Origin of the sequence: Chlorobium sp., assembly GCF_049593655.1 — a bacterium.
Lineage (GTDB): Bacteria > Bacteroidota > Chlorobiia > Chlorobiales > Chlorobiaceae > Chlorobium.
The window spans coordinates 1-57,151 of sequence record NZ_JBAWHG010000031.1 but is presented as its reverse complement, the minus strand read 5'-3'; the positions used below and the strand labels follow the sequence as shown (position 1 = coordinate 57,151).

Below are 57,151 nucleotides of genomic sequence, written 5' to 3'. Positions count from 1 at the left end.
TTTTCTGGGCTGCGGGCAGGGCTTCCGATCTTCTTTTTCAGCTTCATGGCGAACTTGCCGATCATTTTGTTCCGGAAAAGGCAGAAATGCTCCCTTTTTTTCTGCATATGACCATTGCGCGTCTTTCGACTGCCGCACGGTCACGGGCTGAAACATCTCCGGATGTTTACCGGAAAACGCGCACGGTTGCATGGAAAGGCATGTTCGACCGGATACGACTCTGCGAGTCGGAGCTGAAGCCTTCCGGTGCACGCTACCGTGTTTTGTGCGACGCCAGTTTCTGCGGCAGGAAACCGTCGTGATTTTCTATGGCTGCAATCGGTGCGGGAATCTATTATTGCCGGCTGTCGTTCTCTTTGTCAGGTAGCAACAAAAACATTTCGGATGAAGCCTTTCGCGCTGGCACGGCGGATAGCGTGCATGCTTGTGCTTCTGCTGCTCCTCCTTCCCGGAGCTTTGTCAGGGAAAGAGCGGCTGGCAGGCACTCCTCCTCCGGGCAGCACTGAACGGCGGGAGATTCTCGATGCGCTGCGGAAAGAAATTTTCCGCCTGCACCGGCTCGATGTGGTTTTTGTGGTCGGTTTTCTGAAGGCGCAGGACGGCTGGGCATGGGCGGAAACACTGCCGCAGTCACCGGACGGACGCAGCCGCTATGAGGGCGTTTCGGCTTTGCTGAGGAAATCAGGCGGACGCTGGCGTATTGCGGAACTTGCCTGTTCGGAGCCGGACAATCCCGAATGCCTCGACAGTCCTGACTATTTCCGGAAACTCAACATGCGCTTTCCCGCATTGCCGGTCTCCGTGCTGCCTCCCGGCTCCGCTACAGGAGGTACAGGGAAATAATATTCGTAATTGACAGGATAAATTCGTATCTATAAATTCGCATTTGACCGCGTGGTGAAGATGCTAAGAAAGATCAGGTGTCCATATTTCTGCTTTTCTACAGATCGTTACTGTCTACCTGTTTGCAAGGATTTTTTTCCTGACGGGCAAAACTCTCCTTCAGATTATTCCTTTCCCGCATGGCTGCCACTCCAGTGAATGCTGTTTAAGCATTGTTAATAATTTTATTACAGGAAAAGGACAGTATGATTGAAGAAAATGGATCCGTTTTGAAATTCAGCAGTCTGGAGCTGGCTGAACCGCTGCTCAGGGCGCTTGAAGAGGTCGGCTACGAGAAGCCTACTCCCATCCAGGCGCAGACCATCCCACTGCTTCTCGAGGGCCGCGATGTTCTCGGGCAGGCACAGACCGGTACCGGAAAAACCGCCGCCTTTGCGCTTCCGGTGCTCTCCAATATCGTGCTTTCGAAAGCGGAGCCCCAGGCTCTGGTGCTGACTCCGACCAGGGAACTTGCCATTCAGGTTGCCGAGGCTTTTCACCGGTATGCCGAGTATCTCAAAGGGTTTCATGTGGTGCCGATCTACGGCGGCCAGGATTACGGAACGCAGCTGCGCATGCTCAAAAGGGGAGTGCATGTGGTTGTCGGTACGCCCGGACGGGTGATGGACCATATGCGGCGAGGTTCGCTCTCGCTTGACGCTCTGCAGTGCCTGGTGCTCGATGAGGCCGACGAGATGCTGCGTATGGGTTTTATCGACGATGTCGAATGGATTCTCGATCAGACTCCCGAAAGCCGTCAGGTGGCTCTTTTTTCGGCTACCATGCCGGCGCCGATCCGCCGTATCGCCCAGAAACATCTCAAGAGCCCCGCAGAAGTAATCATCCAGAATAAAACGACCACCGTCGAGACCATCCGCCAGCGCTACTGGATTGTCGGAGGGAGCCACAAGCTCGATGTGCTGACCCGTATTCTTGAATTCGAACCGTTCGACGGGATACTCATTTTCGTTCGCACCAAAACCATGACGCTCGAACTTGCTGAAAAGCTGCAGGCCAGGGGCTATGCGGCTTCGGCGCTGAACGGCGATATGGCTCAGAACCAGAGGGAGCGCACGGTTGATCAGCTCAAGGACGGCACGCTGAGCATTGTCATTGCCACCGACGTTGCGGCAAGGGGACTCGATGTCGATCGCATCAGCCATGTGATCAATTACGATATTCCCTCCGATACGGAGTCTTACGTGCACAGGATAGGACGGACCGGTCGTGCGGGAAGAAGCGGCGAAGCGATTCTGTTTGTTTCTCCGAGAGAAAAAAACATGCTCTACGCTATCGAGAAGGCTACCCGGAAACGGATCGAGCTGATGGAGCTTCCTTCGACGGAAATCATCAACGACAAGCGCATAGCCAAGTTCAAACAGCGCATTACCGATACCATCGCTGCCGAAGATCTGGAGTTCTACACCCGCCTGATCGAACAGTACTGCCGGGAGCACGACATTTCAGAGCTCGAGGCCGCCGCCGCTCTCGCTTCGATGTTTCAGGGCGAAACTCCTCTCCTGCTCTCATCCAAGCCTGAACGGGCTTCTCGCCCGGAGGGTCACGACCGTCAGGAAAGAGACCGGGGTCCTCTGAGAAAGCAGAAGAAAGACGGATACAGCGCCGACGAGGGACGTGAGTGCTATCGTCTGGAGGTCGGAAGCGAGCATGGTGTGAAAGCCGGCAATATTCTCGGCGCCATCATCAACGAGATCGGCCTCGATCCCGAATCGATCGGAAGAATTTCCATAAACGATTCGTTCAGTACCGTCGAGCTTCCCGAAGGAATGCCGAACGACGTTTTTCATGAACTGCGAAAGGTTCGGGTGTGCGGACGTCAGCTCCGCCCGACGAAAATGGAGGAGCGGGCCAAACCGTCATACGGTACAGGCAGAAAGCCGAAGCCGAAATCGGACTTTCGCAGTGAACCGTCCTATTTCACCGGGCACAAGAAGAAGCGCAAGTAACGTTATTTCTCCGGAACTTCCCTAAGCGGGGTTCGGAAAAGTCAGGACGAAAAGACCTGCAGAAAACAAGTTTCTGCAGGTCTTTTTTTTAAGGTCCGAAAACTTCTGGTCTCTCACATGTTCAGCGCTCTTTTATCGATGGCCAGAGCGGCTTCCCGAACAGCCTCGGAGAGGCTCGGATGCGGATGACAGGTTCTGGCAATGTCTTCGGATGCAGCCCTGAATTCCATGGCCAGAGAGGCTTCGGCAATAAGATCGGATGCATTGGCTCCGATAATGTGCACGCCGAGGATTTCATCGGTTTTCGCATCGGCAAGCATTTTAACGAACCCTTCGGCGTCTCCCAGGCCGAGAGCCCTGCCGTTGGCGGCAAACGGGAACTGTCCGCTCTTGTATTCACGTCCCTCGGCACGGAGCTGCTGCTCGGTTTTTCCAACCCAGGCGATTTCCGGAGTCGTGTAAATTACCCACGGCATGGTGTTGTAGTCGAGGTGCGGCTTCTGGCCGGCAAGCAGTTCGGCGACCATCACCCCTTCGTCTTCAGCCTTGTGGGCCAGCATGGGCCCCCTCACCACGTCGCCAATGGCATAAATGCCGGGCGCCGCTGTCGCACAGTGCTCGTTGACGGGAATAAAGCCCCGTTCGTCGGTCTGAAGCCCCACTGCCTCGAGATTGAGCTGATCGGTATTCGGCACCCGGCCTACCGACACAATCAGTTTGTCGCATTCAAGCATGTGTTCTGCGCCCTGATCGTCGGTATAGGCGATTTCCACGCCGCTTTCAAGCTGTTTTGCCTGGCCGATCCTGACGCCGAGCTTGATGTGCAGACCCTGCTTCAAAAAAAGTTTCGCCGCCTCTCTCGATATGTTCTCGTCGGCCGCGCCAAGGAACGACGGCATGACTTCAAGCACCGTGACCTCTGCGCCGAGCCTTCGCCATACCGATCCCACTTCAAGACCGATCACACCCGCACCGATCACGCCGAGCTTTTTCGGGGCTTCGGTGAATTTCAGTGCGCCTTCGTTGTCGCAGATTGTCACGTTGTCCACCCTTACATTGGGAATATGACGGGCTTTGGAGCCGGTTGCGACAATCACTTTCCGGGCGATGATCTCCTCGTCGCCCTCCTTGCCTCTTATCGTGACCCGGAATCCCTCTTCGGTTCTTCCTGCAAATGAAGCGCGGCCCTTGAGGAGGGTGATTTTGTTCTTTCGGAAGAGGAACTGGATGCCGCTGGTCATTTTGGTTACGATATCCTCTTTGCGTTTCTGCATCCGGCCGATGTCGATGCTTGCCTCGCTGAAGGTGATGCCATGGTCGGCAAGGTTGTGCGATACCTTTTCAAAGGCTTCGGAAGAGGCAACGAGCGCCTTCAGGGGAATACAGCCGGCATTGAGGCATGTGCCGCCAAGCCGTGGCTCGCCGGACGGATCGTCATAAGCGCTGAACTCGCAGCATGCGACCGAAAACCCGAGCTGAGCCGAGCGGATTGCCGCTATGTAGCCGCCGGGACCCGCGCCGATAACAAGAATGTCGAATAACTTGCTCATAAGTGTATTTGTTTCTTAAAGATCGAGTAACAGACGCGCAGGGTCTTCCAGCGCGTCCTTCATTGCAACAAGGCCGAGAACGGCATCGCGGCCGTCGATGATGCGGTGGTCGTAGGAGAGCGCCAGATAGTTCATCGGACGGATCACGATCTGCCCGTTTTCGACAACGGGCCGCTCTTTGGTGGCATGGACGCCCAGAATTGCCGACTGCGGCGGATTGATGATGGGTGTTGAAAGCATCGAGCCGAACACGCCGCCGTTGGAAATGGAGAAGGTGCCTCCGCTGAGTTCCTCAAGCGAGAGGTTGCCCAGTTTTGCCTTTGTCGAGTAGTCTGCGATTTTGCGTTCAATGTCGGCAATGCTCATCTGGTCGGCATTGCGCAGAATGGGAACGACGAGACCTCTCGGTGAATTGACGGCTATGCCGATGTCGAAATAGCCGTGATAAATGATATCTTTGCCGTCTACCGACGCGTTCAGTACCGGATACTTGCGAAGTGCCTGCACCGCGGCCTTGACGAAGAAAGACATGAAACCGAGCTTGACGCCGTGTTCCTTTTCGAAGGATTCCCTGTAGCGGCTCCGCAACTCGATAACCGCCTGCATGTTGACTTCATTGAAGGTTGTGAGAATGGCGTTGGTCGCCTGGGACTGCAGCAGTCTTTCGGCGATGCGTGCCCTGAGACGGGTCATCGGCACCCGCTGCTCGGGTCTGTCGGTCACCTGGGGGGATTCCCGGTGGGCCTCTACGGGTCCATGTTTCTGCACCGGCTTCGCTGCCGGTTCGGCCGGTTCGGTTCCTCCGGCAATCGCTGCCAGCACGTCGCCCTTGGTGATTCTTCCCTCTTTTCCCGTTCCCTTGACCTGTTCGGGTCTCAGACCGGTTTCAGCCATGAGCCTGGAAGCGGAAGGCATGGTCAGGGGTTCTTTTGCCTGGGGCTCCTCCGGCTGCTTGTTTTGGGGGTCTCCGGCGTTTTTTTCCTCCTTCATGGCTTCCGGGACTTCCGCCGAGGGCTTGCCTTCGCTGTCGATTCTTGCCAGAACCTGTCCCGGTACGATCGTTCCGCCGTCCCCTACAAGAATCTCGAAAAGAATTCCGGAGGAAGGCGACGGTACATCAAATACCACCTTGTCGGTTTCGACTTCAAACAGGATTTCATCTTCAGCAACGGCATCGCCAGGTTGTTTTTTCCAGTTCAGCAGCGTTGCTTCGGCAACGGATTCGGACAACTGGGATATGGTGACGTCAATGATTGCCATTTGAGCATATTATTTGTTGAAAAAAACGCTGAATTCGCCGTAAGCCTCGTCAAGCAGGGCTTGCTGCTGAAGCGCATGCATGGCGGCATAGCCGCATGCGGTTGATGCCGATGCCAGACGGCCGGCATAGCCGAACTGCTGGCCGGGAGTCATGGTTTTCATGATATAGTGCTGGAGGAAACGCCAGTACCCCTGATTTTTCGGCTCATCCTGGCACCAGACGATATCCTTCAGCAGCGGATATCTCCGGAGCTCGGCAGCAAACGCTTCGAGGGGGAAGGGGTAGAGCTGTTCGATACGGATAATGGCGACCGTCTCGGAGGTGTTTTCACTTCGGCGGTTAAGGAGGTCATAGTATACCTTGCCGGAGCAGGCCAGTATCCGGGTGACTTTTTTCGGGTCGGCCGACGTGTCGCTGATGATGTTCCGGAACACCCCGTCCGAAAGCTCATCGAGCCGGGATACCGCCTCCTTTTTGCGCAGCAGGGACTTCGGTGTCAGAATCACCAGCGGCTTGCGGACCATTGTTGTCATCTGGCGTCGCAGCAGGTGGAAAATCTGGGCGGGAGTGGACGGCTGACAGACCTGAATGTTGTTTTCGGCGCACAGCTGCAGAAACCTTTCAGGCCGTGCCGAAGAGTGTTCCGGGCCCTGACCTTCGTAGCCGTGCGGCAGCATGAGGGTAAGGCCTGAAGCAAGTCCCCATTTCACCTCTCCGGAGGTGATGAACTGGTCGATAAGCACCTGTGCTCCGTTTGCGAAGTCCCCGAACTGGGCCTCCCAGATCACCAGCGTATCGGGAGCCGATATGGAGTAGCCGTATTCAAAACCGAGCACGGCCTCTTCGGAAAGCACCGAGTCGATGACCGTGAACGGCGCCTGGCTGCCGGTGACGTTCTGCAGCGGAATGTAAATGCCGGAGTCCCATTTTTCACGGTTCTGGTCGTGCAGCACCGCATGGCGGTGCGAGAAGGTGCCCCGGCCGCTGTCCTGTCCGGTAATGCGTACCGGAAAACCGCCTGCAACGAGGGACGCGAACGCCAGATGTTCTCCCATTCCCCAGTCGAGAGGCAGTTCACCCCGTCCCATACGGGCCCGGTCGTTCACCACCTTTTCAACCAGCGGATGCAGTTTGAAGTTTTCGGGGATTCTGGTGATTCTTTCCGCAAGCCGCTGCAGTTCGGCAAGCGGGACGCCGGTTTCCGACGCCTCATGGCTTCCCGAGACAGGTTCGGCCGTAAAGATGGTTTTATTGACGAGCACGGGATTGGCGCTGTAGCGGCCTTCATCGAGATCCTTGCGGAACTGTTTGCTGATCGCATCGGCATCTCCAGCCTTGATGATGCCCTGGGAGACGAGCCTTTCGGCGTAGAGTTTGCGTGTGCCTGGATGTTTGTCGATGTTCTTGTACATCAGCGGCTGGGTCATGGCCGGGGTGTCCTGTTCGTTATGGCCCAGTTTTCTGAAACAGATGATATCGATCACGACATCGCGCTTGAACGCCTGCCGGTAATCGAGAGCCATCTGCGCCGCCAGAACGACGGCTTCCGGGTCGTCGCCGTTGACATGCAGCACCGGGGCCTCGATCATCTTGACGACATCGGTGCAGTACGTTGTCGAGCGGCTGTCGCGGGGATCGGAGGTGGTGAAGCCGATCTGGTTGTTGATGACGATATGCACGGTTCCTCCCGTACCGTAACCCCTTGTCAGCGCAAGGTTGAGCGTTTCCATCACCACGCCCTGTCCGGCAAATGCAGCATCCCCGTGGATCAGTACCGGCAGCACCTGCGAGCCGTCCCTGTCTTCACGCCGGACCTGCCGTGCTTTTACGGCGCCTTCGACGACCGGGTTGACGATTTCAAGGTGCGACGGATTGAAGGCAAGGGAGAGATTGACCGGTCCGCCCGGCGTTACGATATCGCTGGTGAACCCCTGGTGGTACTTTACATCACCGGACGGGAGTTCGCCGGCATGCTTGCCCTCGAATTCCGCAAACAGATCGGGAGGATTCTTTCCCATGATGTTGACCAGAACGTTCAGTCTTCCACGGTGCGCCATCCCGATAACGATTTCCTGCACTCCCGAGCGGCCGGCGCGCTGGATCAGCTCGTCCATTGCTGGAATGAGGCTGTCTCCCCCTTCGAGGGAGAATCGTTTCTGGCCGATAAAGCGGGTATGCAGGTACCGTTCGAACCCCTCGGCGGCCGTCAGGCGTTCGAGGATATGTTTTTTTCTGTCGGGGCTGAAATCGGGCTTCGCCCGGATGGTCTCGAATTTTGCCTGCCACCACCGTTTTTCGGTCTGGTCGGTTATGTACATGAACTCTATGCCGAGGGTGCCGCAGTAGGTTTCCCTCAGGTTCTTGAGCAGTTCGCGAAGCGGCAGGGTTTCGCTGCCGAAATAGGTATTGCTTGTATTGAAAACAATATCCATGTCGGTATCCGAAAAGCCGTAAAACGAGGGTTCGAGATCGGGCAGTGCGGGTCGTTCCTGGCGTTTCAGCGGATCGAGGTCCGCCCGGCGTGAGCCGATGTTGCGGTAAGCGGCAATGAGTTTCTGAACCGATACCCGTTTGCGTCCGAGTCCGGCGTCCGGACTTGCGACAATCCTGCAGATAGGACCCAGCCTTGCCCGTTCGGCAAATGATGCCTGAATGGGGGAGTGGGCCGTATCCCGCGAGTCGCTGCCGTCAGAGGCCGGAACGTTCTGCATCGCGTCGAAGTAGGTACGCCAGTTTTCCGGAACCGAACCCGGATTGTCGAGATAGGTTTCGTAAAGTTCTTCGATATAAGGGGCATTGCCTCCGAAAAGATAGGAGCTGCTGTTATCCTGCTGTATCATGATGTGAACTGCCTTGCTGTAATAGGGTTGCAGGGGTGATTATCGGTGTGTCTGACGGTTTGTTGCCGTTCTTTTTGATTGCTGAAGATGCATGGCGGAATAAAAACGAACTACGAAATATATCCAAGGAGTTTCTATTGTGGAAGTTTCCGTGAAAAGAAAGCTAACAATCGTTAATAAAAGTTGCTGCATAAAAATGAAAACCGGGCGATTTGCCTCCCGTTTCGGGGGGTCGAACGCATGAGTTATATTGTTTTTGTACCTTGTCAGTTACGTTTTTCCGGACGGTGATGGTGAGATTCCGGATACTCCGCTGAAATCCGAAAATGCTGTTTTCCAGGTTTTCCATGATAAAAATAGAGGCGCTGAAATTTTACCCGGGGGCTTATGCCGGACTATCGGGAAAAACCGCTCTGGCCACCCTTCAGTGCGTCGGGCGGACTGACTGTTCAGGTTCTGTTGACGGTCATGTTTGTGACGAGGTTGTGCGACTGCTCGAAAAAGAGCCGTTTTTACGTATGTGGGAGCAGGATCTGCCCGGTTTCCTCCTTGTAGAGCCCTGCTGCGATTCTCCGGCCGGTCGCTGGCTGGCCGCACTGACGGTTGCTTTTCAGCGCTGGGCCAGAGACCCCGTGGGTGAGGGTCGGGTGGTTTCTTCGTCGGGTCTTTCCATCGAACTCGCCCTGCCCTGGGAGCGCGAGGCGGTGCTCAGGAGCGCGCTGCAGTTCGCGATCAGGTATTTGCATTTCTGGTTGCAGCCCCATAGGGAGCCCTCCCCGAAAGAGAGCCCGGAAAAAGAATTCAGCGAGTGGCTGCAGAAAGTTCATGGCGGCGGATTGTCACCCAACACCCTTCGCTTCGCCATGGCGGCCAGGCTGCGCGGCATTCCTTCTGCGGTTTCGTCGGCAACCGATACGCTGCGTATCGGCTGGGGCTCCAGCGCACTGCACATGGATGGCAGTTTCACGGGAAATACGGGGGTTCTTGCCTCACGCATCGCGCGCAACAAAATGCAGACCGGTAATCTTCTCCGGCTGGCCGGAGTGCCTGTACCTCCGTCCATTCTGGTTCATGGCGTGGAGCAGGCGTTGACGGCCGCCCTGCGTCTTGGCTGGCCGGTTGTCGTAAAGCCTCCGGATCTTGATTTCGGTCAGGGCGTCGTGCCGGATATCCGCGATAAGATAACGCTGCAGCGGGCGTTCGAGTCTGCATTGAAGCTCAGTCGAAGAGGTGTCATCGTCGAGAAGCATGTTGCCGGTCAGGACCACCGGATGCTGGTTGTGGGCGGAGAACTGCTGGCTGCGGCCATGCGTATTCCTCCGGGAGTTACCGGAGACGGCAGAAATACGGTTGCCGCCCTTGTCGACAGGGAAAATGCCGATTTCCGCAGGAGCAGGGGGAAGCGAAGCCTGCTGATTGCGCTCTCTCTGGACAACGACGCCCGGCGCTGTCTTCAGGATCAGGGCCTGGTTCCCGAAAGCGTGCCTGAAGCCGGTCGTTTTGTCTTTTTGGGGCGTACGGCAAATGTCAGTACCGGAGGCAGTGCCGTCGATGTCACCTCCAGGGTGCATCCCGATAACCGTCGGCTTGCCGAGCGGGCTGTTCGTCTGGTAGGTCTGGATATCGCAGGGGTTGATTTTCTCTGTCCGGATATTTCCCGCTCGTGGCGCCAGGCCGGAGGCTGGATCATAGAAGTCAATGCCCAGCCCGGTTTTCGTCCTCACTGGATCGGCGATCCCGGCCGGGATATCAACGGTGAAATTATAGACAGGATGTTCCGGTCCCTGTCGGCGAGGATCCCTACGGCAGCGATCTCCGGGACCAACGGCAAGAGCACGACAGCCTTGATGCTGCACCATATCTGGACGACATTCGGAAAGGTTTCCGGAGTCTGTACCACCAACGGGGTCTGGGTAGGCTCCGACATGGTTTCCGAGAGGAATCTTTCCGGTTATCCGGGAGGACGGATTCTGCTCGAGGATCCAGCTGTGGAGACGGCGGTTTTCGAGATGCCGCGCAAAGGCCTCATTCTTTTCGGTCACCCCTGCGACCGCTATGATGTAGCCGCGCTGCTGAACGTCCAGAACGACCATATCGGCGTGGACGGCATAGGCAGCCTGGAAGAGATGGCCCGTCTCAAGGCCGAAGTACTCGAACGTGCCGCTCACGCTGTCGTGGTCAATGCCGAAGACTCTTTATGCCTGGCGATGCTTGCCTATGCAGGTGCGCCCCGTCATGTTCTGGTCTCCCGCGATGCCACAGCGTTTGATTTTCAGCAGCATCTCGGATCGGGAGGACCGGGAGTGTTCTGCCGCATTCATGAGGGGACTTCCTGGATCGTGCTGGCAGAAGGGATGACGCATTTCCTGTTGATGCCGCTGCAGGAGATTCCGGCAACCATGAACGGGCTTCTGCAGTTCAATGAAATCAACGCACTCTTTGCCGCTGCGCTTGCCTGGGCGCAGGGCATTCCCCCCGGCGTCATCCGGAAGTCGCTCGCAACGTTTGCGAATACAGCGGAACAGAATCCCGGCAGGTACAATTTCATTGAGGGTTTTCCCTTTCGGGTGTTGCTGGACTACGCCCACAATCCCGAGGGTATTCGGGAATTATGCGGGGTGGCCGGCAAACTCGATGTTGCGGGCAAACGCCGCCTGCTCAACCAAAAATTAGGATGCCGGCACCGTTCGCATCTGGCTGCGAGCGCTTTTGATCTTGCCCGTACCTTCGATGATTTCGTGCTGGGCACGGCGCCGATCTATGTCGATAAAAACCCTGAATGGGCAGGAGACGGCGATCCGCAGGAGCGCATGATCACCTGCAGCCGCCAGTGCCTCCTTGAACATGGGGTTGCGCCGGATTTCATCGTCACCGAGCGCGACCAGGCCAATGCCATCAGAACGATCATGAAGCGGGCGGAACCCGGCGATCTGGTCGTTCTGCTTGCCGAGCCATGGGTTGCGCTTCAGGTCTTGCAGGAGCTGCGCGATGGTTGAGGATCGGCATGTTTTTGGCTTTCCGGAGCCGAAGGAGGGTGGTTTCAGCTCTATGCGTTATGCTTTTCCGCAGAGCGGGCATCGGGGGTCGCGGCTTACCTGAACCCTGCGCATGGTCATGGAAAGGCAGTCACAGGTAAGGATCGTGTTGCAGAGAGGCGCGCCGATCGAAAGCAGAAACTTGACTGTTTCGGTAGCCTGTATGGCGCCCATGATTCCGGCAAGTGCGCCGAGAGGCCCCGCCGGAATCTGTTTGTCAGGGAAATCTTCTTCGTGAAAAACGCACCGGAGGCATGCGCTTTCGCCCGGACTGACGGTCATGGTCTGTCCTGTGAATGCGTTTATGCCGGCATGAGAGTAGGGCTTCGCTTCAGCCTGACAGGTTTTCGCTATCAGGAATTTCGTTTTGAAGCAGTCTGTAGCGTCAATCACAAAATCATATCTGGCTATGAGCTTTCCGGCATTTTCTTCGTCGAGACGGAATGGATGAAGCGTGAGCCGGGTGTCGGGATTGAGCGCCCTGAGCCTTTCCGCTGCGGAGGAGACCTTCAGGGTTCCTACTGACGGGGTTGTATGCAGGATCTGACGCTGCAGGTTGCCGAGCTCCACCCTGTCGCCGTCGACGAGGCCCAGGGTTCCGATGCCTGCCGCAGCCAGATAGAGTGCTGCAGGGGAGCCGAGCCCTCCGGCTCCGACCACCAGAACTTTTGCCTGGAGCAGCTTTTCCTGCCCCTCATGACCGATTTCCGGGAGTGTCAGATGGCGCCCGTACCGTTCGCGCTGCGTTTCGTTCAGTTCCATGTGTTCGTGTTTTCCGGAACTCACGTGGCCATTTCCGGCGATGAAGGGCCGTTATAGGTGTGTTCCCAGTTTTTGAAAACCGGTTCGATGTTTTTTTCGCGCAGAGCATCGCAGAACAATTCGGCCGAGCGGTCGTCGAAGACATCGAACTGGCCCCGTTCGACCGATTCGGGATCGGAGTAGCCTCCGACCGTGGTCCGGCTTGCAATGCTCATTCGGGTAATGCCCAGGCCGGCCATGCCGTCGCGGAAAGCCGGGCTTTCGCGGGTGGAGAGCACGAGCTCCACATCGGGCAGAGCGATGCGGAAGGCAAAGATCATGCGGGCCAGCAGATGGTCGCTGACCGGGAAAGGGGGCTGGTAGCTGCCGGTCTGCGGCCGGATCCGGGGGAAAGAGACCGAAAGGCCCGCACGCCAGTATGTTCTTCCGAGATGAAGGAGATGGCGGTAGAGCAGGAGCGCCTCCTCCTGCGGGTCTGCAAGTCCGAGCAGGACGCCCAGGCCGACGCTCTTCATACCCCCTTCAAGGGCTCTTGCGGGCGTTTCAAGCCGCTCCCGGTAATTTTTTTTCGGACCCCACCGGTGAAGTTCGCCGTAGCTCAGGGGGTTGTAGGTCTCCTGGTAGATCGTTATGCCGGTACATCCCGCATCGGCCAGTTCCCGGTATTCTGCGACACTCATGGGAAAGGCCTCTACCGATACGCGCTGCATCTTTGCAGCCGCGGTTGCCACGGAATCACGGAGATAGTCGAAATCCGCGGCTCTGGTGCGTTCTCCGGTGAGGAGCAGCACATCGCTGATGGCCAGCCGCTTCATGGCATCGAGTTCTTTTCGTATCTCTTCTTGTTCGAGGCGCCGGCGCGGCGTTTTTCTGTCGGAGGCGAAGCCGCAGTAGGCACAGCCGCTCGAACAGTGGTTCGAAAGGTAGAGCGGTGCATAGAGCGACATGGTGCGCCCGAACCTCCGGAGGGTTAGCGCTTTCGACTCTGCGGCAAGCTGCTCGAGCGTGTAGGGCGAATCCGGCAAGAGCATGGCCCTGAAGCGGGTCTCATCGCGACCGGCACTCAGCCATTCAGGCAGCTGGTTCATGCTTCGGACCCAAGAAAAGAGGTGAGCGGGCTTGTTGCTGCGGCCAGGCCGCTTTTTTCCATGATTCCAGCCCTGAATGCCTTTCGTCCGGCAGCGACGGCTTCGGCGAAGGCTTCGGCCATGTCCGGAGGGTTGCCGGCAACGGCAACGGCGCTGTTGACGAGCACGGCATCGCATCCCATTTCCATGGCCAGCGCAGCTTCGGAAGGAGAGCGTAATCCCGCATCGACAATGACGGGTATGTTGCTTTCGCGGATGATGATGCGCAGCATTTCCGCAGTGGCAAGTCCCTGCCCGCTGCCGATTGCCGATCCGAGCGGCATGACCGATACGCATCCGGCCTCTTCGAGCCGTTTGGCGAGCACCGGATCCGCCGGAATGTAGGGCATGACCAGAAACCCCTCTTTCGCGAGGATTTTCGATGCTTCGTACGTTTCGATCGGGTCCGGCATGAGATGCTGCGGGTTGGGATGTATTTCGACCTTGATGAACGGGCTGCCGGACAGCTCACGGGCTATTCTCGCTGCATGCACGGCTTCCGCGGCCGTCGAAGCGCCGGAAGTGTTCGGCATCAGCGTGATGCCGGGAATCGAGGTGAGCGGCGTGAAGAGATCGTCGCCGGGCTGTTCGCGGTTGAAGCGGCGGAGAGCGACGGTGACAAGTTCGGCTCCCGAAGCTTTTACCGCTTCGAGCATCACGCTTGCGCTGCTGAATTTGCCTGTTCCGAGAATCAGGCGGGAAGAGAGTGTATAGCTACCTAAGTGCAGTAAGTCCATAAGTGTTGTTGAGAGGGTTAGCCTCCTCCGGCAAAGATCAGGATCTCAACCCGGTCGCCTTCTTCGAGGCTGGCGGCGGGACGGTTTTCTGGCCGGACGATATTGTCATTGACTACGGTTGCCACGGTTTTTTCCTCCGGGCCGATGCCGGCCAGCAGATCGCTGACCGAGGAACCTCCGGGCAGCGTGAACGGTTCTCCGTTTACCTGTATAGTAATTATTTGCGGCATTTTATGCATGTTCGGTTTTTCAGCAGCTGAAAATAACGATGAAAGGAATAACGGCCCTGTTCTGTCGGAGAGGCTTCCGTCAATCTCCCTGAGGAGTGTTCGAGTCGACCTGCATCAGGGCGGGGAGAGTGCCCCGAGCAGGTCGGCTTCAAGATCCCCTGCATGCTCCAGACCGATCGACATGCGCACAAGGTTGTCGCTGCACCCCCGTTTCAGGCGTTCTTCAGCGGAGAGCGCACCAAGCGTCATTTTTGCCGGAGATGCGACAAGGGATTCGACCCCGCCGAGACTGTCGGCAAGGGCAAAGAGCTTCAGCCGGCCGACCAGATTTTCAACTGCCGGAAGGCCGCCTTTCAGGGCGAAGGTCAGCATGCCGCCGAAGCCGCTCATCTGGCGTTTCGCAAGTTCGTGCTGCGGGTGTGAAGGCAGGCCGGGATAGAGCACCTGCTCGACGGCAGGGTGCTTTTCGAGAAGACGGGCCAGGTGCATGGCGTTTGCCTCATGTTCCTTCATGCGGATTTTCAGGGTTTTCAAGCCCCGCATGACCAGCCAGCAATCCCATGGGCCGGGGATGGCTCCTGCCGCAGCCTGATAGTTCTTTATGGTCCGGTGCAATGCTTCATCGTCAAGCACGACAGCCCCGCCGATCACATCGCTGTGTCCTCCGAGGTATTTGGTCGTGCTGTGCACGACGATGTCGGCGCCATGTTCGAGCGGGCGCTGGAAATAGGGGCTTGCGAAAGTGTTGTCCACGGCAATCAGTATGCCGTTCCGTTTTGCCGCAACGGAAAGCGCCCTGATGTCGGAAATCCTGAGCAGTGGATTGCTCGGGCTTTCCAGCCAGATGAGTCTTGTTTCGGGCCGGATGCATGCCTCGTAACCTTCCGTCGATTCATCTTCCGCATAGGTGATCGAAACGCCCCAGGGGCGCAGCAGCTGTTCGAAAATCCGGTAGGTGCCCCCATAGATGTCGATGCCTGAAACGATATGGTCGCCGGGCCGCACCACCTGCAGCGCCGCCATGGTTGCGGCTACGCCCGAAGCGAAGGCGAGACCGAAACGGGCGTTCTCGAGCAGGGCCAGAGACGACTCGAGAGCCTTGCGCGTCGGGTTTCCGATTCTCGAATAAAAGAACTCCCTGTGATGGTTAAGGTCTTCCCGCTCGAACGTCGAGGACTGGAAAACCGGAAACGTAACCGATCCTGTAACCGGATCAGGGGTCTGCCCGTCATGGATTGCGAGGGTTTCGAACTGCATGGCGCCTTTTGTTATGTTGCTCAACTCATATACTGCTACAAGGTAATACAGCCTGCTTTATTTACAAGGGCTCAAGCCCGTCATCGAGCGCCTCTATCAGGTCGTCGGGATGTTCGAGTCCTATGGAAAGCCTTATCAGTTCCCTGGACAGACCGCTCTGAAGCTGCTGTTCCTCCGACAGCTGGCTGTGTGAGGTGCTTGCCGGATGCAGAATGAGGCTTTTTGCGTCACCCACGTTGGCAAGGTGCGAGAAAAGCTTTATGGAATCGATAAGCCGGACGGCGTCGTCGTATCCCCCTTTCAGGCCGAACACGACCATGCCTCCGAACCCTTTTTTCAGGTCTTTCGATGCGCTGGCATGGGAAGGGTCGTTTTTCAGACCCGGATAGCGGACCCACGCCACCTTGGGATGCCGCTCCAGGTATTCCGCCACCTTCAGTGCGTTTTCGCAATGCCGCGCCATGCGCACCGGCAGGGTTTCCAGTCCCTGGAGAAATATCCACGAATTGTCGGGCGAAATGCACGAGCCCAGATTTCTCAGCGGCACCGTACGTACCCGAAGGGCGAACGCCATCGGGGCGAGCTGCTCGGGAAGGTCGAGCGCCCACCGGAGCCCGTGGTAGTTTCCGTCCGGCTCCGTGAAGAGCGGATGGCGGCCTTTTTTCCAGTCGAAACGCCCGGCATCGGTAATGCTTCCACCCACCGCAGTGCCGTGTCCCCCTATCCATTTTGTCAGGGAGTTGACCACGATATCTGCTCCCAGTTCTATGGTTCTGAGCAGATACGGGGTCGTGAAGGTTGCGTCGACGATCAGCGGCAGGCCGTTACGGTGGGCAATATCGGCAACGGCCCGCACCCCGGTGTAGTCGAGTGCGGGGTTGCCGATGGTTTCGATGAAGATCGCCCTTGTTTTTTCCGTTATCGCCCGCTCGAAGTTTTCGGGTTTATCGGGATCGACGAAGGTGACGTTGATGCCGAGTTTCGGCAGAATGGCGTCGAACTGGGTATAGGTGCCGCCGTAGAGATTGTTTGCGGCGATGATGTTGTCGCCTGCTTCCGCCAGCGTGATGACGGCATAGAAGATCGCCGCCGTGCCCGATGCAAGTGCAACCGACGCCGCTCCCCCTTCAAGTTCCGTTATCCGTTGCTCGAGGATATCGGTGGTCGGGTTCATCAGGCGGGTGTAGATGTTGCCGAGTTCCTTCAGGGCAAACAGATTCGCGGCATGTTCCGTGTTTTTGAAGAGGTAGGAACTGGTGCGGTAAACCGGCACGCCGCGGGACTGTGTCTGGTCAACAGGTTGCCCTGCGTGCAGGGCAAGCGTTTCGAAACGGTAGTTGTCTGATCTCATTGGTATCGTTGTTCTGTTGTTGGTGTTTTTTCTCTGTGTCGAGCTGCCGGGAAGGAAGCGTTCGATTTCCGGCAGGCGGTTATTTTCCAAAGAGCCTGTAGCGCTGCAGATTGAACTGGTAATAGAGGAAGCAGCCGAAACAGAATCCTCCCAGCGCCACGGCGGCGGCGACTCCGACCATGCCGGCCAGAATCCATCCGGCAGTCGGAGCCCCCAGAAGGAACGCGAGCTGCGAGAATCCGAGCAGAACAGCCGCAATGGAGTTGTTGAAGCGCATGAGCTGGGGACTTTCCACTGCCGCTTCCCTGTTCTTTTGTGCAAACAGGCGGGATCCTGCAAAATAGACAAGGCTTGCGCGTCTTCCGAAAATGGCCGCCGGGAGAATGATGACAAACAGCAGGGTTATCAGCAGCGGCTGGCGGAGCGTCAGTGCGCCGAGCACGCCGGCAAGCAGCACGGTGCGGTTGAGCCTGACTATGGGCAGCGGGATGGACTCGCAGGAGGTTTCGGTTGTTTTGATATGCATTGCCATATGGTTTTATGGTGGTATTTGATAAAATAAAAAAGCCGGTTCTGGCACTGTGAACCGGCTTTCTCGGAATATACTCGATCATGAAGCAGAGGTGGGTTACACGTCCTTCCTTTTCCTTCTTGTGCCGGTTTGTGCGGTGCTTGCGCAACAGCAGCAGGGGCTGCACATTATCAGGGTTGTCGCGTTTTCTGTTTTCATGTCCGGGTATTGATTGTTAACAATTGTTAATATTGTTTCTTTTTTTCAATTTTCCAAAAAAAACGTGTTCTCCGGATACGGATATCCGCCGAGATGTTGTGCTCTCTTGCGATATTTTATTTTATTGCAGTCATCAGCAGCAGTTTCACGGAACCGGCAAACACGATTATGGGATATATCGAGGCCGTGTGCATCAGCACCGAAAAAGGGGTGGTCAAGGAGGCGGTGCCGGAAATCGTTCTTCGCGCCGGATGGGGAATAGAGGGGGATGCGCATGCCGGCGAGTGGCATCGTCAGGTATCCATGCTGGCAGGGGAGAGCATCGATCGGATGCGCGAAAAGATGCATGAACTCGATCACGGCGTTTTCGCCGAAAATATCGTGACCAGAGGGATCGATCTTGTTTCGCTTGTACCAGGTGAGCGTCTTCAGGCAGGGGAATCGGTGCTGCTTGAAGTCACCCAGATCGGCAAGGAGTGCCATAATGACGGGTGCGCTATCCAGCGGGCGACAGGTGATTGCATCATGCCGCGGGAAGGGGTTTTCTGCCGGGTGTTGCAGGGGGGAACCCTGCAGGCCGGTATGAGGGTTGCCGTCCTTTGACTGAGCTTATCCGCCTATTTCCGACATGCTGGTCCGCCGGTTTTCTCCATCTCCCTGGTTTCTTCCGTCTTCGGGTTTCTGCCGGACCGCGGTCCTGAAGAGAGCCGCGACCTCTTCAGCAGCATCGCTGCTTCGCAGAAGAGGGAGCAGTTCCATGCCCTGCCTGTCGTAAAGACAACTGATCACCGATCCTCCCGATGTGATCCGTATACGGTTGCACTGGCTGCAGAAATTTCTCGTGTAGGCCGGAATGATCGCCGCCGATCCCTCGTAGCCGGGAAGGCTGAAACTGAAGTATTCGGTTGATGTTCCCCGGTGTGGCAGAAGTTCCGGATAGGCATCCCGGAGCAGTTCCCGGATTTTATCGAGACCCAGAAACTTTCCGGTGCGCCATATCTGGTGGTCGTCGAACGGCTGCAGTTCCATGAACCGTACCGTAACGGCGTGATTCCTGGTGAACTCCATGAACTCTGCGATCTCATCGCTGTTGACGCCCCGCATCATCACGACATTGAGTTTGACCGGTATGGCTTTTGATGCGAGCAGGGCCTCCAGATTGGCTTTCACCTGCACGAAGAGGTCCCTTCGGGTTATGGCTTTGTAACGCTCGCGGTCGAGCGTGTCGATGCTGAGGTTCAGGGCATCGAGTCCTGCGCCGAGCAGCGTGTCGAGGTGTTTGTGAAGCAGCACGCCATTGGTGGTGAGTGATACGTTCTCTATGCCTTTGGTTTGTTTCGCACTCCTCACCAGTTCCGCAATATCGTTCCGCAGCAGCGGTTCCCCTCCGGTGAAGCGTACCTTTTTTACGCCGGTTTCGGCAAGAATCCTGATCAGGAGCTCGATGTCGCCGGTATTCAGGGTATGTTCCGGAGCCGGGCTGCATTCGTGTTCTTCGCTCATACAGTATGAACAGCGGAGGTTGCACCGGGCGGTGACGGCTATGCGGGCGTAGCTGATGGTACGCCCGAACCGGTCGACGAGCGGGTGGCTGGTGTTGTCTGTAAGGCTCAAGGACGCGTGTTGAATTAATAGAGGAGATATTTTCGGCAAGGATTGCGGCCGGGTCTCTTCTGAATGTAAGATTATTGCCCGCGAATTGCACGAACCGTCACGAAGAATATGAAATCCGGTTCAGGGGGATCGGCGCTCTTTTCAGCGGCGTCCCGGTACTGGCCGAAACGCTTCAGTTTACGCCGAGGATCACGCTCGAGGCTTTGAACACGGCACAGATCTGTTCGCCTTCCCTGAGTTCGAGTTTTTCGGAACTGCCATGGGTGATGATTGCCGAAATGACGTTTCCTCCCCCGATTTCGACATCCACTTCCGTGCTGACCGGGCCTTCGATAACCTTGCTGATGGTGCCGCGCATGACGTTGCGTGCGCTTATGGTGGCGTCCTGCAGATCCCTGCCGATGATGACCGAATTCGACTTGATGATGGCATAGGCATTCATGCCCTCCTTCAGGCCGAGATTATCGACCGCGCCTATGGTGATGATCGAGGCGATGACCGGTCCGTTCGGCAGTGCGAGAACCACTTCGGCGTTGACGGCGCCTCGGGTAATTTTTTTTACGGTTCCTGAAAAAACGTTGCGCGCGCTTATTCTCATGGATATCCTTCTGAGGAACTGGTAGAGATGCCCGGTTTCTCCGAGCCGCTCTTCAAGGTTCTCGAGGAATTTCCGGTGTTCTTCCTGCACAACCCTGAACTGTTCGATGACTTTTTTTCCCTCTTTCGTCAAGAGGGTGCCACCGCCTCCCTTGCCTCCTGTCGTGCGCTCGACCAGCGGTTTTTCGGAAAGGTTGTTGATCATGTTGATCAGGTGCCATGCGGTTTTGTAGCTGATGCCGACGGCTTTGGCCGCGCTGTTGATCGAGCCGAGTTCATCGATTTTCTCAAGCAGGGCTATCCGGTCTCCTCCGAGAAAACGGTTCTGCGATTTCTGGAACCAGATGGATCCCTCCAGCCCGATCGGTTGTTTCGTACATTTTGCCATGAGCTTGGCCTGTTTGGTTGCCTGCTTCTGCCTGAATTAACCCTAAAATACAAGTTTCAGGGGACAGTACGGCTTTCGTTGCCGGTTCGGCTGATTTTTTTCAGGATGGCGAACATGCCGAGCGAGATGACGGCGAGCATAATCGACAGGAGTGCGGCTTTTTCGAAATTGCCCTCGAAGACCGCATTGTAGATGGCAAGAGACATGGTTTCCGTTTTTCCGCTGATGTTGCCGCCGAGCATGAGCGTAATGCCGACTTCGCCGAACGAGCGCCCGAGAGAGAGCACGAGGCCGGTGAAGAGGGCATAGCGGATATGAGGCAGGACAACCTTTATATAGGTTTCTGTCCGGCTTTTTCCGAGCGTCCACGATGCTTCAAGCAGTGAACGGTCCATGGTTTCGATGGCGCTCTGGACCGATTTTACCACCAGCGGCAGTCCGGCCACGAACGATGCGGTATAAACCCCTGTGGTGCTGAAGATGGTTTCGATGCCTGCGCTCTGCAAGGGACGGCCGATAATGCCGTTGCGGCCAAGCAGCAGCAGAAGAAGAAAGCCTGTGGCGATCGGAGGAAAGATAAGCGGAAGGGTGACGGCCGTATCCGCAAGGGAGCGGAGGAAGGTTTTTTTTCCGGTAAGGAAGTATCCCGCAAGCACTCCTGTGACGAGATGCAGGGCAAGGGTCACTGCGGCCGTGTTCATGCTGAGCATGACCGCACTCCGGCTGTCGAAACTCCGGAGTGCTTCGTTTATATCGAGGGTCATAAGCCGTAGTGCCGGAGAATCTTCACACACTCACGCCGTTTGAGAAACCTGAGAAAATCCGTGACTTCGGTTTTCTTTTCGAACTCCCGGATTACCGCGGCCTGAATGTCGATCGGTGAATAAAGGTTTTGTGGGACCCGGAGCATGCCGCCGGTTTTTTCCCTTATCCCGATTGCATCGGTAATATTGATAAAACCGGCATCGATTTCCCCGGAGACAAGGTAGGCCGAAACCTGCGGAACCGTCGACAGGGTCATGAGCTTGTCCGACACCACTGCCCTCAAACCGGATTTTTTCAGGTATTCTGTTGCAGCTTGTCCGTATATGGCTTTTTCAGGATCGGGCATGCCGAGACGCTGGACCTCTTTTCCTCTGATCTCCTCAAGCCGTTTCAGTTTCAGCCCCTTCCTCCAGACAAGCACCAGCGTACCTTTTCCGACGGGATGAAAACTGCTGAAAACGAGTGTCGAGCGGTTCAGAAAACTTTTTTCACCGAAAACAACCGAAACCTTTCCGCTTGTTTCGGTCTGGGACAATATCTGCTGCATATTGCCGAATACGGCATCGATATGATTGCCGGTTCTCTTTTCATACAGAGCGGCAATTTCCATGAGCGGACGTTTGTAGCCGGCCCCTGCGGCTACGGTTATCTGTTCCGCGTGCAGGATGGCCGGTACAGTCATCAGCAGAAGCAGGAGAGAGAGAATGGTTTTTTTTAGGTTCATCATGAGTTATGAAAATGTTCGTTGAAAATATTCCCGACGCCGGCAAAACGCCGGGAATGGTGTAACGGAGAAAGAACAGGTACTGCAGAATCGTTGTCAGTAGTGCAGGGCGACGGTCGCCATTACGGTAAAGGGCACTCCCGGCTGATAGGAGGTTTTCAGGGTCTTGTAATCGGATGTACTGATCATGCTCACGTACTGTTCGTCAAAGATGTTCAACAGCGACAGGGAGCAGTCAACCTGTTTGAGGCCGAGCATCGGTCTGCTCCAGGTGAGGTCGAGATCGAAAAGCGTGGAGCCGTCGATTTTCTCTTTGTGCAGCACATCTCCATAACGGGTCGATGTATAACGCATTACCGGCGATATGGTGACATCGCCGATTTTCCAGCTTACCATGGCTTTGGCAAGGAATTCCGGCGCATCGGGAACCTGATCGCCCTTGACATCGATCAGGCTTCCCCCTTCCGAGTAGATATCCTGGGTGAAATAAAAACGGTTCCAGGAGAAAGACCCGTAGCATTTCAGGTTTTCGAGAGGCTTGAATTCAGCCTCAAGTTCAACTCCGTAACCTTCGGCATCGGCATTGTTCATCGGGTAGTACGCATTGAGGTCGGCATCGTAGAGGACGGCCTGCTTGTTGTTATGCTGTGAGTAGTAGATGGTCGGTTCGATGCTCCAGTTGCTGCCGGCAAAGCGCATGCCGATCTCCATGTTCCTCGATATCTCCATCCGGCGCTTGTCCCAGAGATCCTGGAATGTTATGCCCTTGGCGCTGAACGCCGATCGCTGCGAGATGTAGTAGGGGTAGATATCGACGTGCGTGACGTAGTTCTCTCCGTATGAAGCATGAATCGATGCGCTGTCGCCGAGGAAACGCGTCAGGGTCAGGTTCGGAAAAAGCCTGTCGAAGGATTTCCTGTCCATGGCGCTGGCATCGGCATCGATTGCCGGGTCGAGGTCGAGGGCGTCGCCATAACTGACATCCCCGATACCGGTTGTCCTGTAGGTGATGATGGATGGCAGGGTGTAGCAGACATATTTCAGGCCGGCTTCGAGCTGGTAGTCGCCGGCGTGCCATATTGCGTCGACGAATGGCGTATGCAGTTCGTGGCTGGAGCTGTTCGAGAGGATGTTCCAGTTAGCGAATTTCAGATCGCCGGATGCGGTTACCGTATAGTTTTTCCAGGAGGTCGGGGGCCCCGGTCTTTGCTGGCTGTGATAGAGGTAGCCCAGATCGAGGTCTACATCGCCGATTTTCGTTTTGTATTCCCCGAGGACCCCTTTGATATCGTGGTCGATGTCCCATCTGCGGATACGCTGGCCGCTGGTGGTGCTGATGGTCTCCAGATAGTAGCCTTTGTCGCTCCAGTAGTATGGCTTGATGCTGATTTTCGACTTTTCGCCGGTTTTTATTTCGAGATTGGCCATCAGCATCCAGTCCTCGAATTCGTTGCGGTTCCAGCCGTAATAGTCGTAACTGGCCGGGTTTGTGCCGTAATCGGTGTCGTAAGCCGTATCGAGGTCGCTGATCTCACTGTAAGTGAAGGGTTTGTAGGTATGGATGTCGCCTTTGCTCCAGGTCAGGAAGGTTTCAAGTCTGACGTTATCACCAAATGTGGTTGTGATACCTGCCATCAGATTCTTCCGTTCGGAATCGCCTTCTCCCTTCCATTTGTTGGCGGAACTCTCCGAAAAGGAGAGAAACCCTTTCGTGTTTCCTGCCAGCCTTCCGCTGTCAATGCGCAGGTAGGTCCGGCTGAAGTCGTTGCTGCCGATACTCTGTTTCAGCTCCACGCCGAACTTGTCTTCGGGACGGCGGATCTTCATGTCGATCTTGCCGCCCACATCGGCAAGGCCGAGTCCTGCATAGGCAGGCATCACACCAGTATAGATGTCGATGTCGCTGATGTTTTCCAGGTCGTAGATCGTCGTTCCGCCTCCCGGCCTTCCCGTTACCGGCAGCCCTTCCACATTTGCTGTGGTAGCAGGGACGCCCCCGGCTGTGGCCTCGACACCCCTGAAACGGAACGATTCGTGGTAGTTGACGATGTCGGCAAGTCCGTAGGGATCGACGCTCTGCTGGCTGAGCGACGGCATGAGGTTGATGGCTTTATAAACCGACATCTGGGACGGGTTCAGTATCCGGGATTCCTTTCCGGTGACGCGCTGCAGGATGTCTCCTTTCTTTCCGGATACGGTGATCTCTTCGGTGGTATAGTTTTTCCAGGCGGTATCCGGTATGTTTTCTTCCGCATGTGCCGTTCCTGCTGCGAGCAGTACGAGCAGGGCTGTCAGCCTGACGGCCTTTTTGCATCTTTTTTTCATGAACTGGTGTTATGTATGTTGCTATATAACGATGGCTGTGGCAATACCCGTTTGGCACTCCGCCCGGGCAGATTTTCGTGAACGGTTAAAATTCGTTATGTAATAAAAGGTATAACGATAAATAAAAAAAACGGAACGCGTTCCCCCTCGAAGGGGAGTGCGTTCCGGTACGCATGCCGATCAGTTGATCAGGTAGTCTTCACAGGATTCGCCCTCTTCAAGAGCATCGAGAATCTCATCGACCTTGTCTTCGCTGTCGATTTCGCCATACCAGAAGTTTTCAGGATAGACCACCACAACCGGTCCCTTCTCGCAAAGGTTCAGACATGCCGTGGCAGAGACGGCGACGTCGGACATGCCGCGATCCGAGAGTTCGCTTTCAAGGTACGGTATGAGGCCGAGGGCTTCTTTTTTGTGGCAGATGCCCTGGGGTGCGCCCTGTGCGCGGAAGCTCGCGCAGACGAAGATGTGGTGTTTTGGTTTGTCCATGATGGTTGTTTTTTTATTGGTTTTTTTGTTTCAGATCAGTCGGACCCTACTGATCCGACTGATCGTTTCCTATAATTACCCGCAGCCGCCTCCCGTACCGGTGCAGCTTGTCTTGCACGCATGGATCTGGCTTCCCCTCATCAGGTGTTTCAGATCCTGACCGGTAAAGACGCATTGAACGGCATCTTCGATCATGCCTTCCATGACGAGTACCTCGATGCCCCTTTTGTTCAGGACTTTCGTCGGAGAGTCACCGGCTCCGTTGACCAGCAGCGCCCTGCAGTCTGCAAGGATGCCGGCAAGCGCTTCCCACCGCTGCTCACCTCCGCCGGGCAGGGGCGCCGGACGGGAGTCGACCAGTGAGCAGGCGCCGGTGGAGCTGTCCATACCGTAGATCAGAAACCGGTCGGCTTCACCGAGATGCTGGTTGATCAATGCCCCTTCCATGCTGCTGACCGCGACGAAAGGACGGTTTTCCGAAGGGTTTTTCGGCAGGCCTGCCGCTTCGGCAAGTTTCTGCATCATCTCTTCGGTGTTGATTTCGCCGATAATGCCCGCGGCATCGGCACGGCAGCGCGCGCAGTGCTTCATCTGCGGCAGAAACTCCGCGGTCTCATTCTGGATTTCAGCCACCATGACCGGCGATGGCTCCTCGATATTCTCGAACACGGTTTCCGATGTCTGGTAGTATGGCAGGCAGTTCAGGATGTCCGCGCCAAGCTCGGCAACCTTCCGGGCAACATCGACGACGTGCCGGTCGTTGACTCCGGGAATGATGATGGAGTTGACCTTTGCCGTCACGCCCACCTCCTTGAGCCGTTTCAGGGCTTCAAGCTGATTGCCGATCAGAAGTTTTGCCGCCTCGATATCCCTGTACATCTTCTTTTTATGACGCACCCAGGCATAGATTTCAGAACCGACTTCGGGGTCGATGGCATTGATGGTGATGGTGACATGGCTGACCTGCAGTTCGGCAAGTTCATCGATCCAGGGCAGGAGATCGAGACCGTTTGTGGCCACGCAGAGCAGCATTTCAGGGTAGTGCTCCCTTACCAGACGCAGCGTTTCCATGGTTTCATCCGGGTTTGCGAACGGGTCGCCGGGTCCGGCAATGCCCACCACGGCAATGTTCGGCGCGAGTTCCATCGCCTGCTGCAGGTAGTAAAGCGCCTGACCGGGAGAGAGCACCTTGCTGGTGACTCCTGGTCGGTTCTCGTTCATGCAGTCGAACTTTCGGCTGCAGTAGTTGCACTGGATGTTGCATTTCGGCGCAACCGGGAGGTGGATTCGTCCGAAGGTGTGGCGCGACGAATCGTTGAAGCAAGGATGGTTTTTGATGTTCAGTGTCATAGGTTCCTCCCTTTTACATATACGTATAACCGATTGATGAAGCATTCTGCCGTTCTTCGATAACCATGTTGACGATCCTGTCGAACAGTTCCTGGGTGCCCCGGTATCCGAGGTGGTGCAGCCGCTGTCCACCGAAACGGTCGTGAATGGGAAAGCCGATTCTCAGAAGCGGAATGTTGTTTTTTCTCGACATGGTGTAGCCTTTGCTGTTGCCGATCAGAAGATCCGGTTTAAGCACTTTGGCCTCATCTTCGATATCGACGAAATCAACTCCGTCGCGGATTTTTATTTCCTCTTCATCGAGATCGGGGATCAGCTCTGCGATTTTTTTGCGCATCAGTCCGCTCTTGCCCCCGGAAGCGCACAGAACCGGTGTTATGCCGATCTCCCTGAGAAATGCGGTCATGGCTACAACAAGGTCCTCTTCTCCGTAGACGATCGCCCGTTTTTCGAAGATGTATTTGTGCCCGTCGGCATAGGCATCGACAAGTCTCCGGCGTTCGTCTTCGTATTTCTCGGGAACCGGCTGTCCGCTCAGTTCTTCGAGAAGCGCGAAAAACCGGTCGCTTGCCTTGATGCCGATCGGAAGTCCCATATGGTGTCGGGTGACTCCGAATGCCGCTTCGAGGTGTCCGGCTGCGGATTTCGACGCTTCAAGCGTGGCTCCGAACTCGATGCTTGCCGAAGCGGAGCCGGCGGCGGCTATGGCGCTTGAAGGCGTACCGCCTGGCGGAATCCTGTGGTATTCGCCCCAGGGACCGCCGTCAAGGGTTTTCGAATAGTCCGGCAGCAGCATATAGGGAAGGCCGAACGCATCAAGGATCTCCTTGAGATAGCGGATATCGGCCGGAGAGATCATGTTCGCAAAGATGTTCACCGTATGCTGCTTTTCAACGCCTTCAACGGCAAGAGTCGCAACGGCGGCGCGAACAGCGGCATGAAAACCGTCTATGTGACTGCCCTGATAGCTCGGTGTCGAGGCGTGAATCATGACCGGCATGGGCGAGCCGTTCCGGAATGCCTTTTTGTACTCCCGCAGGATCATGGGCACGTCATCTCCGATAGTCTCGCTCAGGCATGTGGTTGCCAGGCCGATAACTTCCGGTTTGTACTGCTGGGTCACATTTTTCAGACCGAGCTGCAGGTTATGGCTGCCGCCGAACACGGCGGTTTCCTCGTTGAAATTCGAGGACGCAATGTCGATCGGTTCCTTGTAATGGCTGATAAGATACCTTCTGATATAGGTCGCGCACCCCTGAGAGCCGTGCAGGAACGGGACGCAGTTCTCAATGCCGCGGAAAGCCAGACAGGCGCCCAGCGGATTGCAGAGTCTGCAGGCGTTCTGCGTTGCTGTTTTCGCATGTTTCATATCTTGCCTCCTTTTCTCGGAGCGAACTGCCATACCGGGCTCATGACCGACTGATAGACCTCCTTTGCGAAGTTGTACATGCCGATAAATCCTGCCAGGGGGATTTTTCTTTCATGGTTGTGGTCACAGAAACCGATACCGAGTTTGTAGGCGATCGGCCGTTCCTTCACCCCTCCGATAAGCAGGTCGGCCTCTTTTTCAAGCACGAATTTCGAGAGTTCGACCGGGTTGGAGTCGTCAACGATGATGGTTCCTTCGTCGCACATCTCCCTGAGCCGTTCGTAATCATCCTTGTTGCCTGTCTGCGAGCCGGCAAGGACAACCGACATGCCGATCGAACGCAGGGCCTTGATGAGCGAAAAGGTCTTGAATGCTCCGCCGACGTATATGGCGGCTTTCTTGCCCGCCAGGACTTTCTTGAATTTCTGCAGTTCCGGGTAGAGCTTGGCTACCTCTCTGCTGACAATCTTTTTTGCCGCCTCCATGATGTCTGGCCGGTCGTCGAAATGCTTTGCGACGTCATAGAGCGATTTGCTCATGTCCTCGATGCCGAAGTAGGAGACGCGCATGTAGGGAATGCCGTATTTTTCCTCCATCTCTTTGGCCAGCGTGGTCATGGAGCCCGAACACTGGACCACGTTGAGCGTTGCCCCGTGCGCACGGCGTACCGCGTCCACACGTCCGTCACCGGTCATGGTGGAAACTACCTCGATGCCCATCTCTTCGTAGTACTCCCTGATGATCCAGGCTTCGCCGGCAAGGTTGAATTCACCGAGAATATTGATGCTGTATGGGCTTATTCCTTCTGTGGAGCCGGTGCCTACCAGCTTCATGAGAGAGGTGCATGCTGCCTTGTAGCCGTCTTTTTTCGTTCCCTTGAATCCTTCGGAATGAACCGGCAGAACGGGGATGCCGGTCTCTTTCGACACTTTTTTGCACACGGCGTCGATGTCGTCGCCGATAAGTCCGATAATGCAGGTCGAGTAGATGAATGCGGCTTTCGGCTCGTACTTCTCGATCAGCTCGATGAGCGAGTGGTAAAGTTTCTTTTCGCCTCCGTAGATCACGTCCATCTCTCTCAGGTCGGTCGAGAAACTCAGGCGATGCAGCTCGGGACCTGACGAGACCGCTCCGCGGATGTCCCAGGTATAGGCCGCACATCCGATGGGGCCGTGAACGAGGTGAAGGGCGTCAGCTACGGGGTAGAGCACTACACGGGAGCCGCAGAACACGCAGGCGCGCTGACTGACCGAGCCGGACAGGCTTGTTTTTTCGCATGAAATGTCCTGCTGCTCTGTTCCGCCGCTTTTCTTTTCGAAGACCTGGCTCTGTCTTCCCTCGAGAATTCCGATCTCTTCCTTCATGACATCGCCCCTTTGTTAAAAAAATAGAATGATATACTGCTGCAGGGACTCCTCCCGGCAATGCCGGGAGTTTTCCTTTGGTCCTTTTCGTCCCCTTGTGTCTTTTCCTTACATAACCAGCTCGAACTTCTCCTCAAGAGCTTCGCGGTCCTGTCGGTCCATGAATGCGCTGAGAATTTTTTCGACAAGTCGCAGCGAGCCGCTGTAGCCTATGTTCGGGAAGTAGCTGTGTCCGATCCTGTCGAGGATAGGAAATCCGAACCGCAGGAACGGAACGTTCTCGTCGCGGGCGATGTACTTGCCGTAGGTGTTGCCGATAAGCAGATCCACCGGCTCGTTTTTCATCCACTGGTGAAGCAGGAACATGTCTGCGTTCAGGCCATTCTTGAAGTTCGCTTCCGGAATCCTCTCGAGAACCTCTTTCATGCGTTTTTCAAAACGCTGGCCCGGAGTGCCGCTGACGATGTGAATCGGCTTCATGTTCAGGTCGAGCAGGAATTCGGTCAGCGGAATGAGCTGATCGGGATCGCCGAAAAGGGCGACTTTCTTGCCGTAGAAGTACTGTTCCATGTCGGTCATGACATCGACGAGCCGTCCTCTTTCGGCAGTGATCTCATCGGGAACCTGAACTCCAGTCGCCTGGCTGAACGACATGATGAAGCGGTCGGTTGCAGAGAGGCCGATCGGCATGTCCACGGTTTCAAACGGCACCTTGCATTTCTTTTCGAGAGCTATTGCCGCCGGTTCCGCGCTGATGCAGCCGAGAGCCAGGGATGCGGTGCTGTCGCCGATGCTTTTCAGTTCCTCGATCGTTGTGCCGCCTTTCGGATAAAACTCGTGTTTGCCGGTTTGCGGAGCGTCGAGCACATCCGACGTGTCCGGGAAGAGCACGATTTTCACTCCGAACTCTTTGGCGAGCTTCTTGATTTCACGCATGTCGGATGGTTCCATCCATCCGGCGATAATGTTGATCTGGTCTTTCTTTTCCCCTGTTGACTGGGCGAACTGCTCGGCAATGCCTGTCACCATGTTGGCATAGCCGGTTACGTGCGAGCCGACGAAGCTCGGCGTGCTGGCGTAGATCACATATTTGCCTTCCGGAATTTTCCCGTCATCTTTGGCTTTTTTCGTGATCTGCTGCAAGTCGTCGCCGATGGTTTCCGACAGGCAGGTCGAGTGCACGGCAATGATATCAGGTTCGTAAACCGAAAAAATGGTTTCGATTGCCGCGAGCAGGTTTGCCTGGCCGCCGAACACGGAGGCTCCTTCGGTGAAAGAACTGGTTGCCGCCATAACGGGCTCCTTGTAGTGGCGGGTCAGGGTGCTGCGATGATACGAGCAGCATCCCTGTGAACCATGGCTGTGAGGCAGACAGCCGTGAATGCCGAGCGCCGCATACATGGCTCCGATCGGCTGGCAGGTTTTAGCCGGATTGATCGTCAGCCCTTCACGCGCTATAACCTCTTTTGGTGTATGTCTTAATAGCATAATTTCAATAGTCTCCTTTTTCCTGGTTACTGTGTGACATAGGTGGCTTCGAGTTCCGCCCCTTTTGGGTTTCCGGCTTTTTCCCAGGGGGCCTTGATCAGCTTCCAGACCGGGTTGTTGACCATGCGGTCGATATCCCTGTAGAAGTTTGTCGCGCCTACAAAGCCGGTGTAAGGGCCGCCGTAATCATAGCTGTGCAGCTGTTTGAGGGGCACACCCATTTTCTGTACCACATATTTCTCCTTGATGCCGGCGCAGAAAATATCGGGCTTGTAGATTTCGATCAGCTTTTCAGATTCGTAGTGGCTGACGTCATCGACGACAAGCGACTTTTTCATCATCTGCTTCATCATGCCCTCATAGCCGTTGATTTCCAGCCCCTTTTCCTTCAGCGCTTCAAGCTCGGCTTCGGTTTTTCTCGGCTGGTAGAGTTCCGGATCGGCTACGATTTTCAGCTCTTCGATGTTCTTGCTGTCGGCATCGACCTTGATGCTCGGCAGCACATGACGGCCTTCATAGTCGTCGCGGTGAGCGAATTCGTATCCGGCGGCTACCGTTGTCATGCCAAGCTCGGTAAAGAGATCCTGGTAGTGGTGTGCGCGCGATCCGCCGACAAAGAGCATGGCGGTTTTTCCTTCGGTTCTCGGGCGGATATCGTCAATCACGGCTTTCACTTTCGGCATCTCTTCGGCGATCACCTCTTCGACCCTGGCTTTCAGCTCTTCGTCTCCAAAATATTCCGCGATCTTGCGCAGTGATTTTGCGGTCGATTCTGCGCCGACGAAGTTCACCTTCATCCACGGGATACCATATTTGGTCTCCATCATCTCGCCCATGTAGTTGATCGAGCGATGGCACATGATCACGTTGAGATCGGCAGTATGGGCGTTTTCAAGCTGGCCGACGGTCGAGTTGCCGCTGAAGGAGGCAACCAGAGTTATACCCGCTTTCTCGAGGATGCGCTCGATTTCAAAAGCGTCGCCGCCGATGTTGTACTCGCCGAGCAGATTCAGCTTGAATTTGCCTTCCGACGGAGTGTTGTTGCGTCCGACCATGTGCTTGAACACGCCGTTGTTTGCGATGTGGTGTCCTGCGGACTGACTGACGCCGCGGTAGCCTTCGCAGCTGAAACCGAAAACGTTGCAGTCGCCGAACTTCTCGCGCATCTCTTTTGACGCGGCATGCACGTCATCGCCGATCAGGCCGACAGGGCAGGTCGAGAAGATCGCGATGGATTTCGGATGAAAAAGATCGTAAGCCTCCTGGATCGCCTGTTTCAGCTTCTTTTCGCCGCCGAACACCACATTCTCCTCCTGCATGTCGGTCGAGAAGCAGTAGGTGATATAGTTTTCGTGTTCCGGAGTTTCCGGTCTTGTCTGGTTACGGCGGGTCAGCCACGCATAGAAGCTGCAGCCGATAGGTCCGTGAACGATGTTGACGATGTCGCGTGTCGGGCCGAGCACAACACCCTTACAGCCTGCATAGGAACAGCCGCGCTGCGTAATGATACCAGGAACGGTACGGACGTTTGCCTGTACTTCCGGTATGGTTTCCGGGTCGTTGATGATAATCGACTTCGTGCGTTTCTTCGCAACCTTCGCCGGATATCTTTGTGTCAGCTCCTCCCTGACTTTGGAAGGATCTGGGAAATGTATGTTCGCCTCCATGTAACTGTCTCCGTTTACACCTTTAAAATGTTCTCTGTTAGTTCAGCGCTTCATTGCCTTCTTCACCTGTTCTCACCCTGATGGTTTCAACAATCGGTGTGACAAAAATCTTGCCGTCGCCGGGGTTTCCGGTCTGGTTGGTCCTGATGATGGTATCGATTGCCGTTTTGCATAACTCTTCAGGGACGACAACGGTAAGAATTCTTTTGGCAACCAGCCGAGGTGCATTGCCGAGCTGCGCGATGGCCTCGGGATGGCCTGTCTCTGCGCCTTTGAGAATGTCGAAGTGAACCTGGCCTTTGCCGCGGCCCATCACCCTTCCGGTAGCCGTGAATGCAGGGATGCCTGCATCGATGAGCGCCTTCTTGGTTTCGTTCACCTTGTTGATCCGGATAACTGCGATAATTTCTCTCATCAGGCCTCCTTCTCTGCAAGCATTACTTCGGTTTCCTGTTCACCCGAGCTGATGGTATAGACCTCCTCGACGGCGGAAACGAAAATCTTGCCGTCGCCGAATTTTCCTTCGGGTCCCGATTTCGCATGATCCATGATGGCCCTGATCACGAAATCCTTGTCGGCATTGGGAACCACGACGAAGAGCATCTCTTTGGGGAGTTCATCGTAAACGACATCACCGACGCGAAGACCGCGCTGTTTTCCCCGTCCCACAACCGAGATTTTTGTAACGGCCGGGTAGCCTGCATCGAGCAGTCCCTGCATGACTTCATGGACTTTTTCCGGTCTTACGATTGTTCTGATCATTAACATGTGCGAGTTCTCCGTTTATTAGTTAGCAATTCCAAATTCAATGAGAAGCGATTCGAGCTCTTCGATTTCCAGCGGCTTGGGAATGACGAACATCTCGTTTTCGTCGATTTTCCTGGCAAGCGCACGGTATTCGTCGGCCTGACCGTGTGTCGGATCGTAGTCGATGACGGTTTTGCGGTTGATCTCTGCGCGCTGCACAAAGTTGTCGCGGGGCACGAAATGGATCATCTGGGTGCCGATTTTCTTGGCAAGCTCTTCGATCATCTCACGCTCGTTGTCGACCTTGCGGCTGTTGCAGATAAGACCGCCGAGACGCACACCGCCCGCATCGGCGTATTTCAGGATGCCTTTGCAGATGTTGTTTGCCGCATACATGGCCATCATTTCACCGGAGCAGACGATGTAGATCTCTTCGGCCTTGCCGTCGCGGATAGGCATGGCGAATCCTCCGCATACGACGTCGCCGAGCACATCGTAGAACACGTAATCAAGATCCCATTCCTCGTCGTAGGCGCCAAGCTGCTCGAGCAGGTTGACCGAGGTTATGATGCCGCGGCCTGCGCAGCCTACGCCAGGTTCGGGTCCGCCGGATTCTGTACAGCGGGTGTTTCTGTAACCCTCTTTGATGATATCTTCAAGTTCTACTTCTTCACCCTCCTCACGCAGGGTATCGAGAACGGTTTTCTGCTGCAGACCGCCGAGCAGGAGACGGGTAGAGTCGGCTTTAGGGTCACAGCCGACGACCATGACTTTCTTGCCCATTTCCGCAAGACCGGCAACTGTATTCTGTGTCGTGGTTGACTTGCCGATGCCGCCTTTTCCATAAATCGCTACTTTTCTCATGTTCGTTCTTATTTAGGTTTTCATTGTCTTCTGTATAAATAATGCAGGGGGTTTTCTCTTGCTGCCTGATTATTTATGATAATTGTAAACAAAAGGCGTGCCAGAAGGGGTCGCTTGAACGGGTTTGTTTTTTCTTTTATTCCCGATCGGCCTCAACTCTTTTTTTTATAAGGGATTCCCGTTTTCATCCGGGCATCTTTTTTTCTTCGAACAGGCGTATTTTTTTAGTCGGTCGGGATTTTTGCAGCAAAAAATATCTACAGTCCTGTAGGATATTTTTGAAAGCTACATTTCAGTATAATTTTGCCGACTGATCATACAGACAGGTGCACTTCTCCGGGTATTTTCCGGTTTCAGAGGAATGCGGCAGGCGACGGTATCGTCCTTTTTACCGGTTTTTTTCGTATTTCGGAGGCGGGCAGGGAGGTCGCAGGCGGCCGTTTTGCCATCGAGAGAGAGGCGAGCCCATGCTGTGCCGATTTCCGGAACTGCCGTCGAGGGTCAGTTATCCTGATGTCACTGACATTGTTGACTTATACGATCGGGAGTGTTCCGGAAAAACACTTTTCTGTAGCTTTTCTGTTCGGAGCGTAGCCCTGATTTTGCCATGATCATGGCCGGATGGCGGGATGTTTCTGTCCGGACGGTTCGATGCGCCGGAGGTGAAGCTGCACAAGCGAACCGGCAAACACCTGAAGCGTTCCGTTTTCATTTCGGAATCTAACCGTCGCAGGCCGTTCTCCATGGGGAGATCGGGCAGGTTTGTCTTATCTTTCCTGTTATAGAACGGTGGCGGCGTTTTTTTAATTGAACCATTGGGGCAAAAATTTGCCATAACATCATGCAGACACGGCAACTCGGCAGTACGGACATGCATCTGACGCCTCTGGGTTTCGGAAGCTGGGCAATCGGAGGAGGGGACTGGGCTTACGGATGGGGAACCCAGGATGACGCCGAGGCCATACACGCAATTCAGCGGGCAGTTGAACTCGGCATCAACTGGATCGATACCGCTGCGGTTTACGGGCTCGGTCATTCGGAAGAACTGGTTGCCAGGGCACTTGAGGGGATGGAGCACAAACCTTACGTGTTTACCAAATGCTCGCTGGTCTGGGATGAACGCCGCCGGATGAGCAGCAGTCTCAAGGCCGATTCGATCCGTCGCGAATGCGAAGAGAGCCTGAAACGACTCAAGGTCGACGCTGTCGATCTTTACCAGATACACTGGCCTAATCCGGAGCCCGACCTTGAAGAGGGATGGCAGACAATGGCTGCACTCAGGGAAGAGGGGCTTGTCCGGCATATCGGGGTCTCGAATTTCACTGTCGATCAGATGCGCCGGGTTATGCAGATTGCGCCTGTCGCGTCCCTGCAGCCACCCTATTCAATGCTTCGGCCTGCAGTGGAAACGGAAATTCTTCCTTTCTGCATGGAGCGCGGAGTCGGTGTGATCGTCTACTCGCCCATGCTTTCCGGTATGCTGACCGGGGCCATGACGCGCGAACGGGTTCAAAACTTTCCGCCGGATGACTGGAGGCGGGAAAACAAGGAGTTTCAGGAGCCCCGCCTGACCGCAAATCTTGAACTGGTCGAGCTGCTTCGCAGCATCGGTTCTCCTCACGGACGTTCGCCTGGCGAGGTGGCCATTGCATGGACCCTTCGCCATCCGGCAGTTACCGGGGCTATTGTCGGAGGACGCAGCGCCGCCCAGGTTGAAGGCATTGTCGGGGCAGGGGAGTTCAGGCTCAGTGTGGAGGAGGCTGATCTTGTCAAACAGCATATTGCCGGCATGCCGGGATAAACCCGGAGAGCCGTAGCGCAGCATAAGAATGAAGCGTTTCAGCAGCCGAAACGGGGGACCCATTTTTTAAGGACATCCTGAAGGTCCTGCATCATGACCGGTTTGGTAATGAATGCATTCATTCCGGCATTCAGGCACTCATCCTTGTCTTCCTGCGTTGCATTGGCCGTCATGGCGACGACGGGTATATCGGGATTCCCAATTCCCGTTTCCGGATTTCTGATCGCTTTAACCGCCTCGAGCCCCCCCATGACCGGCATCTGCAGATCCATGATTACCAGCGTGTAGTCGTTTGTTTTCAGGGCCTCCAGCGCCTCTATGCCGTTTGTTGCGGTATCGACCGAGAAATCAAGCTTCGAGAGCATTGCCGCGGCTACCTTCTGGTTGATGATGTTGTCTTCAACCAGAAGTAATCTTGTTTTGTTTTTCAGGCCGCGTGCTTCGGAGGGTCGGGATTCGGGGCTTTCCCCGGGCTGTTCGGAATTTTTTGGGGGCTGGGTGACTGCAACGGAGGCTTTTTTCGTCTCTTCGGTCGTCTTCATGAACGGAAGGGTGAACCAGAACTCGGAGCCGGTGTTTTCCGTGCTTTTGAGATTGAGCTTGCCCCCCATGAACTCCACCAGTTTCGTGGTTATTGCCAGACCGAGCCCGGCTCCCCCTTCTTTGCGCGTGGCGGATGAGTCGAGCTGGGTAAACCGCTGAAAAACCAGCTCTTTTTGTGCTTCGGGAATACCTATGCCGGTATCCCGGACCGCTATGCGCAGGATAAGCTTCTCGGGTGTTTCTGACACCGCTTCGATGTTTACGACGACCTCCCCCCTGTAAGTGAATTTGATGGCGTTCTGAACCAGATTGATCAGTGCCTGCTGCAGATAAACCGGATAGCCGAGAAGCGTTTCGGGTATTTCTTCGGGAATGCTGATGGTCAGGAGAAGACCTTTTTTGAGAGCGTTGTCGTTCAGGAGTGAAAAGATTTCGCTGCAGATGGCCTTGATGTCGAGCAACGATGTTTCCTTGTCGAGCTGCCCCGATTCGATTTTGCTGAAATCGAGAATATGGTTGATCAGTTGATGGAGCTGACGGGCGCTGACATAAGCGGTGTTTGAATAGCTTCTCTGCTGGCTGTCGAGTTCGGTTTCGAGCAGCAGTTCCGTCATGCCGATGACGCCGTGCAGCGGGGTGCGGATTTCATGCGACATGTTGGCCAGAAACTCGCTTTTTGCCTTGCTTGCAATTTCCGCCTCTTTTCTGGCCTTTCTCAGGCTTTCGATCAGAATGCGCTGTATCTCTTCGTTTTTCTGTGCGTTCTTTTTTTCTTCCTCGAGGGAGAGATTGAGATTGCGGGCGTTTTCCAGTGCGGCTTCGATCTGGCATTTCTGTTCCCTTTCCGATCGTTGCAGTTCCCGGAGATCACTGTTCAGTACCGATATGATTTTATAAAGTTCGTGCAGCGGATGATCGGAACACAGAAAACTCCGGTTTTCATCCACAGAGTAGGTGTCATCCAGCAGAATCTGGCCGCAGATTTCAGCAAAGTCATTCATCTCCTGCCGGGTGATGGTGATTACTTCAAGCTTGTGCTGTTCAGCTGAAATGACCGACTTTCTATTGATCAGGTCGAACGCATCCTCGACGGCCGGAACAAAAACGAGATGCTGCTTTACATAGGAGGCGATGGAACGAAGCATTGTTCTGAAGAGCAGCGATGCTCCGCAGATATAGGTGATTTCAGCCTGGCAGTTGTATTTGCTGTGCAGCTTGTTCAGGGCGTTCGCATAGAGCAGACGGGAGTTGATGGGCAGTTTGACGACTCCTGAAAAATCAGCTATCCTGATGTAGCGGCTGTTGGTGAAATGCTCGGTACTGAGGAGCCGCTCAAGAGCCTGGATGGCTTTTGATGCGCATTCCGGCTGCAGATCTCCGCCGAGGGAGGTGAACATCAGATGTCGGCCGGGTATGATGCCTATTCTGTAATAGGCTTTGCTGTTTTCGTATGCCCATTCCGGGTTGAATTGAACCATCGCCATGTTCACAGGGCCGCTGGTTTTTCTGTTGTCCGGAAGTGGTATCATGGTTTTTTTCTTCACACCCTCCTCGGAGGGTATTCGCCCGCGCTGCTGCACCTGCTGCGGCAGAGTCCGGTGCAGGATAATCGATAGTGTGCTTCTGGTGAGTTTTGCGTGTAATATAGGTAACGAATGCGATACTATGCAAGTCAGGCGCTTTTGAAGCGGTTCCGGAGGTCGTGTTTGTTTGAGCCTATGGTCTGAACTTCCGATAGTCGATGTTGAATTTTTTGACCCGGAGTCCCATGATCCTGTCGGAGAGGCCGAGCTGCGCTGCGGCTCTGGACATGTTGCCCTTGGTTCGTTTCAGCGCTTCGATGATCATTTCGTTTTCAATCGAATCGAGTTTCTGCTGCAGCGAGCCGGTATAGGGAGTGCCGCTCGACTCGGCGGTCTGGAGGCTCGGCGGCAGATGGTAGCCGTGAATGACGTTGTCTTCACTGAGAATGACCGCCCGTTCGATGCAGTTTTCCAGCTCACGGACGTTTCCCGGCCAGTGATAGCGCATCAGCATGTCTATCGATGTGGTTGAAATACGCCGTACCCCTTTCTGGTTGACCCGGTTGTATTTTTCGACAAAGTAGTCGGCAAGCAGCAGAATATCGGTTTTTCTCTCCCTGAGGGGAGGGACGGTTATCGGGAAAATATTCAGCCGGTAGAACAGGTCCTCTCTGAACCGGCCATCCCTGATCAGTTCTTCCAGGTTCCGGTTCGTTGCTGTTATTACCCTGACATCGACCTTGATGGTTTTCGATCCACCCACCCGCTCGAACTCCTTTTCCTGCAGAATACGCAGCAGCTTTGCCTGTACAGTCAGGCTGAGTTCGCCGATCTCGTCGAGAAAAATGGTGCCGGTATGGGCAAGCTCGAACCGTCCCTGGCGCATGCCGGAAGCTCCGGTAAAAGCGCCTTTCTCATGGCCGAACAGTTCGCTCTCGACAATGCTTTCCGGAAGAGCCGCACAGTTGAATTTGATGAAAGGCTTTTCGGCGCGTCGGCTTTTGAAGTGGATGGCACTGGCAACCAGCTCCTTTCCGACTCCGCTCTCTCCCAGTATCAGCGTAGTGGCGCTGGTTTTTGCGATTTTTTCGATCATCTTGAAGAGGGAGAGCATGGGCTTCGAGTTGCCGATGATGTTTGCCGGGCGATCGGTTTCATCACTCTCTTCTTCAGGTTTTTCATCCTCCCGGTAAAGCATGATCAGGTTTTGTCCCGTCCGCTGGGCCGACGGGGTTTTTCCGTTCATACTCTCTTCATGGGCGAGCTGACGGAGCCTCACCGCCTGAGAGATCATGGATGCGATGATGGAGAGCAGGTCGACATAATGCTGCATCATATCCATCCGGTCGCTTTCAGCCTTCACCCGTTTTAACGGGTCGGAAGGCAAGGCGGGTTCGATCTGGCGGTCGGCACTGAGCGTTCCTATGATTTCCGTGCCCGATTTGATGGGGATGCAGATAAAACAGAGATCATCTATTTTTGTTTTCTGACGGGAACGGGTGCGGTCGAGAAAGAGCGGCTCATCATTGATGTTCGGCACCAGAACGGGTTTGCCGGTTTTAACCACCTGTCCGATGATGCCCTCTCCGATCCGGTATCGTCCCCGCTCTTTTTCCTCTTCGCTCAGCCCGAATGATTCGTTGATGAATATTTCGCCGCTGTCGCGGTTGAGAATCGTGATCATCCCGCGAAGCATGTCCATATGCTCCGACATGATGAACAGGACAAGACGGAGTACCTTGCTTATATCGTGCTCAATCGTGACGGTTCTGCTGACCTCGGCCAGAAGGCTGATGCTGCTGTCTTCTTTTTTCTGGGGAACGAGCATGTCTGTTAGGGTAATGTGGACCTTGTCTGAAAATGTGACCGATAGATGGTTTGCAGTTCATTTTCCGTCAGGGCCCGCTTTTTCTTGCCTGCAGCTCTCCGGACAGCCGGAAGCAGTTTTCCGCTCTCTTCTTTTGAAATCGCGATGCCCTGAGAGCTGTAAAAGTGGTGAATGGCTGCACTGCCCGAATGTTTTCCTATAACCAGTTCATGCTCTTTTCTTCCTACCTGTTCGGGAAGATATGGCTGATAGGAGAGCGGATTCTTGAGAAGCGCGGCGCAGTGAATGCCCGATTCATGCTGAAAAGCCGATTTGCCGACAACCGGTTTCTGATCCTGTATGGGGCGGCCGGCCGCCTGGCTGACGGTTTCGCACAGCAAGGCAAGACGGCAGGTATCGAGAGACGTTGCATACTTTCCCGAGAGTTCCAGAGCTATGGCAAGCTCTTCAAGTGCGGCATTGCCTGCACGTTCACCCAGGCCGGTTACCGAAACGCTGACGGCGGCACATCCGGCTTCGAGGGCGGTAAAGGCATTTGCCGTAGCCATGCCGAGATCGTTGTGGGCATGAAATTCTATCGGCAGCGGACATGCGGCTTTAAGCCGGTGGACAAGCTCGATTACCGAAACCGGCGTCGCTATGCCGACGGTGTCGGCAAGCCTGAGCCTGTCTGCTCCGCAGTCCGCGGCATCTGATGCGAAATCCAGCAGCACCTCCGGTGCAGCTCTTGTCGCATCCTGTGCACCGACACTGACAAAACTGAAATATTTTTTCGCTCTCGGCACCAGATCCTGCAGCTGCCCTTGTACCCACTGGTAATCTTTTTCCATCAGCTGCATGTAGAGATCCGAAACCGGAAAACTGATATGCACGGCTTCTGTTCCGCTGGCTGCGGCGTGTTCGATATCCTGCCACACCGCGCGGGCCCATCCGGTCAGCCGGAGCGGAAGATTGAGGGCTGCTATGGATTTTATGGCGGCGCGTTCTTCTTCACTTATGGCCGGATAACCGATTTCCAGTTCGTTGACTCCGGTTTCGGCCAGCAGGCAGGCGATCCGGGTTTTTTCCCCGGCGCTGAATGCCACTCCCGGAGCCTGTTCCCCGTCCCGCAGGGTAGTGTCGATGATCCACGGTCTGGCTCCGGCCTCATTTCGTCTGGTTCCTTCCTTTTTCATATCGATTATCAGTTTACTGTTCATCGTGCTGCTGCCGGAATACGCCTTATTAATCGTTTTATTAAGGGATATAGTAAAATTTTCCTTAATAAGTTAGGGCTAATATTGATAAAATAATAAAATTTCAGACATTTTGGTGCTATTGTGAGAAAAAGATAGTAATGCTCCGGATGACAGGGATTTACAGGGGGAGCTGTGTGGCGCAGGGTGGTCGTCAGGTGTCGAAAAATCCGATAAACGGCAACTGACGGTAGTGTTCCCCGTAGTCGATGCCGTAGCCGAAAACGAACCGGTCGGGTATGGAAAAGCCTGTATAGGCTATCCGGACCGGGTGTTTGCGAGCAGCAGGCTTGTCGAGCAGCGTACAGATGCCCAGAGATGCGGGCTGCTGTTTCGAGAGTTCGTCGGTGATGTGCTGCAGGGTAAGCCCTGTGTCGACAATGTCTTCGATCAGGAGGACATGCCGGTTTGCGACAGAAAGGCTGTGGCGCAGGGTTACGCTTCCCGAGGAGATTTTTGCCGCGCCATAGCTCGATGCAGAGAGAAAATCAAAGGTACAGGGCACCGTTATGCATCTTGCGAGATCGGCAGCAAAAACGAATGCACCCTTCAGTATCGTGATGAGAAAAAGAGGTTCTGCTGTGCCGAGGTTCCTGAAATCTTCGGAAATTGCGGCACCCAGTTCCGCAACCCGGTTCCTGATGGTTTCTCCGGAGAAGAGCGGGGTGACGGATGCGGCGGTTTCTGTGGTGTTCATCGGTTTTGCGGATAGATGGTTGCTACGGAGTTTCCTCATCATAACGCTGAAGCTCGTTCAGATACAACTGCTTCTGTATCGTGTCGAGCGATGAGGCGATAAACGAATTCCGTGCGAGCTGCACGAGGTCGCTCCGCTCGAATCCGAGAGCGTCTGCAGCTTCGATATAGTTTTCGTTGACATACCCTCCGAAATAAGCCGGATCATCGGAGTTGATGCTGACGCACAGTCCTCTCTGCAGCATGCGTTTCAGGTTGTGCGCCTGCATGGAGGGAAACACCCTGAGCCGGATATTCGAGAGCGGACATACCGTCAGAGGGATCTGTCGCCGCACCAGTTCGGCAACCAGGCGCTCATCCTCCATGCAGCGCACCCCGTGATCGATACGGCTGATCTGCAGGATGTCGAGGGCCTCCCGGACGGAGGCTGCGCCCTCTTCCTCGCCGGCATGCGCAACCGTCATGAATCCCTCCCTGCGAGCGAGTTCGAAGAGGTTCCGGAACTTCGACGGGGGGTTGTTCCGCTCTGCGGAATCAAGTCCTATGCCTGTTATCGAGCGCCTCCAGGGGAGTGCCTGACGGAAAATTTCCATGCCTTCACGTTCACTCAGGTGACGGAGAATGCACATGATGAGTTTTGTCGAAAGGTTCAGGTTGCCGTGAGCGTCCCGCAGCGCACCCTCGATTCCCCTGATGACGGTTTCGATGGCAATGCCCCTTGCCGTATGGGTCTGCGGATCGAAAAACACTTCCGCATGACGTACGTGCTGTGAAGCGGCTTTCCGCAGGTAGGCAGTGGTCAGGTCGTAAAAATCCTCTTCGCGGATCAGCACGGAGGTTGCGCGGTAGTAGATATCGAGAAACGACTGCAGGTCCCTGAAATCATAGGCCCGGCGGGCGCTTTCAGCATCGGGCCAGGGCAGTTCGACGCCGTTGCGACGGCCGATTTCGATCATCAACTCAGGCTCGAGAGCTCCTTCTATGTGCAGGTGCAGTTCCGCTTTCGGCATGCCTGCAATGAACGTGGCAAGCGTTGACACGATAACAGGGTGTTGAGGGGTTCAGGCGCCGTGTGCGGCCGTCATGACCGTGACGGCCCGGCCCTTTTTCAATGTAGGGAAAATATTTGCAACACTGCTTTCCGGAGTCTCGGGCAGCAGGGTTTTCTTGGCAGTTTTTGCGGAAAATAGAACGCTATGAACTATACTTCAGTAAAAGCATACGGTACGCGGTTTTCAGTCTCCTCCTGCGAACGGTGTCCTGCCGGAACTGCTGCATCCGCAGCAGACAGATGCTTGTTTTTCAGGCGGATCGTCTCATTGCCGGAGCCTTCTCTCCCGGCAGCGCCATGCTGCTGAAGAGATGGCCGTGATTCTGTTCCTCCCCCGAATCAGGACAAACAGACAATGCAACTTACTATGGCGTATGCTGACTTTTAACGATCTGATCGCTGCCAGCCGTCAGGAAGTGCGGGAGATCATGCCCTGGGACCTGACGATCCGCATCAAAGAGAATCCCGGCCTGCTCGTTCTCGATGTTCGCGAGCCCTATGAGTTCGAGGCGATGCATATCCGAGGTTCCATCAATGTTCCCAGGGGTATTCTTGAATCCGCATGCGAATGGGATTACGAGGAGACGGTTCCGGAACTTGTCGCTGCAAGGCATCGGGAGGTTGTCGTGGTATGCCGTTCAGGACGCCGCAGCGTGCTTGCCGTCGCCGTGATGCAGCAGCTTGGTTATGAAGATGCCGTTTCCCTCAAGACCGGGCTCAGGGGTTGGAATGATTATGAGGAGCCGCTGATCAATATGGATGGTGAGATGGTCGATGAGGATGTTGCTGACGACTTTTTTACTTCCAGGCTCAGACCTGAGCAGAGAAGGCCTGGACTTCAGGATCGGTCGAAACTTCCCTGAGTGATAATGGATTCTCTTCTTCTTCCGCGGTTGATGGTTTCAGCTCCGCACAAGAGCTCCGGCAAGACGACCGTGACCCTGGGGATCGCCGCATATTTTGCCGCAGCGGGAGAGCGTGTCTCCTGTTTCAAGAAAGGTCCCGATTATATCGATCCCATGTGGCACCGGCTTGCATCAGGAAGGGAGAGCCGCAACCTCGATCCCTGGCTCATGGGGCCTGGCGGGTGCATGGATTCGTTTGTCGTCGGCAGTCGGGGGGGGACGCTCTCCCTGATAGAGGGCAACCACGGTCTGCACGACGGCATGTCGCTCGACGGCTCCGACAGCAGCGCGGGGCTTGCCCTGATGCTGCAGACACCGGTTCTCCTGGTTATCGACAGCCGGAAAATGAACCGCGCCGCGGCAGCGATCGTCATGGGCATGCAGGCCATGCAGCCGAAGGTGACGATTGCCGGAGTCATTCTCAATCAGGTGCGTTCGCCGCGCCATGCGGAAAAACAGAAGCTTGCCATCGAAACCTTCTGCCGGGTGCCTGTCGTCGGCGCTATTCCGGCTGAGAGCAGGCTCGTTATTGCCGAACGGCATCTCGGCCTTACGACAGTCGGTGAAACAGCAGGAGCTGCCGCCTTTATACGGGACGCCGCCGAACTGGTCGCCCTCTACTGCGACATGCAGGCAATCCGTTCTCTTTTCGGTTCGGCTCAGCCCCTTGTCTTTGATGGATATTCTCCCGCACTTCCCCTGACGCTTCCCGAAAAACGGGTTCGCATAGGGGTTTTCAGGGATGCGGCGTTCTGTTTCTATTATCCCGAAAACCTCCGTGCACTCGAGGAGCACGGAGCGGAACTGCTTTTTATCGATTCGATGCAGGACCGTTCACTTCCCGATGTCGACGGCCTCTATCTCGGCGGAGGTTTTCCGGAATCCTTTTTTCCCGGACTTTCGGCCAACCGGAGCCTGATGCGTGAGGTGAAAGAGCGGGTCGATGCGGATATGCCGCTCTATGCCGAATGCGGCGGACTGATCTGGCTCTCCCGCAGCGGCACCTATGGGGGCAAAACCGTTTCTCTGGCCGGAATTCTTCCCTTCGATATCGGATTTCAGTCCCTTCCGGCCGGTCACGGGTATCTGCGGATGAGAAGCTGCAGCGAAAGCCCCTGGTTCGAAAAAGGGGTCGAAACAAAAGCCCACGAGTTCCACTATTCAACGCCGACTGATGGTGCAGCCGGTTGCCGCTGGCAGTTCGACCTCATGCGCGGCCAGGGGGTGACCGGGAGACATGACGGCGTGCTTTACCGTAACCTGTTCGCATCCTACGCTCATCTGCATGCCGTCGGCAATCCCCTGTGGGCGAAGCGGTTTACCGATCTGTGCGCGGCCTGGAAAAAAGGCCGGTGATCTCCCTGAAAAAAACAAAAAAATGCACCGGGGATTTGAAAAAAGCCGCCCCTTTTATTACTATATAGTTATATAACTATTTCACCGTTTCCGGACGCTGTTTTTCCCCGTTTTCAATCTGACCGTTGCACCCCTTTTTTGTTCAGGCAATTCGTTCCGGATCGACTCCCGCTTCCTGGAGCACCTCCTGGTTGCCTGCCGGGAAAGCATAAAAAAATGAAAATTTTATCGGCAGAATTTGAAAAACAGTGTTCCTTTTATTACTATATAGTTATATAAATATATAACTGATTTTTCTTGTATTCCCCAGGCGAAGGACAGCGTCTTTCTGCGCCGTTCCGGTTGGCAGGGAAGAGGATTCAATATCACTACTAACATTATCAAAAGGAGCGAATCATGAGCATTGATGTGAATGGGGTCAAATACGATGTGGACGAAAACGGCTACCTCGTCAATCTCGAAGACTGGAACGAGGATGTTGCCGTAAAGCTTGCCGAAGGCGAGGAGATCGAAATGGCGGAAGCGCACTGGGATCTGGTGAAGTTCCTCAGGAACTACTACGAAGAGTACCAGATCGCTCCTGCAGTGAAGGTGCTGACCAAGGCTATCGCATCGGAAAAGGGTATGGACAAGAAAGAGGCATCCGAGTTTCTCTACGGGCTTTTCCCGAAAGGTCCGGCGCTTCAGGCCTGCAAGATTGCCGGGCTGCCGAAGCCGACGGGCTGCGTGTAATGCGATTGACCGCTTTTTCCAACCCAATTTAACGGTGAACTAAAGGAGGAACTATGGAAGGTGCAAAAGATGCTTCTTCACGCGAAGGACATCACTGCGGGGGTTGCCATTCGGAGGAGAACGGGAAGTTTCTGAATCCGACCCCTATGCTTAATGAGCTGGAGAGCGGCCCGTGGCCAAGCTTCGTTTCCGGCTTCAAGGAACTTGCCGAACGGACGAAAAAGCCCATGCTTCGCGGAGTGCTCGATCAGCTTGAATACTCCTATAACACGAAGATGGGGTACTGGAAAGGCGGTCTCGTGACGGTGGACGGTTACGGAGCGGGCATCATCACCCGGTACTCCATGATCAAGGACAAGTTTCCCGAGGCGGCGGAATTCCACACCATGAGAATTCAGCCTGCGCCGGGCCTGCACTACAATACGGCCATGATGCGCGAGCTTTGCGATATCTGGGAAAAATACGGCAGCGGCATCATTACCCTGCACGGCCAGACGGGAGACATCATGCTGCAGGGCATCGAGCAGGATAAGGTACAGCAGTGTTTCGACGAACTGAACCAGAGCGGATGGGATCTCGGAGGTGCGGGAGCCGGCATGCGTACGGCGGTGTCGTGTATCGGTCAGGGCCGTTGCGAAAATGCCTGCTACGACAACCTCAAGCTGCATCTGAAGACACTGAAGCATTTCGTCGGCGTACTGCACCGTCCTGAATGGAACTACAAGCTGAAATTCAAGTTTTCCGGTTGCCCGAACGACTGCACCAACGCCATCATGCGTTCCGATCTTGCCGTCATCGGCACCTGGCGCGACGCCATACAGGTCGATCGCGACGAGGTGAATGCCTGGGTGGAAAAGAAAGGAATGGACGTGCTGGTCAACCAGGTTATCAATCTCTGTCCCACGAAGGCCATTTCGCTGAAGGACGGCGAAATGCACATCGAAACAAGGGACTGCGTGCGTTGCATGCACTGCCTGAACGCCATGCCCAAAGCGCTCTCTCCCGGCAAGGAACGCGGTATTTCCCTGCTTATGGGCGGCAAGAACACGCTCAAGGTCGGCGTCAATATGGGCTCGCTCATTATTCCGTTCATGAAGATGGAGGACGACGAGGATATCGAGGCTTTCATCGAGCAGATCGAGGAGATCATCGACTGGTGGGAGGATGCCGGACTCGACCACGAGCGTATCGGCGAAACCATCGAACGTGTCGGTCTCAAGCAGTTCCTCGACGGAGTCGGAATCGAGGCGGACATCAATATGGTGACAAGGCCGCGCGACAACCCGTATTTCAAGGCGCCGTACTGAGTACGGTCTGCCCTGGGAAGCCTGAACAACAAGCATGAACCCGCTGCCCGGAGGGCGGCACTACACCCAATCGGAAAAGAACATCATGAGCAGTCCTGAAAAGAAATGGAAGACCATAGAGTCGGGTCCTCACACCTATGAAGAGGCTCTTCACCCGGTGGTGAGAAAGAATTACGGTAAGTGGAAGTACCACGAAATTCCCAGGCCGGGCGTGCTCATGCACGTGGCTGAAAGCGGTGATGCAATCTGGACCGTCAGGGCCGGCACACCCCGCCAGGATACGGTGGATATGGTGCGCGTGCTCTGCGACATCGCCGACAAATATGCTGACGGATACCTTCGCTTCACGGTGCGCAACAATGTGGAGTTTCTGACCCCGAACAGGGAGCATGTCGAGCCGATGATCCAGGAACTCGAGTCGCGCGGGTTTCCGGTGGGCGGAACCGGCATGTGCGTCTCCTCGGTAGCGCACACCCAGGGGTGGCTGCACTGCGATATTCCCGCCACCGATGCTTCAGGCGTCGTGAAGTCCATGATGGACTATGTCTATCAGGAGTTCAAGGATATGCAGATGCCCAACAAGGTGCGTCTGTCCACCTCCTGCTGTTCCATCAACTGCGGCGGCCAGGCCGATATCGCCATCGTGGTCAAGCATACCCGTCCGCCCCGCATCAACCACGACCATCTGGCGACCATCTGCGAACTGCCGAAAGCGGTCGCCCGCTGTCCGGTAGCGGCAATCCGTCCCACCGTGGTGAACGGCAAGCGCTCCCTTATGGTGGACGAAGCCAAATGTATCTGCTGCGGCGCCTGTTTCGGAGCCTGTCCCGCCATGGAGATCAACCATCCGGAGCACTCGAAGTTCGCCATCTGGGTCGGCGGCAAGAACAGCAATGCCCGCACCAAACCCTCCACCATGAGCATCGTGGCGCACAACCTGCCCAACAATCCTCCTCGCTGGCCGGAAGTCACCGAGGTGATCGGCAAGATCCTGACTGCATACAAGGCGGGCGGACGTCCCTGGGAGCGAGTGGGCGAGTGGATCAACCGTATCGGCTGGAAGCGCTTTTTCGAAGAAACCGGCCTGACGTTCGACGACAACATGATCGACAGTTATCGTCACGCCAGGACTACCTTCAACCAGTCGGCACACGTCCGGTTCTAACCGAAGGAGATTACGACCATGGTGGAATCAAATCCAATCCTTGATTTTGCGATCAACTACCAGTTTCCGGAATACACCGAGCTGGAGGGAACCGACAAGATCGTGGCATTCGGCGACAGCAGCCACAAATGCCCGATCTATGTCCGTCAGACGCCTCCCTGCACGGCCGAGTGCCCTGCCGGGGAGGATATCCGCGGATACAACCGTCTCCTGAACGGCACCGAAAAAACCGAAGACGCATGGAAAGCCTCATGGGAGACCATCGTCAGGACGAACCCGTTTCCGGCGGTCATGGGCAGAATATGCCCGCATCCCTGCCAGAAAGGGTGCAACCGGCAGTTTCACGACGAGAGCGTGGCCATCAACGCCCTTGAACAGGCTGTCGGCAACTACGGCATCGAAGCCGGACTGAAGCTTCCTGAACCAGGGCCCGATACCGGTAAGCGCGTTGCCGTGATCGGCGGCGGACCTGCCGGGCTTTCCGCGGCATACCAGTTGCGCCGCAGGGGTCATGCCGTCACCATCTACGACGCCAACGAGAAACTCGGCGGCATGGTGCTTTACGGCATCATGGGTTACCGGGTCGATCGAAAGGTGCTCGAAGCGGAGATCCGGCGCATCACCGATCTTGGCCTTGAGTTGAAAATGGGTGTGCGTGTCGGAAAGGACGTCACGCTCGACCAGCTCGAAGCGGAGTACGATGCCGTCTTCGTGGGAGTCGGCGCCCAGGTCGGGCGCACTCTGCCGGTCGAGGGATTCAATACGACGCCGGGAGCCACCAACGCCATCGACTTTCTGCGCAACTACGAGGTGCTGGGCGACGATATCCCGGTCGGCAGGAAAGTCATCGTGATCGGTGACGGCAACGTAGCCATGGATGTGGCGCGTCTTGCCCTGCGCCTCGGATCGGAAGCCGTTGTCGTTTCCGGCGTGCCGCGCGAGGAGATGGCTTGTTTCCGGAACGAATTCGACGATGCGGTTAATGAAGGGGCCGTGATGCACTACCTGACCGGCATTACGGGACTGCTCACCGGCGACGGCGGTGTTCGGGGCCTCGTCTGCTCCCGGATGGTGAAAAAGGATAAAGGCGAAGATGGCTGGAACTCTCCCATTCCGTTTTTCCGCTACAAAAGCTCAGGCGAAACCTTCGGGATCGAGGGCGACATGGTGGTTGCGGCCATCGGTCAGTCTGCGGACATGCAGGGGCTCGAGAGCATTGTAAACGGTAATTCGTGGCTGAAGGTAGACCGCCATTTCCGTATTCCCGGCAAGCAGAAGGTCTTCGGCGGCGGTGACGCCATCAAGGTCGATCTCATCACGACGGCCGTAGGCCACGGGCGCAAGGCTGCCGAATCGATCGACGCGTTTCTCAAGGGCGAACCGCTTCCCGAGCAGGGTTACCGCGAGGTGACCAAGGTGCAGAAGCAGGATGTGCTGTACTTCTTCCATTCGCCCCAGGCCAAACGCGGGAACATCGAGCCGGAAGAGGTGGTGGGCAACCACGACGAGCTGCTTCAGGCTCTCTCGAAAGAGGAGGCCCTGGCCGAAGCGGCACGCTGCATGAGCTGCGGTCTCTGCTTCGACTGCAAGCAGTGCGTTTCGTTCTGTCCCCAGACGGCCGTCAGCCGATTCCGCGACAATCCCGAAGGCGAGAAGGTCTATACCGATTACTCGAAATGCGTCGGCTGCCACATCTGCTCGCTGGTCTGTCCCTCCGGATACATCCAGATGGGCATGGGGGATGGATTGTAAAGATCGTGGGCCGTGAGCGGTTCGCAGTGAGCCGTTCGCGGTGCGCCGAAAGGGAGGGGTCATTGTCCCTTGGGTCCTTTATGTCCCTGACAAGATTGTGAGTTATCAAAATAATAGGGGGGCCTCTAAAAAGTGTGATGAGCGATCAAAGAAGCAAGCTCCATAAAGGAGCGCGAGTATAGCAGCGCGGACGGAGCGGAGAAACCGGAGTGTACACGTAGTACATGAGGATTTCGAGCACCGACCAACGTAGCAATTTGGTTGCGTAATATCTTTTTAGAGGTCCCCAATAACAGCAAAGCAATGTACGAAGCTCTTATACAACAGACACAGGAGGCCCTCGAACGTACGTCGAAGTGGGCTGAAGCGGGCTGGACGGCTAGATTCGGGCCGCGCGCCGTAGCGGTCTCTTCGCTGAAGGAGGCCATGGCGCTGCCCCGAACCGCAGTGTACGGCGAGGAGGCCCGGAACTACTGGCGACAGGTGGTGCTGACAGCCGAGGATTCGTCGGCTTACGGCCGAAAGGCTCTCGAAGCGCTCATCGCCGGAGATATCCGCAAGGCTGCCGACGCCCTGTATTTTGCACAGTACATGGAGAAACCGATTGCGGAGCACTCCCGTACCTGGCTGCCTCTTTACGGGGCCGCGATGGAGGAGACCGCAGCCTGCTGCTGATGCGGCAGGTACGGTGCATGTTTTCCCTAACCCTACAATTTTCTGACCGTGAAAATAGGAATCCTGCTCAAGGAAGGACCGTATAACCACCAGGCTGCCGACACTGCCTACAAGTTTGCCGAGGCGGCAATCCGCAAAGGGCACACGGTGGATGCCGTCTTCCTGTACAACGACGGCGTCAACAACGTAACGAAAATGATGGATCCGCCCCAGGACGACCGGCACATCTCCGCCCGCTGGGATAAGCTGCACAAGGAGCATGGTGTGGAGATTCTCGCATGCATCGCAGCCTCGAAACGTCGCGGCATCTGCGACGAGGTGCTCATCGAAGGCGGCGAGATCACCGGACTCGGCACCCTGACCGATATCGCCATCCGCAACGACAGACTTTTAACCTTCGGAGACTGAAGAACAATGGAAAACGAAAACGTGAAAAAGATCATGCATGTGCTGCGCCATGCGCCTCACGGCACGATATACAGCTACGAGGGTCTTGAAATGATCCTGATCATGGCGGCCTACGAGCAGGATCTGTCGGTCGTGTTCATCGGCGACGGCGTGTACGCCATCAAGAAGAACCAGGACACGGCAGGCATCGGCATCAAGGGCTTCGCCAAAACCTTCATGGCGCTTGACGGGTACGATGTCGAGAAACTCTACGTCGACCGGCTTTCGCTCGAGGAGAGGGGTCTTTCCGAAGAGGACCTGCTTGTGGATGTCGAAGTGCTCGACTCCTCCGCAATCGGAGCGCTTATGAACGGGCAGGACGTCATCATTCACCATTAACGTTTTTGTCGATGTTACATACGATCAACAAATCACCATTTTCAGGCGACAGCTTCGATACCTGCATCAGGTTTCTCCAGCCGGGAGATCCCGTGCTCTTCATCGAAAACGGCGTCTATGCCGTACAGCAGGGTAACCGCTTTTCGGAAGCTCTTGCCGGCGTCATGAAAAACAATCCGGTCTATGCGCTCCGGCCCGACCTCGAGGCACGCGGCATCTCGAACCTCACCGAGGGAGTCGCAACGGTCGATTACGACGGTTTCGTCGATCTGGTGGAGGAGCATCAGGTTAACAGCTGGCTCTAGCCTCCCGATTGAGCGTCCTGTGCAGGATGATATTCTATTAAAGTAATTTACCTCTGACCCTATGAATCGAACCTGGGAGCGGATCATCCGGGAAAACCGGGAGACAATCCTGAAGCGATGGCTCGAGTTCGGCCTCGACCTTTTTTCCGGGAAGATGGCTCCCGGTACGCCAATATCGGAAGCGCTCGCCGACGGCATGGGAATGATGCTTGACGGCTTTGCCGACGACGGTGAGCGTTGCAGGGAGGGCGTGTCGCGCGTGACGCGCATCCTCGCCGTGCATCCCTTCCGTCCTTCCCGCAGCCTCTCCCTGTTCCTGGAGCTGAGGAGCATCCTGCAGGAGACCGGCGGTTCCGAAGGCGACGGGCCGTTCTGCACCGAAAGGATCGAAGGCATGCTGTTCGAGGCGTTCGACCTCTTCATGGAGCATCGTGAAACGATCTACCAGCTCAAGGTCGAAGAGAGCAGGAGCAAAATGCACATGCTGCTGAGGAGTACCGGATCATGAAAAAGATTATGCTGCCGCTCGCGATGGTGGCCGTGCTCGCGCTCATCCCTTTCGTAGGAGTGCAGTATGCCGGCCTCGATTATCTTTTCGGCGTCGTCATCCCCTACGCTGCAGCGGCGCTGTTCGTGGCCGGATTCGTCTACCGGATGGTCGACTGGCTTCGCCGTCCGGTACCCTACAACATCACCTCCACCTGCGGGCAGGAGAAGTCGCTCGACTGGATTCACCACGACAAAATCGAAAGCCCCTCGAAACCGTGGCATGCCGCAGTCAGGGTGCTTTCCGAGGTGCTGCTGTTCCGTTCCCTCTTCCGCAACAACAGGGCGGAATTCAGCAAGGGACCCGATCTCGTGTACGGTTCCACCAAGTGGCTCTGGCTCGGCGGTCTCGTGTTCCACTGGTCGCTCCTCGTCATCGTGCTGCGCCATGCACGCTTCTTTTTCGTGATGGCGCCGGGTTTCGCCGAATCGCTCGACCAGCTCGACAGCTTCTTCGATATCACACTGCCGGCTTTCTATGTAACCGATGCGCTTGCGCTCTCGGCAATCACCTTCCTCTTTGTGCGGCGCGTGGCCGATGCGAAACTGCGCATCATTTCGCTGCCGACCGATTACTTTCCGCTCTTCCTGCTCGGCGGCATAGTCGGCGCCGGCGTGCTGATGCGCTATATCGCCAAGGTTGACGTTATGGCCGTCAAGGACCAGATGCTGCGGCTGATGAGCTTCAGTTTCGATCCTCCCGCCGAGATCGGCGCGCTCTTCTACGTGCATCTCTTTCTCGTATGCATGCTGCTGCTGTACTTCCCGTTCAGCAAGCTCATGCACATGGGCGCGATCTTTCTCAGCCCGACGCGCAACATGCTCAACAACAGCCGCGAGAAAATGCATGTCAATGTGTGGCGTCAGCCCATGAAGATCCGTACCTACAGCGAGTACGAAGACGATTACCGCGAAAAGATGAAAAAGGCGAAACTGCCTCTCGAAAAGGAGTAACCATGTCGAAATATCTACCGAAACAGGCCGACCTCATCCGCGAAATGGAGGAGAAGCCGAGCCCGCTGAAAGGCGATCACGCCAAACAGGAGTGGTGGGAGATGCCCGTGGAGTTCCGCGAGGGGAACTTCTGCTTTCCGGCCAAACCCGAGGTGATCGAGGAGCTCGGCTTTGCGAACCCACGCAAGTGGGCCGTTACCGACGATGACTGGCAGCTGCCCGAAGGGTGGCAGAAGACCCTCATGGACGGCATGCGGGAACGCCTGAAGAAATACCGCTCCCTGAAGCTCTACCTCGACTCCTGCGTGCGGTGCGGCGCCTGCGCCGACAAGTGCCACTTCTTCCTCGGCACGGGCGATCCGAAGAACATGCCGGTGCTGCGCGCCGAACTGGTCCGTTCGGTCTACCGCGGCGATTTTCCCATGGTGGAGAAAATCCTGAAGGGCTTTGCCGGATCGCGCAAGCTCACCAAAGAGGTGCTCAGGGAGTGGTACATGTACTTCTACCAGTGCACCGAGTGCCGCCGCTGCTCCGTGTTCTGCCCCATGGGTATCGATACCGCGGAGATCACCATCATGGTGCGCGAGATCCTGCAGCTCGTGGGCCTGAACAACAACTGGATTCTCGCACCGGTGGCGAACTGCAACCGCACGGGAAACCATCTCGGCATCGAGCCGCACACCTTCGTGCAGAACATCGAGTCGCTCGTAGACGACATCGAGGAGCTGACCGGCGTGACGGTGAACCCCACCTTCAACCGCAAGGGCGCGGAGATCCTTTTCATCACCCCGTCCGGCGACGTGTTCGGCGACCCCGGCGTCTACACCATGATGGGCTACATGCTGCTTTTCGAGCACATCGGGCTCGACTACACCATCAGCACCTACGCTTCGGAAGGGGGGAACTTCGGGTTCTTCACCTCGAACGACATGATGCGCAAGCTGAACGCGAAGATGTACCACGAAGCCGAACGGCTCGGCGTCAAATGGATTCTCGGCGGCGAGTGCGGCCACATGTGGCGCGTGGTGCACCAGTACATGAGCACCATGAACGGCCCGGCAAACTTCCTCGAAGAACCGGTTTCGCCCATTACCGGAACGAAGTTCAGCAACGCGAAAGCCACGAAAATGGTGCATATCGCCGAGTTTACCGCCGATCTTATCCATAACAGCAAGCTGAAGCTCGACCCGCGGCGCAACGACCATCTGCGCACCACCTTCCACGACTCCTGCAACGTCGCCCGGGGCATGGGCATGTTCGAGGAGCCGCGCTATGTGCTCCGGAAGGTGTGCAACTCCTTCCACGAGATGCCGGAAAACACCATCCGCGAGCAGACCTTCTGCTGCGGTTCGGGCAGCGGCATCAACGCCGAGGAGAACATGGCCATGCGCATGAAGGGCGGCTTCCCGAGGGCGAACGCCGTGCACAAGGTGAAGGAGAAGCACCAGGTCAATTCGCTGGTCACCATCTGCGCCATCGACCGCGCCAGCCTTCCGCCGCTCATGCGGTACTGGAACCCCGGCGTGTCGGTCTACGGCCTGCACGAACTGGTGGGCAACGCCCTTGTCATGCAGGGCGAGAAAATGAGAACCGAAGACCTCAGGGAGGATCCAATGACCGGTTTTGACGACAAGGAGGACGACGTTGACTAAAAAAATCATTATGACGGCAGCGGCCATGCTCATTGTGGTGCTTGCCGGCGTCTACGCTTTCCGGCATCAGGAGAGCCAGGCGGAAAAGGTTGCCGCCCCTGTCGCCCCTGCTGCGGCCGCTGCGGTCGACAGCTCGGCCTGCATCGCCTCGAAAGAGTACATGCGGGCGAACCACATGCGCGTGCTCGCCGAGTGGCGAAACTCATCCGTGCGCGAAGGAAACCGCGTATGGGTCGCGCCCGACGGCAGAAAGATCGACAAAAGCCTGAACACCTGCCTCAGCTGCCACTCAAGCAACCGGATGTTCTGCTTCAACTGCCACATGTACGCCAATGTGAAGCCCAACTGCTGGAACTGCCATATTTCACCAATGGAGGCGCCCTGATGAACGAAGACCGCAGATCATTTATCAAGAAAGCCGGTATCGGCATTCTTGCCGGCATCGGTTCGGCAGCCGGCCTGTTCCCGGCGCTTTCGCTCGAGAAAACCGTGTTTCCGGCATGGGACGAAAAACCCGAACCCGGCAAGCATCGCTGGGGCATGCTCATCGATACCCGCAAATGCTCCGGCAACTGCAGGGAGTGCGTTGCGGCCTGCCACTTCACGCACAACGTGCCCGATTTCGGCAACCGCAAGGACGAGGTGAAGTGGATTTGGAAAAGCTCCTACGAAAACGTGTTTCCCACGGCAAGCCGGCAGTTCCAGAGCCCCGAGGTTACCGAAAGGCCCTACGTCGCGCTCTGCAACCACTGCGCCGAGCCGCCCTGCACGAAGGCCTGCCCGACCGAGGCCACCTTCAGGCGGTGGGACGGCATCGTCTCCATGGACTACCACCGCTGCATCGGCTGCCGCTTCTGCATGGCCGCCTGCCCTTACGGTTCCCGCAGCTTCAACTGGCGCGATCCGAGAGAGGGCATCAAGCTTGCGAGCACCGACTATCCGACCCGCATGCAGGGGGTGGTGGAGAAGTGCAACTTCTGCTCCGAACGGCTGGTGAAAGGACTCGATCCGGCCTGCGTCGAAGCATGTCCGGAGCAGGCACTGGTGTTCGGCGACCTGAACGATCCCTCGTCGGAGATCCGCAAGCTGCTGGAATCGAACGAAACCATGCAGCGCAAACCCGAACTTGGCACGAAACCTTCGGTCTTTTATATCATTTAATGTATCGTCATGATTGAAAAAGCTCTGAAAGGAAGCCGGAACTACTGGCTCTGGATAGGACTCCTGCTGCTCGGCATCGGCGCGGGATCTGTCGCCTTTTCACGGCAGATGTGGGAAGGGCTCACCGTAACCGGCATGGGCCGCGACGTGAGCTGGGGCCTCTATATCGCGCAGTTCACCTTTCTTGTGGGCGTGGCGGCTTCGGCCGTGATGGTGGTGATTCCCTACTACCTGCACAACCGGAAGGAGTTCGCCAGAACCGTGATCGTCGGCGAGTTCATGGCCGTCGCGGCCACGCTGATGTGCATGCTCTTCATCCTTGCCGACATGGGCCGTCCCGACCGCGTGCTGAACGTGCTGCTCTACCCCTCGCCCCACGCCATGGTGTTCTGGGACGTGATGGTGCTCAACGGCTACCTCCTGATCAACTTCGTCAGCGCCTGGACCGTGCTCGGCGCGGAGCGCAAGGGAGTCCCGCCGCCGAAATGGATCAAGCCGATCATCTATCTCTCGATTCCCTGGGCGTTCAGCATCCACACCGTCACGGCGTTCCTCTACGCAGGACTTCCCGGACGGCACCTCTGGCTCACCGCCGTGCTCGCTCCCCGGTTTCTCGCATCGGCGTTTGCCGCGGGAACCTCGCTGCTCATTCTCGTCACCCTCGTCCTGAAAAAGACCACCGGCTTCGACGCGGGCAACGAAGCGCGCCAGAAACTCGCCGTGCTTGCCACCTACGCCGGCATCGCGAACTTTTTCATGATCGGCACCGAATTCTTCACCGCCTTCTACAGCAACGTGCCGGCGCACATGCACGGCCTGCAGTATCTCTTTTTCGGGCTCGAAGGCAAGAGCAACCTCGTGCCGTGGATGTGGCTTTCGCTGCTTCTCGGTTTTGGCGCTCTCGGCATACTGCTCAACCCGAAACTTCGCCAAACCTCGAAATGGCTTGTGGCCGCCTGTGTGGGCATGGTCAGCTCCATCTGGATCGACAAGGGAGTCGGGCTGGTGCTTGGCGGATTCGTGCCCTCGCCGCTCGAAGAGATCACCGAATACGGCGTCACCCTGACGGAGCTCACCGTCACGCTCGGCATCTGGGCCGTGGGCATGCTCGTGCTGACGCTGCTGCTGAAGGTTGCCGTGACCGTGAAAAAGGAGCAGGAGGCGTAACGTTTTTCCTTGCATCACCCTCACTTCCGGATAGTCTGAAAGGAGGGCGGGTTTTCCAGCCCGCCATTGATTTATCTATATTTTGAATGGCGGACAGGAAAGTCCGCCCTCCTTTATGGACATCTCTATAAAGTGTGATGAGCGAACAAAGGACAAGGCGGACGGAGCGGAGAACCCGGAGTGTACACGGAGTACATGAGGATTTCGAGCACCGACCAACGCAGCAATTTGGGCGCGCAATAACTTTATAGAGATGTCCTTAAGCCAACCAGCCAATTTTTCGTTCATGAAAAAAGTGTTTCTTCCGCTCAACATCCGGATAGACAATAAAAAGATCCTCTTTGTCGGCGGTGGCAAGATCGCCATGCACAAGATCCGGACGGTCGAGCAGTATACCCGCAACATCACCATTCTCGCGCCGGAGATTCACGACGATATCAAGGGGAAGGGGTTCACCGAAATCGTCAAGCGGTATGAACCCTCCGACCTCGAAGGGTACTTTCTCGTCTACGCAAGCACGAACGACGAGGA

General features: G+C 55.9%; 52 protein-coding genes (1 of these 52 cut by a window edge). 23 read left to right on the top strand and 29 right to left on the bottom strand.

Translation table 11 applies throughout. The annotated features are described in order from the left end of the window. From WBP50_RS04895 to WBP50_RS04885, 3 genes are all read left to right on the top strand, one after another. Positions 1 to 302 carry the 3' portion of a 2'-5' RNA ligase family protein gene (locus WBP50_RS04895; RefSeq protein ID WP_423932090.1) on the top strand. 265 nt of this gene lie to the left of the window's left edge, so the window shows 302 of its 567 coding nt (coding positions 266-567); its start codon lies beyond the left edge, outside the window; it ends in the stop codon at positions 300 to 302. 82 nt (positions 303 to 384) lie between these two features. Then, positions 385 to 843: a hypothetical protein gene (locus WBP50_RS04890; protein WP_423932089.1), complete on the top strand. Its 459-nt coding sequence runs from the start codon at positions 385 to 387 to the stop codon at positions 841 to 843. A gap of 245 nt (positions 844 to 1,088) precedes the next feature. Then, positions 1,089 to 2,849 (top strand): DEAD/DEAH box helicase, encoded by a 1,761-nt coding sequence (locus WBP50_RS04885; RefSeq protein WP_423932088.1) that lies wholly within the window; start codon positions 1,089 to 1,091, stop codon positions 2,847 to 2,849. A gap of 113 nt (positions 2,850 to 2,962) precedes the next feature. Here the strand turns inward: WBP50_RS04885 and lpdA are convergent, their stop codons facing one another. Genes lpdA through WBP50_RS04870 form a run of 3 tightly spaced genes read right to left on the bottom strand, consistent with a single transcriptional unit; the run spans position 2,963 to position 8,500 of the window. After that, positions 2,963 to 4,399 carry a dihydrolipoyl dehydrogenase gene (lpdA, locus tag WBP50_RS04880; RefSeq protein WP_423932087.1) on the bottom strand — a complete coding sequence of 479 codons (1,437 nt, stop codon included), beginning with the start codon at positions 4,397 to 4,399 and terminating at the stop codon, positions 2,963 to 2,965. 15 nt (positions 4,400 to 4,414) lie between these two features. Beyond that, positions 4,415 to 5,659: a 2-oxoglutarate dehydrogenase complex dihydrolipoyllysine-residue succinyltransferase gene (odhB, locus tag WBP50_RS04875; protein WP_423932085.1), complete on the bottom strand. Its 1,245-nt coding sequence runs from the start codon at positions 5,657 to 5,659 to the stop codon at positions 4,415 to 4,417. Between the two features lie 9 nt (positions 5,660 to 5,668). Then, the gene (locus WBP50_RS04870; protein ID WP_423932083.1) at positions 5,669 to 8,500 is read right to left on the bottom strand and encodes a 2-oxoglutarate dehydrogenase E1 component; all 2,832 of its coding nucleotides are present in this window, start codon (positions 8,498 to 8,500) and stop codon (positions 5,669 to 5,671) included. Positions 8,501 to 8,847: 347 nt separating this feature from the next. On the opposite strand from WBP50_RS04870, the gene WBP50_RS04865 reads away from it, so the two are divergent. After that, positions 8,848 to 11,496, top strand: a complete 2,649-nt coding sequence (locus WBP50_RS04865) for a Mur ligase family protein (RefSeq protein WP_423932082.1) — start codon at positions 8,848 to 8,850, stop codon at positions 11,494 to 11,496. 57 nt (positions 11,497 to 11,553) lie between these two features. On the opposite strand, the gene WBP50_RS04860 is transcribed toward WBP50_RS04865, so the two are convergent. The 7 genes from WBP50_RS04860 to WBP50_RS04830 all read right to left on the bottom strand — a co-directional run bounded on the left by WBP50_RS04860 (position 11,554) and on the right by WBP50_RS04830 (position 17,525). Then, on the bottom strand, positions 11,554 to 12,297 hold the full coding sequence (locus WBP50_RS04860; RefSeq protein ID WP_423932080.1) for a HesA/MoeB/ThiF family protein: 744 nt from the start codon (positions 12,295 to 12,297) through the stop codon (positions 11,554 to 11,556). Between the two features lie 20 nt (positions 12,298 to 12,317). Further along, positions 12,318 to 13,385: a 2-iminoacetate synthase ThiH gene (thiH, locus tag WBP50_RS04855; RefSeq protein ID WP_423932078.1), complete on the bottom strand. Its 1,068-nt coding sequence runs from the start codon at positions 13,383 to 13,385 to the stop codon at positions 12,318 to 12,320. Beyond that, on the bottom strand, positions 13,382 to 14,161 hold the full coding sequence (locus tag WBP50_RS04850; RefSeq protein WP_423932077.1) for a thiazole synthase: 780 nt from the start codon (positions 14,159 to 14,161) through the stop codon (positions 13,382 to 13,384). The genes thiH and WBP50_RS04850 overlap by 4 nt, the downstream gene beginning before the upstream one ends. Before the next feature lie 17 nt (positions 14,162 to 14,178). Beyond that, positions 14,179 to 14,391: a sulfur carrier protein ThiS gene (thiS, locus tag WBP50_RS04845; RefSeq protein ID WP_423932076.1), complete on the bottom strand. Its 213-nt coding sequence runs from the start codon at positions 14,389 to 14,391 to the stop codon at positions 14,179 to 14,181. A 114-nt stretch (positions 14,392 to 14,505) separates the two neighbouring features. Then, positions 14,506 to 15,648: a trans-sulfuration enzyme family protein gene (locus WBP50_RS04840; protein WP_423932136.1), complete on the bottom strand. Its 1,143-nt coding sequence runs from the start codon at positions 15,646 to 15,648 to the stop codon at positions 14,506 to 14,508. Between the two features lie 61 nt (positions 15,649 to 15,709). Further along, a complete protein-coding gene (locus WBP50_RS04835) occupies positions 15,710 to 16,999 on the bottom strand; it encodes an O-acetylhomoserine aminocarboxypropyltransferase/cysteine synthase family protein (RefSeq protein ID WP_423932074.1) in 1,290 nt (429 codons plus the stop codon). A 79-nt stretch (positions 17,000 to 17,078) separates the two neighbouring features. Further along, positions 17,079 to 17,525 (bottom strand): DUF4395 domain-containing protein, encoded by a 447-nt coding sequence (locus WBP50_RS04830; protein ID WP_423932072.1) that lies wholly within the window; start codon positions 17,523 to 17,525, stop codon positions 17,079 to 17,081. A 372-nt stretch (positions 17,526 to 17,897) separates the two neighbouring features. Here WBP50_RS04830 and WBP50_RS04825 point away from each other — a divergent pair, with 372 nt between their 5' ends. Continuing rightward, positions 17,898 to 18,332 (top strand): MOSC domain-containing protein, encoded by a 435-nt coding sequence (locus WBP50_RS04825; protein ID WP_423932070.1) that lies wholly within the window; start codon positions 17,898 to 17,900, stop codon positions 18,330 to 18,332. A 6-nt stretch (positions 18,333 to 18,338) separates the two neighbouring features. On the opposite strand, the gene moaA is transcribed toward WBP50_RS04825, so the two are convergent. The 14 genes from moaA to nifH all read right to left on the bottom strand — a co-directional run bounded on the left by moaA (position 18,339) and on the right by nifH (position 33,480). Then, the gene (gene moaA, locus WBP50_RS04820) at positions 18,339 to 19,343 is read right to left on the bottom strand and encodes a GTP 3',8-cyclase MoaA (RefSeq protein ID WP_423932069.1); all 1,005 of its coding nucleotides are present in this window, start codon (positions 19,341 to 19,343) and stop codon (positions 18,339 to 18,341) included. Between the two features lie 172 nt (positions 19,344 to 19,515). Then, on the bottom strand, positions 19,516 to 20,328 hold the full coding sequence (locus WBP50_RS04815) for a TOBE domain-containing protein (RefSeq protein ID WP_423932067.1): 813 nt from the start codon (positions 20,326 to 20,328) through the stop codon (positions 19,516 to 19,518). A 56-nt stretch (positions 20,329 to 20,384) separates the two neighbouring features. Next, the gene (locus WBP50_RS04810) at positions 20,385 to 21,092 is read right to left on the bottom strand and encodes a molybdate ABC transporter permease subunit (protein ID WP_423932066.1); all 708 of its coding nucleotides are present in this window, start codon (positions 21,090 to 21,092) and stop codon (positions 20,385 to 20,387) included. Next, positions 21,089 to 21,820: a molybdate ABC transporter substrate-binding protein gene (gene modA / locus WBP50_RS04805; protein ID WP_423932064.1), complete on the bottom strand. Its 732-nt coding sequence runs from the start codon at positions 21,818 to 21,820 to the stop codon at positions 21,089 to 21,091. The genes WBP50_RS04810 and modA overlap by 4 nt, the downstream gene beginning before the upstream one ends. 93 nt (positions 21,821 to 21,913) lie before the next feature. Next, positions 21,914 to 24,142: a TonB-dependent receptor gene (locus WBP50_RS04800; RefSeq protein WP_423932062.1), complete on the bottom strand. Its 2,229-nt coding sequence runs from the start codon at positions 24,140 to 24,142 to the stop codon at positions 21,914 to 21,916. Positions 24,143 to 24,322: 180 nt separating this feature from the next. After that, complete coding sequence (locus tag WBP50_RS04795) at positions 24,323 to 24,631, bottom strand: (2Fe-2S) ferredoxin domain-containing protein (protein WP_423932060.1); 309 nt, start codon at positions 24,629 to 24,631, stop codon at positions 24,323 to 24,325. Between the two features lie 75 nt (positions 24,632 to 24,706). Next, complete coding sequence (gene nifB, locus WBP50_RS04790; protein WP_423932059.1) at positions 24,707 to 25,981, bottom strand: nitrogenase cofactor biosynthesis protein NifB; 1,275 nt, start codon at positions 25,979 to 25,981, stop codon at positions 24,707 to 24,709. 13 nt (positions 25,982 to 25,994) lie between these two features. Further along, a complete protein-coding gene (locus tag WBP50_RS04785) occupies positions 25,995 to 27,350 on the bottom strand; it encodes a nitrogenase component 1 (RefSeq protein WP_423932058.1) in 1,356 nt (451 codons plus the stop codon). Next, positions 27,347 to 28,714 (bottom strand): nitrogenase iron-molybdenum cofactor biosynthesis protein NifE, encoded by a 1,368-nt coding sequence (gene nifE / locus WBP50_RS04780; RefSeq protein WP_423932055.1) that lies wholly within the window; start codon positions 28,712 to 28,714, stop codon positions 27,347 to 27,349. The genes WBP50_RS04785 and nifE overlap by 4 nt, the downstream gene beginning before the upstream one ends. A 108-nt stretch (positions 28,715 to 28,822) precedes the next feature. Further along, positions 28,823 to 30,202, bottom strand: coding sequence for a nitrogenase molybdenum-iron protein subunit beta (nifK, locus tag WBP50_RS04775; RefSeq protein ID WP_423932054.1), 1,380 nt, complete (start codon positions 30,200 to 30,202; stop codon positions 28,823 to 28,825). Between the two features lie 26 nt (positions 30,203 to 30,228). Next, entirely contained in the window at positions 30,229 to 31,869 is a 1,641-nt protein-coding gene (gene nifD, locus WBP50_RS04770) for a nitrogenase molybdenum-iron protein alpha chain (RefSeq protein ID WP_423932053.1), read from the bottom strand. A gap of 37 nt (positions 31,870 to 31,906) precedes the next feature. Beyond that, positions 31,907 to 32,284 (bottom strand): P-II family nitrogen regulator, encoded by a 378-nt coding sequence (locus WBP50_RS04765; protein ID WP_423932052.1) that lies wholly within the window; start codon positions 32,282 to 32,284, stop codon positions 31,907 to 31,909. Then, positions 32,284 to 32,637, bottom strand: coding sequence for a P-II family nitrogen regulator (locus tag WBP50_RS04760; protein WP_423932051.1), 354 nt, complete (start codon positions 32,635 to 32,637; stop codon positions 32,284 to 32,286). Before WBP50_RS04760 ends, WBP50_RS04765 begins: the two co-directional genes overlap by 1 nt. Before the next feature lie 18 nt (positions 32,638 to 32,655). Beyond that, on the bottom strand, positions 32,656 to 33,480 hold the full coding sequence (gene nifH, locus WBP50_RS04755; protein WP_012465649.1) for a nitrogenase iron protein: 825 nt from the start codon (positions 33,478 to 33,480) through the stop codon (positions 32,656 to 32,658). 841 nt (positions 33,481 to 34,321) lie between these two features. Between nifH and WBP50_RS04750 the strand changes: the two genes are divergently transcribed. Then, on the top strand, positions 34,322 to 35,281 hold the full coding sequence (locus WBP50_RS04750; RefSeq protein ID WP_423932050.1) for an aldo/keto reductase: 960 nt from the start codon (positions 34,322 to 34,324) through the stop codon (positions 35,279 to 35,281). Between the two features lie 38 nt (positions 35,282 to 35,319). Here WBP50_RS04750 and WBP50_RS04745 read toward each other — a convergent pair whose 3' ends face one another. The 5 genes from WBP50_RS04745 to WBP50_RS04725 form a co-directional block, all read right to left on the bottom strand. Then, the gene (locus tag WBP50_RS04745; protein WP_423932049.1) at positions 35,320 to 37,308 is read right to left on the bottom strand and encodes an ATP-binding protein; all 1,989 of its coding nucleotides are present in this window, start codon (positions 37,306 to 37,308) and stop codon (positions 35,320 to 35,322) included. A 232-nt stretch (positions 37,309 to 37,540) separates the two neighbouring features. Beyond that, positions 37,541 to 39,175, bottom strand: a complete 1,635-nt coding sequence (locus WBP50_RS04740) for a sigma 54-interacting transcriptional regulator (protein WP_423932048.1) — start codon at positions 39,173 to 39,175, stop codon at positions 37,541 to 37,543. A gap of 5 nt (positions 39,176 to 39,180) precedes the next feature. Beyond that, entirely contained in the window at positions 39,181 to 40,350 is a 1,170-nt protein-coding gene (gene nifV, locus WBP50_RS04735; RefSeq protein ID WP_423932047.1) for a homocitrate synthase, read from the bottom strand. Positions 40,351 to 40,564: 214 nt separating this feature from the next. Next, positions 40,565 to 41,107: a hypoxanthine phosphoribosyltransferase gene (hpt, locus tag WBP50_RS04730; RefSeq protein ID WP_423932046.1), complete on the bottom strand. Its 543-nt coding sequence runs from the start codon at positions 41,105 to 41,107 to the stop codon at positions 40,565 to 40,567. 22 nt (positions 41,108 to 41,129) lie between these two features. Beyond that, positions 41,130 to 42,146, bottom strand: coding sequence for an adenosine deaminase (locus WBP50_RS04725; protein ID WP_423932044.1), 1,017 nt, complete (start codon positions 42,144 to 42,146; stop codon positions 41,130 to 41,132). A gap of 385 nt (positions 42,147 to 42,531) precedes the next feature. Here WBP50_RS04725 and WBP50_RS04720 point away from each other — a divergent pair, with 385 nt between their 5' ends. The 17 genes from WBP50_RS04720 to WBP50_RS04640 all read left to right on the top strand — a co-directional run. Then, complete coding sequence (locus WBP50_RS04720) at positions 42,532 to 43,020, top strand: rhodanese-like domain-containing protein (RefSeq protein ID WP_423932042.1); 489 nt, start codon at positions 42,532 to 42,534, stop codon at positions 43,018 to 43,020. A 6-nt stretch (positions 43,021 to 43,026) separates the two neighbouring features. Then, positions 43,027 to 44,418, top strand: a complete 1,392-nt coding sequence (locus WBP50_RS04715) for a cobyrinate a,c-diamide synthase (RefSeq protein WP_423932041.1) — start codon at positions 43,027 to 43,029, stop codon at positions 44,416 to 44,418. Positions 44,419 to 44,814: 396 nt separating this feature from the next. Continuing rightward, positions 44,815 to 45,150, top strand: coding sequence for a TusE/DsrC/DsvC family sulfur relay protein (locus WBP50_RS04710; protein ID WP_423932039.1), 336 nt, complete (start codon positions 44,815 to 44,817; stop codon positions 45,148 to 45,150). A 53-nt stretch (positions 45,151 to 45,203) separates the two neighbouring features. Next, the gene (gene dsrA, locus WBP50_RS04705; RefSeq protein WP_423932038.1) at positions 45,204 to 46,457 is read left to right on the top strand and encodes a dissimilatory-type sulfite reductase subunit alpha; all 1,254 of its coding nucleotides are present in this window, start codon (positions 45,204 to 45,206) and stop codon (positions 46,455 to 46,457) included. A gap of 85 nt (positions 46,458 to 46,542) precedes the next feature. Then, positions 46,543 to 47,622: a dissimilatory-type sulfite reductase subunit beta gene (dsrB, locus tag WBP50_RS04700; protein WP_423932134.1), complete on the top strand. Its 1,080-nt coding sequence runs from the start codon at positions 46,543 to 46,545 to the stop codon at positions 47,620 to 47,622. 18 nt (positions 47,623 to 47,640) lie between these two features. Beyond that, positions 47,641 to 49,374: an NAD(P)-binding protein gene (locus WBP50_RS04695; protein WP_423932037.1), complete on the top strand. Its 1,734-nt coding sequence runs from the start codon at positions 47,641 to 47,643 to the stop codon at positions 49,372 to 49,374. A 303-nt stretch (positions 49,375 to 49,677) separates the two neighbouring features. Next, positions 49,678 to 50,049: a hypothetical protein gene (locus WBP50_RS04690; RefSeq protein WP_423932035.1), complete on the top strand. Its 372-nt coding sequence runs from the start codon at positions 49,678 to 49,680 to the stop codon at positions 50,047 to 50,049. Positions 50,050 to 50,097: 48 nt separating this feature from the next. Next, complete coding sequence (tusD, locus tag WBP50_RS04685) at positions 50,098 to 50,457, top strand: sulfurtransferase complex subunit TusD (protein ID WP_423932033.1); 360 nt, start codon at positions 50,098 to 50,100, stop codon at positions 50,455 to 50,457. Between the two features lie 6 nt (positions 50,458 to 50,463). Continuing rightward, on the top strand, positions 50,464 to 50,835 hold the full coding sequence (tusC, locus tag WBP50_RS04680) for a sulfurtransferase complex subunit TusC (RefSeq protein ID WP_423932031.1): 372 nt from the start codon (positions 50,464 to 50,466) through the stop codon (positions 50,833 to 50,835). Positions 50,836 to 50,846: 11 nt separating this feature from the next. After that, the gene (tusB, locus tag WBP50_RS04675; RefSeq protein WP_292004551.1) at positions 50,847 to 51,140 is read left to right on the top strand and encodes a sulfurtransferase complex subunit TusB; all 294 of its coding nucleotides are present in this window, start codon (positions 50,847 to 50,849) and stop codon (positions 51,138 to 51,140) included. Between the two features lie 61 nt (positions 51,141 to 51,201). After that, positions 51,202 to 51,648, top strand: coding sequence for an RsbRD N-terminal domain-containing protein (locus WBP50_RS04670; protein WP_423932030.1), 447 nt, complete (start codon positions 51,202 to 51,204; stop codon positions 51,646 to 51,648). Beyond that, complete coding sequence (gene dsrM, locus WBP50_RS04665) at positions 51,645 to 52,640, top strand: sulfate reduction electron transfer complex DsrMKJOP subunit DsrM (protein WP_423932029.1); 996 nt, start codon at positions 51,645 to 51,647, stop codon at positions 52,638 to 52,640. Before WBP50_RS04670 ends, dsrM begins: the two co-directional genes overlap by 4 nt. Positions 52,641 to 52,642: 2 nt before the next feature. After that, on the top strand, positions 52,643 to 54,292 hold the full coding sequence (gene dsrK, locus WBP50_RS04660; protein WP_423932028.1) for a sulfate reduction electron transfer complex DsrMKJOP subunit DsrK: 1,650 nt from the start codon (positions 52,643 to 52,645) through the stop codon (positions 54,290 to 54,292). Beyond that, the gene (gene dsrJ / locus WBP50_RS04655; protein WP_423932027.1) at positions 54,285 to 54,677 is read left to right on the top strand and encodes a sulfate reduction electron transfer complex DsrMKJOP subunit DsrJ; all 393 of its coding nucleotides are present in this window, start codon (positions 54,285 to 54,287) and stop codon (positions 54,675 to 54,677) included. Before dsrK ends, dsrJ begins: the two co-directional genes overlap by 8 nt. Then, the gene (gene dsrO, locus WBP50_RS04650; protein WP_423932026.1) at positions 54,677 to 55,453 is read left to right on the top strand and encodes a sulfate reduction electron transfer complex DsrMKJOP subunit DsrO; all 777 of its coding nucleotides are present in this window, start codon (positions 54,677 to 54,679) and stop codon (positions 55,451 to 55,453) included. The genes dsrJ and dsrO overlap by 1 nt, the downstream gene beginning before the upstream one ends. A gap of 9 nt (positions 55,454 to 55,462) precedes the next feature. Continuing rightward, positions 55,463 to 56,620 (top strand): sulfate reduction electron transfer complex DsrMKJOP subunit DsrP, encoded by a 1,158-nt coding sequence (gene dsrP / locus WBP50_RS04645; protein ID WP_423932024.1) that lies wholly within the window; start codon positions 55,463 to 55,465, stop codon positions 56,618 to 56,620. A 286-nt stretch (positions 56,621 to 56,906) separates the two neighbouring features. Next, positions 56,907 to 57,151: precorrin-2 dehydrogenase/sirohydrochlorin ferrochelatase family protein (locus tag WBP50_RS04640; RefSeq protein WP_423932022.1), on the top strand; the 245-nt coding region annotated here is incomplete at its 3' end.

Excerpts from the sequence above, each read along its gene's own strand:
- WBP50_RS04890 (WP_423932089.1), top strand. The coding sequence starts at position 385 with ATGAAGCCTTTCGCGCTGGCACGGCGGATAGCGTGCATGCTTGTGCTT.
- WBP50_RS04885 (WP_423932088.1), top strand. The coding sequence starts at position 1,089 with ATGATTGAAGAAAATGGATCCGTTTTGAAATTCAGCAGTCTGGAGCTG.
- lpdA (WP_423932087.1), bottom strand. The coding sequence starts at position 4,399 with ATGAGCAAGTTATTCGACATTCTTGTTATCGGCGCGGGTCCCGGCGGC.
- odhB (WP_423932085.1), bottom strand. The coding sequence starts at position 5,659 with ATGGCAATCATTGACGTCACCATATCCCAGTTGTCCGAATCCGTTGCC.
- WBP50_RS04870 (WP_423932083.1), bottom strand. The coding sequence starts at position 8,500 with ATGATACAGCAGGATAACAGCAGCTCCTATCTTTTCGGAGGCAATGCC.
- WBP50_RS04865 (WP_423932082.1), top strand. The coding sequence starts at position 8,848 with ATGATAAAAATAGAGGCGCTGAAATTTTACCCGGGGGCTTATGCCGGA.
- WBP50_RS04860 (WP_423932080.1), bottom strand. The coding sequence starts at position 12,297 with ATGGAACTGAACGAAACGCAGCGCGAACGGTACGGGCGCCATCTGACA.
- thiH (WP_423932078.1), bottom strand. The coding sequence starts at position 13,385 with ATGAACCAGCTGCCTGAATGGCTGAGTGCCGGTCGCGATGAGACCCGC.
- WBP50_RS04850 (WP_423932077.1), bottom strand. The coding sequence starts at position 14,161 with ATGGACTTACTGCACTTAGGTAGCTATACACTCTCTTCCCGCCTGATT.
- thiS (WP_423932076.1), bottom strand. The coding sequence starts at position 14,391 with ATGCCGCAAATAATTACTATACAGGTAAACGGAGAACCGTTCACGCTG.
- WBP50_RS04840 (WP_423932136.1), bottom strand. The coding sequence starts at position 15,648 with ATGCAGTTCGAAACCCTCGCAATCCATGACGGGCAGACCCCTGATCCG.
- WBP50_RS04835 (WP_423932074.1), bottom strand. The coding sequence starts at position 16,999 with ATGAGATCAGACAACTACCGTTTCGAAACGCTTGCCCTGCACGCAGGG.
- WBP50_RS04830 (WP_423932072.1), bottom strand. The coding sequence starts at position 17,525 with ATGCATATCAAAACAACCGAAACCTCCTGCGAGTCCATCCCGCTGCCC.
- WBP50_RS04825 (WP_423932070.1), top strand. The coding sequence starts at position 17,898 with ATGGGATATATCGAGGCCGTGTGCATCAGCACCGAAAAAGGGGTGGTC.
- WBP50_RS04815 (WP_423932067.1), bottom strand. The coding sequence starts at position 20,328 with ATGGCAAAATGTACGAAACAACCGATCGGGCTGGAGGGATCCATCTGG.
- WBP50_RS04810 (WP_423932066.1), bottom strand. The coding sequence starts at position 21,092 with ATGACCCTCGATATAAACGAAGCACTCCGGAGTTTCGACAGCCGGAGT.
- modA (WP_423932064.1), bottom strand. The coding sequence starts at position 21,820 with ATGATGAACCTAAAAAAAACCATTCTCTCTCTCCTGCTTCTGCTGATG.
- WBP50_RS04800 (WP_423932062.1), bottom strand. The coding sequence starts at position 24,142 with ATGAAAAAAAGATGCAAAAAGGCCGTCAGGCTGACAGCCCTGCTCGTA.
- WBP50_RS04795 (WP_423932060.1), bottom strand. The coding sequence starts at position 24,631 with ATGGACAAACCAAAACACCACATCTTCGTCTGCGCGAGCTTCCGCGCA.
- nifB (WP_423932059.1), bottom strand. The coding sequence starts at position 25,981 with ATGACACTGAACATCAAAAACCATCCTTGCTTCAACGATTCGTCGCGC.
- WBP50_RS04785 (WP_423932058.1), bottom strand. The coding sequence starts at position 27,350 with ATGAAACATGCGAAAACAGCAACGCAGAACGCCTGCAGACTCTGCAAT.
- nifE (WP_423932055.1), bottom strand. The coding sequence starts at position 28,714 with ATGAAGGAAGAGATCGGAATTCTCGAGGGAAGACAGAGCCAGGTCTTC.
- nifK (WP_423932054.1), bottom strand. The coding sequence starts at position 30,202 with ATGCTATTAAGACATACACCAAAAGAGGTTATAGCGCGTGAAGGGCTG.
- nifD (WP_423932053.1), bottom strand. The coding sequence starts at position 31,869 with ATGGAGGCGAACATACATTTCCCAGATCCTTCCAAAGTCAGGGAGGAG.
- WBP50_RS04765 (WP_423932052.1), bottom strand. The coding sequence starts at position 32,284 with ATGAGAGAAATTATCGCAGTTATCCGGATCAACAAGGTGAACGAAACC.
- WBP50_RS04760 (WP_423932051.1), bottom strand. The coding sequence starts at position 32,637 with ATGTTAATGATCAGAACAATCGTAAGACCGGAAAAAGTCCATGAAGTC.
- nifH (WP_012465649.1), bottom strand. The coding sequence starts at position 33,480 with ATGAGAAAAGTAGCGATTTATGGAAAAGGCGGCATCGGCAAGTCAACC.
- WBP50_RS04750 (WP_423932050.1), top strand. The coding sequence starts at position 34,322 with ATGCAGACACGGCAACTCGGCAGTACGGACATGCATCTGACGCCTCTG.
- WBP50_RS04745 (WP_423932049.1), bottom strand. The coding sequence starts at position 37,308 with ATGGCGATGGTTCAATTCAACCCGGAATGGGCATACGAAAACAGCAAA.
- WBP50_RS04740 (WP_423932048.1), bottom strand. The coding sequence starts at position 39,175 with ATGCTCGTTCCCCAGAAAAAAGAAGACAGCAGCATCAGCCTTCTGGCC.
- nifV (WP_423932047.1), bottom strand. The coding sequence starts at position 40,350 with ATGAAAAAGGAAGGAACCAGACGAAATGAGGCCGGAGCCAGACCGTGG.
- hpt (WP_423932046.1), bottom strand. The coding sequence starts at position 41,107 with ATGAACACCACAGAAACCGCCGCATCCGTCACCCCGCTCTTCTCCGGA.
- WBP50_RS04720 (WP_423932042.1), top strand. The coding sequence starts at position 42,532 with ATGCTGACTTTTAACGATCTGATCGCTGCCAGCCGTCAGGAAGTGCGG.
- WBP50_RS04715 (WP_423932041.1), top strand. The coding sequence starts at position 43,027 with ATGGATTCTCTTCTTCTTCCGCGGTTGATGGTTTCAGCTCCGCACAAG.
- WBP50_RS04710 (WP_423932039.1), top strand. The coding sequence starts at position 44,815 with ATGAGCATTGATGTGAATGGGGTCAAATACGATGTGGACGAAAACGGC.
- dsrA (WP_423932038.1), top strand. The coding sequence starts at position 45,204 with ATGGAAGGTGCAAAAGATGCTTCTTCACGCGAAGGACATCACTGCGGG.
- dsrB (WP_423932134.1), top strand. The coding sequence starts at position 46,543 with ATGAGCAGTCCTGAAAAGAAATGGAAGACCATAGAGTCGGGTCCTCAC.
- WBP50_RS04695 (WP_423932037.1), top strand. The coding sequence starts at position 47,641 with ATGGTGGAATCAAATCCAATCCTTGATTTTGCGATCAACTACCAGTTT.
- WBP50_RS04690 (WP_423932035.1), top strand. The coding sequence starts at position 49,678 with ATGTACGAAGCTCTTATACAACAGACACAGGAGGCCCTCGAACGTACG.
- tusC (WP_423932031.1), top strand. The coding sequence starts at position 50,464 with ATGGAAAACGAAAACGTGAAAAAGATCATGCATGTGCTGCGCCATGCG.
- tusB (WP_292004551.1), top strand. The coding sequence starts at position 50,847 with ATGTTACATACGATCAACAAATCACCATTTTCAGGCGACAGCTTCGAT.
- WBP50_RS04670 (WP_423932030.1), top strand. The coding sequence starts at position 51,202 with ATGAATCGAACCTGGGAGCGGATCATCCGGGAAAACCGGGAGACAATC.
- dsrM (WP_423932029.1), top strand. The coding sequence starts at position 51,645 with ATGAAAAAGATTATGCTGCCGCTCGCGATGGTGGCCGTGCTCGCGCTC.
- dsrK (WP_423932028.1), top strand. The coding sequence starts at position 52,643 with ATGTCGAAATATCTACCGAAACAGGCCGACCTCATCCGCGAAATGGAG.
- dsrO (WP_423932026.1), top strand. The coding sequence starts at position 54,677 with ATGAACGAAGACCGCAGATCATTTATCAAGAAAGCCGGTATCGGCATT.
- dsrP (WP_423932024.1), top strand. The coding sequence starts at position 55,463 with ATGATTGAAAAAGCTCTGAAAGGAAGCCGGAACTACTGGCTCTGGATA.